This is a genomic window from Shewanella sp. ZOR0012 (assembly GCF_000798835.1).
Lineage (GTDB): Bacteria > Pseudomonadota > Gammaproteobacteria > Enterobacterales > Shewanellaceae > Shewanella > Shewanella xiamenensis.
Genome location: NZ_JTLE01000094.1, coordinates 636,472 through 694,142, shown reverse-complemented (window position 1 = coordinate 694,142; position 57,671 = coordinate 636,472). Strand labels below are relative to the sequence as shown.

Genomic DNA, 57,671 nt, shown 5'->3' with positions numbered 1-57,671 from the left:
TGAAGAAAGTTTATATTTTTCAACAATCGGTGTTGGTAAGGTCAACACGTAACAAGTCAAAGCTCGCGGACTTAGTAAAGCTGTCACCTTTTTATTCCAAAAAGCCGCCGTCTTCACCAGGCTGGTGTTTGAGGCGTTAATCCATAGAAATATTAATTCGAAACCGATGAGTTAGAGTACAAAATCTAGCAAGCTTTTGTCCCAAAACGGGACACGTACCTTCTTTCAAACCGACAGATTACGCCGATACCAAAAAGGTGAGCCATGGAGATTAGCGAGACGCCCCTCCGCCCCACGGATGGGGCGGTCGAGCATCCAAGGACGGACTTGCTGCGCGTCGGGGAGCAAGTGCCATGGCTCATCCATCAATCTTCCGCAGCTTTCAATTGGCCAAATAAGTGATTTAGCCGTATTAGGTATTAGCACTCCTATTTTAACACTTTTTACCCTACAAACTCCCAAATACAAAAAAGCGGTAGCGCTTTATGCCCTACCGCTTTTTACAACGCATCATCACAGCGTCGAGAATTACAATCTGCGCGCTTCTATCACGCTATCGACTTGGGAGAGCTTAGATAACACCCGCGATAAGCCATCGAGATTATAAAGTTCTAATTCCAGCTCAATGGCTGCCGTCTGATTCTTAATATCCGATGACGAGCTCATGGCGAGTACATTGGACTTTTCGGCGGCGAGTACTGAGGTGAGATCCCGCAATAAGCCGCTGCGATCATGTGCCAAGACGCGCAGGCGCATGCGATAACCGCCGGAGTAATTTTCGCCCCAAACTACATCGACGCCACGCTCTGGGTGAACGCGCATCAACTCTTTCACCTGCTCACAGTCGGAGCGATGCACCGAAATACCGCGCCCTTTAGTGATAAAGCCTAAAATCTCATCCCCAGGCACGGGCTGGCAGCAACGGGCGATATGGCTGAGTAAGTTACCCACGCCATTCACTTCCACCTGCCCACGGCTGTTGGTACCAGATTTGGGTTGGCTCTTCTTAACTAATTCTTCAACTGCATCTTCTTCGCTCGCCTCATCGAGGCGTAACTTACTTTGGATATGGTTAACAACCTGATGTAAACGCACATCCCCGCCGCCGATGGCCGCAAGCAAGTCGTCCATACTCGCCATATTAAAACGCTCAACGGCGATGGCAGCATCTTTGATTTTAAGGCTCACTCGCGCCAACTCGGCTTCGAGCATTTCTTTACCGGCGATAATGTTTTTATCGCGGTCCTGCTGCTTAAACCAATGCTGAATTTTCGAGCGCGCCCGCGAGGTGCGGATATAGCCTAAGTTTGGATTGAGCCAATCGCGCTTAGGATTAGGGTGCTTCGAGGTAATGATCTCGATACGCTCACCCGTTTCAACCTGATAAGTAAACGGCACAATGCGGCCATCAACCTTAGCGCCGATGCACTTATGGCCGACCTGCGAGTGAATATAGTAGGCAAAGTCGAGCACGGTTGAGCCGAGTGGTAAATCGACCACTTCACCGCTTGGGGTAAACACATAGACTCGGTCTTCAAACACTTGGCTGCGGACTTCTTCGACCAAGTTGCCGCTTTCGACCACGTCTTCCTGCCATTGCAGAATTTTACGCAGCCAATTGATTTTTTCTTCGTAACCGCTTTGCTTACCGGAGTGATTACCCTCTTTGTATTTCCAGTGCGCGGCAACCCCAAGCTCTGCATCTTCATGCATATCTTGGGTACGAATTTGAATTTCAACGGTTTTACCCTCAGGCCCCACCACAACCGTATGGATGGATTGATAACCGTTAGGTTTAGGGTTGGCCACGTAGTCGTCGAACTCGCGTGGAATATGATGCCAAAGAGTGTGCACTACGCCTAAGGCGCCATAACAGTCCTGCAAACGCTCTGTGACAATCCGCACGGCGCGCACGTCAAACAACTCATCAAACTTGAGGTGTTTGCCCTTCATCTTGCGCCAGATGCTGTAGATATGTTTTGGACGACCATACACCTTAGCGCGGATATGATCCTCATCGAGGCGCTGCTGCAACTGTTCAACAAATTTTTCGATATAGACTTCGCGGTCTAACCGTTTACCATCAAGCTGTTTGGCAATGTCCTTGTAGGTATCTGGATGCAGATAACGGAAGGAAATATCTTCTAATTCCCACTTTAACTGACCAATCCCCAAACGGTTAGCGAGCGGCGCATAGATATCGGCAATTTCGCGGGCCAGCAAGACGCGGGTTTCTTCGTCGGCATTTTTCACGGCGCGCAGCAAACAAACACGCTCGGCCAGTTTTATCACCACGGCGCGCACGTCTTCGACCATCGCCAGCAACATGCGGCGGATATTGTCGATTTGCGGCTCGGTTGAGCGGCTATTGGGATTGATTTTTAACGCGCCAATGGCATCCATGGTCACCACGCTGGCGACTAACCGCGCCAGCGGCTCACCAAACTTTTCTTTGATCGCTTCTTCGTCTAATAAACCGGCATCAAACACCACAAACAGGATGGCCGCTTGCAGCGTCTCAATGTCCATATTCAGCGGCGCGAGGATTTCAATCATCTCGCGGGCACGTTCAAGCAGTTCTCTTTTCGCGGCAGGACTCTTAGCGGGTAAAGCATCGACCTGCTCAATCAGGGCGAGTAAGGTTTGCGCCTCATCGACATGACTAACATAGCGAGCCACCCACTCTTCAAGATGAAAATCGGGATCATTAAAGTGCGCTTCGCGAACAGAGACCATCTTAATTTGTTTCCTTATTCGTGCTCAGAGAAAAGTGGCACCACCTCGGCACTCCTATCTTCAGCATTGGCACGGACTTGTCAAACCCAACGAGACGAAACTTCACATTTTTTACGTTATTCAAACGCTTTGCTTACTTTACACACGAATAACGCGGGCAAATGAGAAAACCTTGCCCGACATACAAGACTTATTTTGCAAGCTCAAACAACGCCATGGCTTCGATATGATGTGTCTGCGGGAACATATCGATTAAGCCTAACTTTTGTAACTTGTAGCCACGTTCGAGCAACACCGCACTGTCGCGGGCTAAGCTCGCCGGATTACAAGACACATACACCACTTGGCGGGGTTTCATCTTCTTAAGCCATTGCAAACTCTCAAATGCACCCGCGCGTGCTGGATCGAGTAGCAATTTATCAATCTTACCCATCCAAGGCTCGCAGGATAAATCGGCACTTAAGTCGCCATGGTAAAAGGTTAAATTGCTTAAGCCATTTGCCGCCGCGTTTTCACGGGCTTGGCTAACCATTTCTGGCACCCCTTCAACCCCAATCACTTCGGCGCCCAGTTTAGCTAAAGGCAAACTGAAGTTCCCCATACCACAGAAGAGATCGAGAATGCGCTCACCCGGCTGCGGTGCTAACCAGTCTAACGCCTGCGCCACCATGGCCTTGTTAATTTGCGCATTGACTTGCACAAAGTTGCCAGGGGTAAAGGTTAAGCTCACAGGCGTTGCATCGGCTTTATCATCGAGCAGCTGATAGACGGGCAATAACAGCGAGCCATTCACCCCATGGAACTCGCCGTCGTTGTCTTGCAAACAAATATGGATTTGATGCTGCTCGGCAAACTGCGCAAGCTTAGCCATATCCTTATCGTTTAAGGTTTTTGTGATTCGAATTACCGCAAAATGACCATTGTCGGCATCAATCAATTCTAAGTGCCCAAGGCTTGATTTCGCCGCCAGTTGATTAAGTAACTTAGCAAACGGGGCGATTAAATCCGCTAAGGGCTTAGCCAAGACTAAACAGCTATCAATAGGTACGACTTGGTTGCTGCTTGAGGCACGAAACCCAAGGCTTAACTGCTTGGTATTTTTATCAAATAGGGTCGCAAGGCGTGCGCGGCGGCGATAGTGCCAGCCTTCGCCGGTCAATGCGGGCACTGAGTTGCCTTCGGCGCCAGCAAATTTGGCCATAATATCAATCAAGGCCGCCGACTTATGCTCACGCTGGCCAGCTAATGACATATGCTGCAAATCACAGCCACCACAGCTTTGGTAGTGTGGACATAACGGCGTGACTCGCTCAGCGCTTGGCGTCTCGATTTTAATCAGCTTGGCTCGGGCATAGTTTTTCTTTTGTTCGGTCAGCTGCGCCTGCACGGTTTCACTGGGCAAGGCCCCGGGGATAAATACGACTTTTCCCTGATGTTGTGCTATACCTGCCCCAAGGTGATCGAGCTGTTGCACGCTAAAGGATTGCTTCGCGGACAATTGCTTGGAACTATTTGGTTTTGCTTTAAAAAATTGTGCCATTTCGGCCTCTAAATCAATAAAAAACTGGTCAAGACCGCCCTTTTTCTGGCAGTCTTATAAAATTATATCGTCCCTAGAACTTAGGAAACTGCGCTGCGGCTATGAACCCTGTCAACAACATGACCAAATACAGCTTACGTTCCTGGGTTCTGGTGCTTGCGCTTGCGCCGACGATCTTAGTCGGTATTCTGCTGGGCAGCTACTTTACCATAAATCGCTTCTATGAACTCGAAGATACGCTGATTGAACAGGGCAGTAATATTATCGAGCCTTTAGCGATTGCCAGCGAAGTGGGACTGGTCGGTAATGATAGGGAAGCAACGAAAAGACTCCTTGCCGCAGCCCAACTCAATAAATCCACGCTGGTTAAATCGATTGCGATTTTTGATATCCATAATCAACTCTTTGTTACATCGCACTACCATAAAGATTTCGAGATCATGCGCTACAAAGAGGCGCTAACCAATCTTCACAAAACCGAAATTGAACATGTAGGCGACAGCCTTATTCTACGCACACCGATCTTTGCCACCGCTCAGCCTACGGGTGGCGAGCCTGCAAATTTTGATATCCAAACCGATAATGGCGAGTTACTCGGCTATATTTCGGTCATTATCAATAAAGAACGCGCCTTGCTAGAGCAACACAGAGCCGCCGTGGCCGCCTTTATTATCGTGTTGATTGGGGTGCAATTGAACCTGTTGTTTACCTTTCGTCTGGTTAAAAACGTCACCCAGCCGATTACCGAAATGGTGCGGGTGGTCGCCAAAATCCGTGAGGGTAAACTGGATGCACGGCTCGAAGGCAATCTTATCGGCGAGCTGGATCTGCTAAAACGCGGCATTAATGCCATGGCAGGATCGTTATCGGAATACCACGATGAGATGCAGCAAAATATCGATCAGGCGACATCGGATCTGCGGGAAACCTTAGAACAGATTGAGATCCAAAACGTCGAGCTCGATTTAGCCAAAAAACGCGCGTTAGAAGCCAGCCGCATTAAGTCAGAGTTTTTGGCGAATATGTCCCACGAGCTGCGCACCCCATTAAACGGCGTGATAGGATTTGCCCGTCAGCTCGTTAAAACCCCGCTGCATTCGAGCCAAGTCGATTACATTAATACCATTGAGCGCAGCGCGACTAACCTACTGGCGATTATCAACGATATTCTCGACTTCTCTAAACTCGAAGCCGGCAAAATGGTGTTAGAAAACATGCCATTTGGTTTAAGGGAAACCTTAGGTGAGACAATCACTTTAATCTCCGGCAGTGCGCAGGCCAAAGGGCTGGAATTGGTCGTCGATATTGCGCCCAACGTCCCCGACAACGTTAATGGCGATGCCATGCGTGTGTGTCAAATTATCAATAACTTAGTGGGCAATGCTATCAAGTTTACCGACTCAGGCAGCGTACTGGTTAAATTAGAATTACAAGCGCAGACCGATGAACAAGTGGTGCTGCGCTGTGATGTTATCGATACCGGGATTGGGATTGATGAAAGTCAGCAAGACTTCCTGTTCCAAGCCTTTGGTCAAGCTGACTCCTCGATTTCCCGCCGCTTTGGCGGAACAGGGCTTGGATTAGTCATCACCAAACGCCTCGTCAACCAAATGGGCGGTCAAATTGGCTTTACCTCTTCGGTGGATAAGGGCTCTAACTTCTGGTTCACCCTACCATTAGGCCTTGGTCAATTCCAAATTGGTGATTCACTACCGCTTGAAAAACTGAAAGATAAAACCGTGCTCTTTTATGAGCCCAGAGTACTCACCCATTCAGTGATTAGTCGCCAACTAACACAGTGGGATACTAAGGTCACTCATCATCAACATATTCCTAGTTTGCTGACAACCCTATCAACGACTGAGCATCCGTTTGATTATGTGTTATTGAGTTGCCATGGATTTAGCAATCCCAATCAATTGGTGAGTACGTTAAATCTAGCCAAGACAAAAACAGATTGTTTAGTCGTGCTATTCGACTGCCAAGAGCAAGACATGTTAAGTCAGTTTATTCGCCCCAATGCTGACGTGGTATTGTCTCTGCCAGTAAGCGAGCACCAACTGGCGCGTAATATGCTCTATCCACCAATGGAATATGACCTATTACCACCCGCAAGTATTACAGTTCCAGCGGCACGCCAATCGCTTACCGTATTAGCGGTGGACGATAACTTCGCCAATTTAAAACTGATTGATACGCTGCTTAACGAACTAGTCACTACCGTTATCGCCGTCAATAGCGGTGAAGAAGCGGTAAAACAGGCGAAGACTCGCACTTTTGATCTTATCTTTATGGATATTCAAATGCCTGGCACCGATGGTATCAGCGCCACCAAGCAAATTCGCCAAGGGTCGATGAACCGAAATACGCCGATTATTGCCGTGACCGCCCATGCAATTGCCGAGGAACGTGAGCTAATTTTAGGTAGTGGCATGGATGGTTATTTGCCCAAACCCATAGATGAAGCCGCACTTAAAGCAGAGATAAACCGCTGGATCACTCGGCCCAAATTCACTCACTTTGATTTACATACCCTCAACTGGGATCTTTGCTTAACCCAAGCTAACCATAAGTCTGACCTAGCATTAGATATGCTACGCATGTTATTTGAATCGTTACCTCAAACGGTCTCAGCGATAGAGACGGCACTGAGTCAAAACGATCAAACCACGATGCTCCGCACTATCCATAAACTTCATGGCGCCAGTTGCTATTGCGGGGTGCCGACCACACAGCGATTATGCCAAGAGATTGAATCGGCATTGAAACGTGATGCCCGTGTCGAAGATCTCGAACCGGAAATACTAGAGTTACTTGATGAGCTAACTAAGGTAGAATCGGCGGCAAAACAAGTGCTATCACAGCTATCAGCGGAAATAACAGATGACCAAAAAAACGGGCTTCTTTAAGCGTTTAAAAGCGCTAGAACTACCACAGAAAAAACTCTTTGCCATTGCCCTTTGCCAACGAATGTTGCCTAACTATCAACTGTTTTCAGAGGTTTGTGAGTTTGGTGATCCTGCGGTATTAAGCACTGTGCTCGAGCTTCTTTGGCAATCCCAGTACGACAATAAGCTGAAATTCAACATCGATGTGCATCTGCAACGCTTAGAAGATAACACCCCAGATCCTGCCGATTTTGATAGCTATGGCGTATACCCAGCAATGGATGCCGTGGTTGCACTTTCCACTTTGCTTGGGGCGATTCAAACCAACCTTGAGGAAGATATAACCAATATCAGCAAGTTATCCTCAAGCACTGTGGCGAACTATATCGAGACTATCAGCGATGTAGAGTTAACCGATGATGCCTTAGATGACTACGTCTTCGCCCATGAAGTGATGGAAGAAGAGCGCGCGCTACAAAATACCCTGCTGGAAATTATCGAAGAAAACCCTAAGATTACTGCCGAATTAGTGAAGGGGTTACGCAAAGAGATTATCGAAGCGGGTGTATCGAATATCGGGATCAGCGTCGCATAATAAACCCGTTTAAGGTCTAGGGTTTATCTCTTCAGTTGCCTTGAAAATCCGGCGATGTTACCTAACATTTTTACTGCTTAGGTAGCATCAGCGACGGGTTTGAATCACCGGAGGATAGAGTTAACTCTATAACCCATTCAATATGAAAAAAATTGTTTATCAAGGTTTTATTTTAACCAATAGCGAAGGCCGTACCGATACCTGGAAACTCACCATAGGCGGGCAAAACCGTATTGGTTCTCTATTTGAATTACGCCGTTTAGTGAATTATTACCGTGAGCTTGGGATTGTGCCCGCCACCCGTGCGAGCCTGCAAGATGCGAAGCAAACGCAAAACTCCATGAGCCAAAATACTTTAAAACCCCGTAAACGTTAATCTTAAGCCATTGAAAAAAGTTCGGGCGCTTTGGATTGCATAAACTCGATAAACACCTTCACTTTCAGCGGTTGCTGACTACGTTGGTGATATAGAATCGAAATCCTACGTTGTTCGCCAATCCATTCCGGTAAAAGCACTTTTAAACGCCCTTCTTTAATCTGTTGTTTTACAAATAATTCTGGCCCATACAGAATACCACCATGATCTAAGGTCGCCTGAATCGCGCCATGGAGATCCGTGAGCGTGAGTTTTGTTGGGCCATTAAAATAGAAAGACTCGCCATTAGGATGCTTTAAATGCCAATTAAACAGCGGCCAAACTTTGATCAACTGATGGTTTTCAAGATCATCGGGATGGATTAATTCAGGGGCATGGGCTAAATATTCCGGCGTCGCAAACAAACGATAATCAAGCTCACCTAAAGTACTCGACACCCAAGAAGAATCAGGCTGTGCACCACCGACAATCGCGACATCAATCCCTTTATCAATTAAATCCACTAACTCATTGCTTTGGGAAATGTGTAAACGAATATCGGGATATAAACGGCCAAACTCGTTTAATGCGTGAATAAAGATAATTGAAATAATTGAGATTGGCGCAGCTATCCGCAATGTGCCTTCAGGTTTATCGCTGCCAATGCCACTGAGCTCATCGAACTGTGCAATCGCACTCTGATATCGCTGAAATAACGCTAAACCTTCCTCGGTTAATCGCAGCTTGCGGGTACTTCGCATAAACAATTGCTTATCGAGTTTTTCTTCAAGCTTGGCCAGCTTACGGCTCACGGTGGCGATAGGCATATCGAGCACTTTCGCGGCTTGAGAAAAACTGCCCGCATTCACCAAATGCACAAACAGATAAATTAACTGCAGCTCAGCGCCAACATCATCAGCCATGTTCAATCCCATCGTTTAGCGTGAGTGCCGCTCATAGGTATAAGGCACTAACTCATTGTGTTTTAAACGTAGAATTATTCATTTCTACGACCATAGCGCAATAGCTTCCAAGGTTAATCCTATGCTATTTTGCCAATAAGTTTACTGCGCTAACACCGATTATCGTCAATTACCCTAGGTATTATTCCCTGCTAGCGCACCCACAACGTCTTGTTGCGGGAAAGCAAAAAACACAAAAGGATGAGTGAGGGATATGACCATTTTAACCCCTCTGTTTGCCGTCTTCGGGATCATGCTGCTCGGCACTCTTGTACAAAAACTGCGTTTTCTCCCAGTAGAAACCGACCAAGTGCTCAATCAATATGTCTACTATATTGCGTTTCCTGCCATTCTCTTGATTGCACTGGCGCAACAACCGATTGAAGAAATTCTGCAATGGGGATTTATTGCAGGCTACAGCGCAGCCATGCTGATGATTTATCTGATTTGTGTTGGTATATCCTTACTTTTCAATCCTAAACAGCATGCAATTGCCGCCGTGCGCGCCTTAAATGCCACCTTTGGCAATACCGCATTTATTGGTATTCCGCTGCTGGTGATTATATTTCCTGAACAACAAAGCGCCCTAGTTGCCGCCGCCATAGCCAGTTTATTGTCCGTGCTTATGTTTGCCGTGGCCTTGGTCTCGCTGGAGCTTACGACAAATACCCACAGACAACACCACGCCGTAGTGATCATGTGTTTAGCTGTGGTTAAAAATCCCATCGTTATCGGCTGCTTTATCGGCATTGCAATTTCGGCATTGGGGATAACACTGCCCTCTGGCGTAGCGATGATGATCCAACAAATTGGCAATACCTCAAGCCCCTGTGCTTTATTTGCCGTTGGCATGGTATTAGCCAAAGCCATGCGCTACCAAAAAGATAGCAAGGTATTTAGCCTGACGAATCTTATCGAACTTAGCCTTATCAACCTCTTTAAATTAATCCTACAACCCGCATTGGTTTTCTTCATGCTTAAAAGCGTTGGCGTTAGTGGAGATTACTTAGTGATGGGTGTAATCCTCAGTGCCTTACCTACGGCGGCCAGCGTCTATTTACTTGCTCAGCGCTATAACACCCAAGCCTCAACCAGTGCGCAGGGGATATTATTTGGCACTATAGTGACTTTTTTTAGCTTACCTATTTTAGAACAACTTGTTAAAACCTATTCATAAACAAGCGATTAAACTCTAGCTTATTGCAATGTGTCGAATATTTACCCAAAGCCACTTTACTGTATATAAAATCAGTATATACTGTTTATCAATACAGTGATTTGGTAAGTTTTTCGACAGGAACTCATTATGCTTTGCCAACTCAGCATCAATAATTTCGCTATCGTCCGTTTTCTCGAACTGGATTTTCGTCCCGGTATGACCAGCATTACTGGTGAAACTGGCGCAGGTAAATCCATCGCCATCGACGCCTTAGGTTTGTGCCTAGGTAATCGTGCCGATGCCAGCAGCGTTCGCCCTGGTGCAAGTAAAACCGAAGTCAGTGCTCGATTTTCACTACACGATGTTCCCCTTGCCAAACGTTGGCTCGAAGATAACGATCTCGAACTTGATGATGAGTGTATTCTGCGTCGAACTATTGGCAGTGATGGCCGCTCACGCGCCTACATTAATGGCAACCCTGTGCCGTTAACTCAACTGAAATTACTCGGGCAATTGCTGGTCGGTATCCATGGGCAGCACGCCCACCATGCTATGCTAAAGAGTGAGCATCAACTCACCTTGCTCGACAGCTACGCCAATCACAGACTACTGATAGACACAGTGGCGGCAAGCTATCAACGCTGTAAACAAATCGAAGCCGAACTCAAACAATTAGAAGCTTCGCAGCATGAACGTATTGCCCGAAAACAACTGGTGCAATATCAAGTTGAAGAGCTAGATGAATTCGACCTCAAGATCGGTGAATTTGAAGATATTGAGCAAGAGCATAAACGCCTCGCCAATGGCACTGAACTGGTGGATAGCTGCCAAGCCAGCCTATATTTACTCACTGATGGCGAAGAGAGCAATATTGAGTCACTGCTTAACAAGGCTGTAAGCCTTGCTGAAAATTTGCAAAGCTATGATCCCGCATTAACCAATGTCAGTACTATGTTGAATGAGGCCCTCATTCAAGTACAAGAGAGCGCGGGAGAATTACAGCATTACCTGAGTAAACTCGAACTCGATCCCGCACATTTTGCCTATTTAGAGGAACGACTCTCAAAGGCTATGCAACTGGCCCGTAAGCATCATGTTAGCCCTGACAAATTAGCCGAACATCATTTGGCACTCAAAGCGGAACTCACAACCCTCGATGACGATGAAACTAAGTTAGAGGAAATCCAACTCCAAGTTGAAGCGAGTAAAACCGCTTACTTAGCGAACGCACAAAAACTGAGCCAGAGCCGCGCCCGTTATGCGAAAGAACTGGATAAGCTAGTGACTCAATCTATCCATGAGCTGAATATGCCCAAGGGGAAATTCACTATTGAAGTGAATTTTAATCCCGAGATTATGTCGGTAAATGGCAGCGATAACATCGAGTTTATGGTCACAACCAACCCTGGCCAGCCTTTACAACCGATTTCACGGGTAGCCTCTGGCGGTGAATTGTCGCGTATCGGTTTAGGCATCCAAGTGATTACTGCAAAAAAGGTTGCCACTCCTACCCTAATTTTCGACGAGGTGGATGTCGGAATTTCAGGCCCGACCGCTGCAGTGGTTGGCAGAATGCTACGTAGTCTAGGAGAATCGACTCAAGTACTTTGTGTAACCCATTTACCTCAAGTTGCTGGTAATGGCCATCAACATATGTTTGTGAATAAATTCAACAAGGCGGGCAGTACAGAAACCACTATGATGCCTTTGGATAGGGAGCAACGTATCCAAGAATTAGCCAGACTTCTTGGTGGCGATACAATTACTTCTAACACTCTCGCCAATGCACGAGAACTATTACAGTAAAAATACAGTAAGCCACTGCAACGAAAATAAAGCTTGATAACCAATGCCTTATCTACAGCAGATAAGGCATTGACATTTATAGGGTAACGAACTTTAGTTTGGGTTAACTAAAGATATTATTGGCTAATAAAGACAATCACTTGCAGACAAATAAGTGCAAAAAATCCTGCTAATACATCGTCTATCATAATGCCGAAACCACCTTCAACTTTGGCGTCGAGCCAACGTATCGGCCAAGGTTTTAGGATATCGAATAGCCGAAACAGCACAAAACCGACAGCGAGCCACAGAATACCAGCGGGGGCGGCAATCATAGTGATCAATAAACCTGCAACTTCATCCCATACAATCGCGCCATGGTCATGTACGCCCATGTCCTTAGCGGCCTTATCGCAGATATAAATCCCCGCGAGTACGCACACTAAGGTCACGGCTAAATACCAACTCAAGGGCAACTGGGCCAATAATAAATAGAGCGGGACTGCCGCCAAGGTACCAAAAGTACCTGGAGCCTTAGCCGCTAAACCACTGCCAAAACCAAGGGCTAAAAAATGAATAGGATTTTTAAGGGACAGGCGCGACAGCGCCTGATCTTCGGATAACAACTTCATTAAAAATGCTCAAAACCGTGGTACGGTGGCGTAAATAGCTCACCATTAAGTTGCAACTTAAGCTTACTGCCCGCACAGATTTGCCCAACACGGACAAACTTAGTACCAGCATGGCTGAGGGCGGTTTCTAACGCACCTTTTTGTGCCTCAGGCACGGTAAAGAGCAGTTCATAATCCTCGCCCCCCGTCAGCGCATAGCCTAATGCATGTTCTTCGCTCACGGTATCTTGCATCGCGCGCGACAAAGGAATCGCCCCCACATCGACTACAGCGCCAACCTTTGATGCCTTGAGGATATGCCCAATATCCGAGATAAAACCATCGGATAAATCGATGGCACTGGATGCTAAAGAGCGCAATGATTGCCCAGCCAATACTCGAGGAGTGGGTCGATAATGGCGATTAATCAAAAACTCTTTATGCTCCGCTCGCGCATGTTGCACGCCGCGGATCAAGTCCAGCCCTAACGCAGAATCACCAAGCGTACCCGTTACATAAATCCAGTCACCGGCCTTAGCGCCATGACGGGTCAAGGCTTTGCCATGAGGGACTTGCCCGTGCACTGTGATATTAATCGCCCTAGGTCCGCGAGTTGTGTCACCACCTATTAAGGCGATGCCATAATATTCTGCCGCTTCAAACAGGCCTTCACTAAAACCACTCAGCCAGGTCTCGTTAACCTCTGGCAAAGTGAGTGCAAGCGTCATCCACGCAGGCTCGGCCCCCATTGCCGCTAAATCAGAAAGATTTACAGCTAAGGCTTTGTAACCTAAGGCTTGAGGTGGAATATCGGGGAAGAAGTGAACATTTTCGACTAAGGTATCGCAGGAAATGGCGATCGACTTGTTTTCGGCGGGCTGCACAAGGGCGCAATCGTCGCCAATACTCAATTTGACATCACGGCGTGCTGGGCCGCGGTGATTGAAATAACATTCAATAAGCTGGAATTCTTTCACTGTACAGTTTGGCGCGACTCACATCGGCCACCTTTGTTAGCAATGAAAAACGGTATCCTAAGATACCGTTTGTCCTTATTACTTACGTGCAACCAGTTTGTCGAGTAATCCATTAACAAACTTATGGCTTTCATCCGCACCGAAAGCTTTAGCCAATTCAATCGCCTCGTTAATGGCAACTTTAAATGGCACATCTTTACGGAAAGTCAGCTCATAGGACGCTAGGCGTACTATGGCTTTCTCCACTGGAGACACCTCATCAATGGGGCGATCTAAGTGTGGAATGATTAACTCATCCAATTGGGTTTTCTTAGTTGCTACGCCTGCAAATAGCTCACGAAAATAAGCTACGTCTACACCATCGAGACTCTGTTCAGTTAAAAACTCATGCTCGACATCGGCAATATTATTCCCGCTTAGTTGCCATGAATAGATGGCTTGAACGGCTAAACGGCGGGCCTTGCGGCGCTCAGAAGGCTTCATTATTTTTCCTACTATTACAACTGTTGTTCAAGCTGTTGCAAAACGTTGACCATTTCAAGCAAGCTTAGCGCAGCTTCGCCGCCCTTGTTACCCGCTTTAGTACCTGAACGTTCAATAGCTTGTTCAATGGTATCTGTAGTCAATACACCGAAAGCAACCGGCAGATCGAACTCTAATGCAATTTGAGCTAGACCTTTGTTACATTCGCCTGCAACAAAATCAAAGTGAGGGGTACCACCACGGATTACCGCACCAAGTGCAATAATGCCGTCAAACTTACCACTTGCAGCAACACGACGTGCCGCCAGCGGTAACTCAACCGCACCAGGTACACGGACGACAGTGATGTTTTCATCACTGACTTGGCCAAAACGTTTCAGCGTGTCAAGTGCACCTTCAAGCAGGCTTTCTACTAAAAAGCTGTTAAAACGCGAAATTACAATCGCAACTTTGGCATTCTTCGCTTCGATATTACCTTGAACTACGTTCATTTTCTTACCTAATTTAGCTAAAGCACCCGGCTCGGGGCGAAAAGTGGCGACATGATACCACAGTCAATTGCCCACGGCCTTATGCAAATGATAGAAATGGTGAATTTTACCTTAGTGGAACCTATTAAAAGCTTAGCCTGTTACTCAGCTACGTACTCTGTCACTTCTAGGCCAAAGCCTGAGAGTGAATGGTAACGCTTAGGCGAGCTTAAGAGTCGCATTTTGGTCACGCCTAAACTGGCCAGAATTTGTGAACCTACACCGACACGGCGTGAAGTACCTTGCCATTTGGCTGACACGGGCGTCTGACCTTGATCTTCCGCCTCAAAGGCTTTGACTTTAGCGAGGATTTCACTGGGATGTTCTTGATTGCCAAGCAATACTAACACACCACCTTCGGCAGAAATCCGCGCCATCGCTTTTTCGAGCGGCCAGCTGCGTTGCTGATCGCGCTCAGAATGGAGTAGATCGTTAAACGTATTCTGTAAATGCACCCGCACTAAACAGTCAGGTTTCACCTCGCCCTTCACTAAGGCAAAGTGCAATTGGTTGTCGATAGTATCCCTAAAGGTCACCATATCGAACTCACCAAAACGGGTTGGCAGTTTGCATTTTGCTTCACGCACAACGGTCGTTTCTTTGGTGTTACGGTATTCAATCAGCGCCGCAATAGTGCCGATTTTAACGCCGTGTTTTTCAGAGAAAATCTCTAAATCAGGACGGCGGGCCATGGTGCCGTCTTCATTGAGGATCTCAACAATCACGCCCGACGGCTCAAGCCCCGCTAAACGGGCTAAATCACAACCCGCTTCTGTGTGGCCAGCGCGGGTTAACACGCCGCCGTCCTGCGCCATTAATGGGAAGATATGCCCAGGCTGGACTAAATCCGATGCCTTGGCATCTTTAGCCACGGCCGCTTTTACCGTTACGGCGCGATCGTGGGCCGAAATCCCGGTGGTTACGCCTTCGGCAGCTTCAATCGATACCGTAAAGTTAGTCGAGAACTGCGCATTGTTATTGGTTACCATCAAGGGCAGATTTAGCTGCTGACAACGAGCTTTAGTCATGGTTTGGCAGATGAGTCCACGACCGTATTTCGCCATAAAGTTAATCGCTTCTGGCGTCACCAACTCGGCCGCCATAATCAGGTCGCCTTCGTTTTCTCTGTCTTCGTCATCCATCAAAATAACCATTTTGCCTTGACGAATATCCTCGATGATCTCTTCTATACTGTGCAGCGCCATTGTAGGACCTTTATGATTTTACTGTTGTTATGAAATTCTATACCTAAGTGAGCTAAGTGCCAGTGCCCTAACGCACAAAGCCAGCACGGGCTAACATTTCCATGGTCACCCCACCGCCTTGGGTTTCTTTAGTATCAAAGCGCATTAAACGCTCTAAATAGCGGGCGATTAAATCCACTTCAATATTCACCTTATCGCCGGCTTTCAAATCTACCAATGTGGTTTCACCCGCGGTATGGGGCACTATGGTTAATCGGAAACGATGGCCATCGACTTCGTTTACCGTGAGGCTCACACCATCGATGGTGATAGAACCTTTATGAGCAATATAACGTGCCAGCTCCGTAGGCGCCGCTAACCAAAACTCAATCGCTTGGCCCCGCGCCAAACGCTGCTCAACAGTAGCAATCCCGTCCACATGACCACTCACCATATGACCACCTAAACGTGTGGTTGGGGTGACGGCCTTTTCAAGATTGACCTTAGTGCCCACTTTATAGTTGGCAAAGCCTGTAAGGCTGACGGTTTCTGCTGACACATCCGCCACATAGCCATCGGCTAATTGTTGCACCACAGTCAAACACACACCGTTGGTGGCGATACTGTCGCCTAAACGCACATCGCTTAAATCCAGTTTGCCACTGGCGACCGTTAAACGAATATCATCGCCCTTACGTTCTAGCTTTCGCAGCGTGCCAACGGCCTCAATAATCCCAGTAAACATGGTTAACTCACTTATTCGCTAAAGATGGATTGGACTCGAGCCTCAAGGTGAAACGCGTATCCGCGCCCACTTTACGCTCATCGACCAGTTTGAGGGTCGGAATATCGGCCATCATTTGATAATCGGGTAGTTCGAGTAGATTACGCCCTTGTGCGCCAAGGATTTTCATCGCTTGATATAGCACTAATTCATCGGCTAATCCCGCGCCGATAAAGGCACCCGCTAAGATCGCGCCCGCTTCGATAAGCACCTGATTACAGCTTTTGCCTAAATAGCTTAAGAGCTCGGGTAGCGAGATTCGACCATCAATCGCCGGTAATTGGAGGCAAGTCACATGGGCGGGTAATTGCGCCATAAAGTCTGACGAATAGCTCACTGTCGAGACTAATAAAATCGGCGATTCAATTGTAAACAAGGCTGCCGTAATAGGCATACGGGCGCGACTGTCTAAAACTACTCGCAGCGGTTGTAAAACCTGCGCTTCACTCAATTGCGAGCTAAGACTGCCAAGCTCTGAGTAGCGCACATTTAGGGATGGGTCATCGGCCAATACGGTTTCAATCCCAGTCACTATGGCGCAGGCGCGTAAACGTAAACGCTGCACATCGCGGCGAGCTTCGGGGCCTGTGATCCATTTGGACACCCCGTTTGATAACGCGGTTTTACCATCAAGACTCGCGGCCAGTTTGACCGTCACCCAAGGTAGCCCCAATTCCATGCGCTTCATAAAACCAAGATTTAAAGCGTAAGCTTCGTCTCGATGCAAACCAACATCCACTTGAATGCCCGCATCGCGCAGCATTTGAATACCGCGGCCACCGACCTGCGGATTGGGATCTTCCACCGCCACCACGACTCGTTTTACACCAATATTGATCAGTGCCAAAGCACACGGCGGTGTGCGGCCATAATGGCTACAAGGTTCTAAGGTGACATAGGCGGTCGCGCCACGGGCAAGCTCGCCAGCCATGCGCAGTGCATGCACCTCGGCGTGGGGCTCGCCAGCTTTTTGATGATAACCTTCACCGACAATCTGATTATCTTTTACGATAACGCAGCCTACACTGGGATTGGGGCGAGTGGTATAAAATCCTTTGCGAGCCAGTTGTATAGCGCGGCTCATCATCTGGTTATCGAGTTCTGACCAATTCATATAAACCCTATGAAATCTTGAGGAAGCGTGCCGAATACGGCGCAAAACGAGGCACTAACCTAAGCACGAACCTAAGCACTAACTTAAGAGAACCCACGTTACTTTTGCAGTTTCGCAATCGCCTCACCAAATTCGGAGACGTCTTCAAAGGCGCGATAAACCGAGGCAAAACGAATATAGGCAACCTTGTCTAGGCTCATTAACTGTTCCATCATCAAGTTGCCTATCATCTCGGATGGCACTTCACGCTCGCCAGTCGCCCGCAGCGTTGACTTGATTTTACTTAAGGCCTGCTCGATTTCATCCATGGACACGGGGCGTTTTTCGACCGCGCGTAACATACCTGCTTGCAGCTTTTCTTCATCAAAGGGTTGACGCGTGCCATCACGTTTAATCACCCGTGGCATCACTAATTCGGCCCCTTCGAAGGTAGTAAATCTTTCATGGCATTCGGTGCATTCTCGGCGACGACGCACTTGATGGCCTTCCGCCACTAATCGGGAATCGATCACCTTAGTATCTGTCGCGCTGCAAAATGGACAATGCATTGAGCCTCCTGCCGTGAATGGAATAAAACCTATGGCTTTCGCTGTATCTAGCTTAAACCGAGCGGGTTTAAGTCTACGATTTTAGCAATAAAAATGGCCGCTTAATGCGGCCATGGGATTTTATCCTATTTATCGGCTGAGGTTAACCACCTAAGAGTGACACCCTAAGCAGTTGTGAACTCAGCCGCCATATCTGGATAAATTAACGAATTAACCGTAAACAGGGAAACGGGCGCACAGAGCCAATACTTGGCCTTTTACGCGCTCGATGACCGCTGGATTGTGGGCATCGTCGAGGATGTCACAGATCCAACCGGTTAACTCTTTCGCTTCAGCTTCTTTAAAGCCACGGCGAGTGATCGCAGGCGTACCGATACGTACACCAGAGGTCACAAATGGAGAACGTGGGTCATTTGGCACAGAGTTTTTGTTTACTGTGATGTTCGCGCTACCTAAAGCGGCATCGGCTTCTTTACCCGTCAGGTCGCGACCGATTAAGTCCACCAGCATTAAGTGGTTGTCAGTACCGCCTGAAACGATTTTGTAACCGCGCTCTAAGAACACTTCAACCATGGCTTTAGCGTTCTTAACTACTTGTTGTTGGTAAGCTTTAAACTCTGGCTCTAAAGCTTCTTTGAAGGCGACCGCTTTACCCGCGATAACGTGCATCAAAGGACCGCCTTGACCGCCTGGGAATACCGCAGAGTTCAGCTTTTTGTATAACTCTTCATCATCGGCAGCAGACAGAATGATACCGCCACGAGGACCGGCTAAGGTCTTATGAGTGGTTGAGGTCACAACGTGAGCGTGTGGCACTGGGTTTGGATACACACCAGCGGCGATAAGACCCGCAACGTGTGCCATGTCGACAAACAGGTAAGCACCGATTTTGTCTGCGATTTCGCGCATTCTTGCCCAGTCAACGATACCTGAGTAAGCAGAGAAACCACCGATCATCATCTTAGGCTTATGTTCAACCGCCAGACGTTCCATTTCGTCGTAGTCAATTTTGCCTGATTCATCGATGCCGTAAGGAATGATGTTGTACAGTCTGCCGGAAAAGTTTACAGGTGAACCGTGGGTCAAGTGACCACCGTGAGCGAGGTTCATACCTAAAACGGTATCGCCTGGTTTTAACAATGCCATGTAAACGGCGCTGTTTGCTTGAGAACCTGAGTGAGGTTGTACGTTTGCGTAAGTCGCGCCAAACAGTTGTTTTGCACGCTCAATCGCTAAGGTTTCAACTACGTCCACATACTCACAACCACCGTAGTAACGCTTGCCTGGATAGCCTTCGGCGTACTTATTGGTTAATTGTGAACCTTGCGCTTGCATCACGCGTGGACTGGTGTAGTTTTCAGAAGCAATCAGCTCAATATGCTCTTCTTGACGCAGAGTTTCGTTCTGAATCGCGTTAAACAGTTCCGGATCATAATCTGCGATATTCATATCTTTTTTCAGCATTGCTTACTCCAGCTGCCAATTCTTGTAGGTAGGGTTGCGCGGTATTCTACTCGTAACGAGCCGACAATCCCAGTCTCTGAAACATGAAAATCCTACAGTTTTAGCTTGAATGCGCCTCAATGCCGAGTTGAGTTCGGCGCGCAATCGAGTAGAATTAGCCGCATCATTAGTCACTTATAGATGCAGAAAAATGGCTCAGTTTGTTTACAGCATGTTGCGGGTGGGCAAGGTTGTTCCGCCTAAGAAGCAGATCCTTAAAGACATTTCCTTAAGCTTTTTCCCCGGCGCTAAGATCGGTGTGTTAGGTCTTAACGGTTCAGGTAAATCCACCCTACTGCGCATTATGGCCGGTATCGATACCGAGATTGAGGGTGAAGCACGCCCAATGCCAGGTCTGAAGATTGGTTACCTGCCACAGGAACCCAAACTCGACCCAACGCAAACCGTGCGTGAAGCGATTGAAGAAGCGGTTTCTGAAGCCAAAAATGCCCTCAAACGCTTAGACGAAGTCTATGCCGCTTATGCAGAACCCGATGCGGACTTCGACGCGCTTGCCAAAGAGCAAGGCGAACTTGAAGCGATTATTCAGGCTCAGGACGCCCACAATCTAGACAACATCCTCGAGCGCGCGGCGAATGCGCTACGTCTGCCTGATTGGGATGAAAAGATTGAAGTCTTATCGGGTGGTGAGCGCCGCCGTGTAGCAATTTGTCGTCTGCTGCTGGAAAAACCAGAAATGCTGCTACTCGACGAACCAACCAACCACTTGGACGCCGAATCCGTCGCGTGGCTCGAGCACTTCCTCCAGGAATACTCGGGCACCGTTGTGGCGATTACCCACGACCGTTACTTCCTCGACAATGCTGCGGGCTGGATTTTAGAACTTGACCGTGGTGAGGGTATCCCATGGGAAGGTAACTACTCTTCATGGCTAGAACAAAAAGATGCCCGTTTGAAGCAGGAGTCTGCCGCAGAAAGCGCACGTCAAAAGACCATTGCTAAAGAATTAGAATGGGTTCGCCAAGGCGCGAAAGGCCGTCAGTCTAAGGGCAAGGCCCGTATGGCGCGCTTCGAAGAGCTGAACACCACTGATTACCAAAAACGTAACGAAACCAACGAGCTGTTTATTCCGCCCGGACCACGTTTAGGTGACAAAGTGATTGAGGTTAAAAACTTAACCAAATCCTACGGTGACCGCGTGCTGATCGATAACCTGTCGTTCTCGATTCCTAAGGGCGCGATCGTCGGTATTATCGGTGCCAACGGTGCAGGTAAATCGACCCTGTTCCGCATGCTGTCAGGCAGCGAGCAACCCGATAGCGGCACCATTGAGATAGGTGAAACCGTGCAACTTGCGTCGGTTGAACAGTTCCGCGATTCGATGAATGACAAAAACACCATTTGGCAAGAAATCTCTGGTGGTCAAGACATCATGCGCATCAACAACATGGAAATTCCAAGTCGCGCCTATGTGGGCCGCTTTAACTTCCGTGGTGCAGATCAGCAAAAGATTATCGGTACTCTATCGGGCGGTGAGCGCAACCGTGTTCACTTAGCTAAACTGTTGCAGGCTGGCGGTAACGTACTGCTCCTCGACGAACCGACCAACGACTTAGACGTTGAAACCCTGCGCGCACTGGAAGAAGCGATCCTCGAATTCCCTGGTTGCGCTATGGTGATCTCGCATGACCGTTGGTTCTTAGACCGTATCGCGACCCATATTCTGGACTACCGCGACGAAGGCCAAGTTAACTTCTACGAAGGTAACTACACCGAATACTCAGCGTGGTTGAAGAACACCTATGGCGCCGATGTGGTTGAACCACACCGCCTGAAATACAAGCGCATGACTAAATAGATCGAGAATCTAGAATCTAGAATCTAGAATCTAGGCAAGCGTGTATCTGAGGAGGTTAACTCGAAAGGGTTAACCTCCTTTTTATTGCATTGAATTTAGGGTGAGGATTTTCCGTTATTTCAGGCTGGCACTATATTCATGCTGGTTCATGCTAGCAAAGTATGCAACTAGCATATCCATCATCACTCTTAAGGCGGGCTGCATATGTTTACGGGATTGATATACGCCGTATACGCCCAAGGTTTGAGGTTGAAACTCCCGCAACAATGGCACTAATTCGCCAGTGTCGAGATAGGGCTTCGCCGCCCACAGGGGCTGCATGGCAATCCCCTCCCCCGCCAAAGTAGCGTTTAGTACCACCATAGAATCATTGGCACTTAAGTTACCTCTTACGGGAACATTAAAAAGCTGCCCCGCCTCAATACCATCAGGATGAATAATTTGAGTAAACCGCCACATCACATCGCCAAAGTAGGAATAGGTTAAACAGTTATGCCGAGTTAAATCCTCGGGATGGCTAATAAGTGAATGGGTGGCAAGATAACGCGGTGCGGCGCAGACCACGGACTCACATTCCCCTAAACGTCTGGCGATTAGACTAGGATCGAGCTCATTAGTGATACGTATGGCAAGATCAATACGTTCAGCAACTAAATCAACGGTTTGGCTGCTAACATGAAAGTTCACACTCGCCTGCGGGTGTTGGGCTAAGTAAGGACGCACGACCGTGGGAAGGAGTAAATGCGCTATAAATTGTGAGCAACTGATCCGCAGCAACCCTCGCGGTTGGGCACTTTGGGCATGACTGACCGCGGGGACTTCCTGCGCTAATTCAAGCAAGCGCTGGCAATAATCGAGCACTTGCTCGCCCGCACTGGTCAGGCTCAAACGTCTTGTCGAACGGTGCAGTAAGCGTGCACCTGACCATTCTTCCATCTCACTTAAATAGCGGGTTACCATAGAGCGAGACATATCCAACGCTTCGGCGGCGCCAATCATGCTGCCCCGCTCAACGATAGTCACAAATACCTTTGCCGCTTCGAGTCTATCCATGGTTTATCCGCCCCTTGTGTTGATTGCCTTGCACTAAATAATCAGTTTCAAACGTTGATTCATCCGAATTATGCAACAAATAAGCGCAATTATCCGTGTTTATCTAACGTTTTTCGCAACCTAAACTAAGCTCACTTTTGCAGCAGTGCAAATCACCGAATCCTATTTGAATGAATAAGTGAGAACAGAAATGACACTATTGAATGCTCTAAAATTAACCTCTTTGAAACCCCAGTTAGCCGCAACCATGCTGGTGGCGGGAATGGCTACTGCTCAAGCTGCACCTTTGCAAGTAAGCCATTTTAATCCGGGCGAAAACAGTATTTTTGCGGTGTCTTCAAGCTTTATCAGCGGCGAGCATGAAATGATGCTGGTCGATGCTCAATTTCAAAAAAATGATGCCCAGACCTTAGTGGATACCATTAAAACCAGCGGTAAAAAGCTCACCTTGGTGTATATCAGCCATAGCGATCCGGATTTTTACTTTGGATTGGATGTGATTAAGCAAAACTTCCCCGAGGTCGAAATCGTTGCCACTCAAACCACAGTCGATGACATTAAAGCCTCGATGGAAGGCAAACTGGCCTACTGGGGACCGATTTTAAAGGACAATGCTCCGAGCCAATTAGTGCTGCCAAAAGTGGTCACCACCAATCGCTTTAGTATCGACGGTGAACAAGTGCTGATAGAAGGGCTAGAGGATGCTCACCCTAAGCATACCTTCCTGTGGGTACCGTCGGCTAAAACCATCACTGGTGGCGTTGAAGTGTTTGATAACACCCATGTTTGGATGGCAGATACCCAAAGTGTTGAGTCGCGTAAAGCCTGGTTAACCCATTTAGAAAAGATGGAAGCCTTATCTCCCAAAGAGGTTATCCCTGGACATTATCTCGGTGATGCCAGATTTGATAAGCGCGCCATCGCTTTTACTCGCGATTATATTAATGCCTTTGAAAAGGCAGCCAAAACAGCAAAAGATTCTGCGGACTTAATCGCCAAGATGCTCAAGCTCTACCCACAAATTCCTTTAGATGCAGGGCTTGAGATCAGTGCCAAAGTCATCATGGGTGAAATGCGCTGGCCAATGTAAGGGAATAGGGGCATGGATATCTCCATGCCCCATTCAATCTGACATTCGCGCTTAGGCTAGCCCTTAAGCCAAAAAGCCAGAACAAAAGACTGTTTTTTGTAGGAATAATTGCGATGAACCCAACTATCAATACCACCACCAAAGCTAAGGCCGTGTTACATGCCATTATCGATCCCTTGTGCGGTTGGTGTTACGCAGCCGCACCGCTGTTTGATGCAGCAGCCGCTGCCGGATTTACCATCAAACTCCACGCAGGTGGCATGCTCACAGGACCAAGGCGCAAACAGATTGATAACCAATGGCGCGATTATGTGATGCCCCATGATCAACGGATTGCCGCGATAACCGGACAAGCCTTTGGTGAAAACTATTATGAAGGCTTATTACGTGATACCAGCATTGTACTGGATTCTGCGCCCCCCATTAGAGCTATGCTTGCCGTTGCAGCCTTAGGGGGCAATGAGCTAGCTTACCTACATGCAGTGCAACTCGCCCATTATCGCGATGGCAAAAGCGCCAGCGATGAACAGAATCTACATCTTTTAGCGGAAAAAATGGGAATAGATGGCGCTGCCTTTACGAAGGAATTTGCCCAAAATGAAGACGCGTTTTACCAGCACATTTTGGCATCACGGGCGCTGATGAATCAGCTGGGTGCCCAAGGTTTCCCTTCAGTAGCACTCACAACAAGTGAGGGAAATCTGCATTTACTCAATCACAGCCGTTTTTACGGTCATCCGAGCAAGTGGCTTGAGTATCTGAATGAACAAGTGTCTTAACACGCCACTTTCTTGAAAGTGTGCCAGTCTTACGTTTTACGTATGAAGACTCAAACCTTGGCTTTTTGAGTCTGGGGTTTCCCCCTTAAACGATGGGATAAGTCACTATAGGATTTATCCCATCGGCATGTTCAATGTTGATACCACAGGCCAAGTTAACCCTGATTCTCGGGCGCAAGCTCGGCTTGCTTTGCCTGTTCTAGCGTAAAAGGCTCACTCCTTTTTACACATTCAAGTACCGCTTTCGCGTAGAGCGGAATCGGCTTATCCCGAGGTAAACGCGGTAATTCTGTACCTGGCAACCTGAGTAAATAATCATTCACCTTAGATTCAAACCACGAGAAACGTATCAATTTAAATCCTTGATTCGTTTCTAAATAGCATTTGTAATCCTGTCGCTTCTCAGTTTCTGTCGCCAGCGCTGACCATTGGGATCCCGCTAGCAGCAACAAACCAAGGGCACCGTATTTCATCATAAGGCTATTACTCATCTCGACTCGTTAACTCTTTACATCATTGACTGATGTAATAATAAATTTTGTTCGTTGTTGGCCCGCCCCCAATACACTTAGGGTTACCACTTTCACATGTCGCCTCATCTGGCACCGCATTACCGATACCAATCAAAAACATATCTGGCGTTGGTACTTTGGCATTCGGGTCCTTAGGCTGCTCGGCAGGCGGGATCACCAACTGCGGCGTATCCAGTACCAACTCTCCTGCATACAAATAATCTGTTTTGTAACCACGAGTGCCCCTGTGCAAATTCTTTTTATAAAGATAGCCCTTACCCGAACTCAAACATTGGTTGACTGAGCCATCACTACCAGGCACAAAACTGCTGAAGTACACCTCCCCCCCGACTATGGTCGCAGACGACAGGCTCTTTTCGCCTTTACGAGAGAAGTTATAGTACCAACCTCGTTTTTGACTAAAGACGATTTCACTGGCCTGATCATTGGGCGCAGCCGAACTGACATCATATAAATCACTTAACTGTAGTGTTTTAGGCACAGGCTTTTGATTTGATTTACCTTGGAATGATTGAGTGACTATGTTTCTATCTTGCAATGCAAAAAACATATCCGAGCGAGACACATCACTTGGCTTGGCCCTGTGGCCACTGCCGACAACAATTGCGTCGTAAGGAATATTCTGTGATGTGACAACTTTGGTCGATGTTCCATTAACGACTTTAGTTAGCTCAAAGGTATTGGAGATCAAGGTCTGGGCCACTATAGGCCCAGAAAAGAATCGCCTATCTCCTGCCACTGAACTCTTATCCCCTAATGCGGCAAATTTAAATCCCGACCAGGTCGACACATTCGCGGAGGGCATATCCATCCGCCATACATTACCTTGGATATCTGTGGCATAGATTCTATCGGTATGACCATCACCATTGCCGTCTAATACAGCAACACTGCTTGGAATACTGTTGGCAATACCTGGCAATGGCGTGTTAGCCCCACTGCCGCCGAATTGATGGATTAACACCCCCGTTTGCGCATCGACAATAAACACGCCACGGCCACTGCTGTCATCAGTACCCATCTCAGCGCCATCTTTAGTTGAAGGGGAATATCCGCCACCAAAAATCAATACAGGCTTATCGCCAGTCGCACTCGGAATTGTCGTCACCACAGGCGTCGACCAAGATTGCCCTAACTCGCCCATACCGGGTGAACTGGCATCTATCTTCCACATAAAACTGGGGTTATCAGGTGTGGTCACATCGAGGGCGTAATACGCATTGCCGCCTCGGCGCATTCCCACAAATACCCATGCCTTTTCAATCCGTTTGCCCTGCATTTTGGTGTAGGCAACTGGCGAGCCATCAATACCGTATACCGAGTGTACGCCCGTCGGCACGTTAGCCTTGAGATCGCGCAAATTCGGCAGTAGCTCATAGGGGATAAATCCCCAAGCTTCTGACACACTGTCGCCTTTATCCTTAAACATATGCAGGAAACCATGGTTAGTCCCGACAAGAATTCGGATATCGGGTTTAGCTTCAGAACCAAAATTCAGTGCTAAGGGCTTGGAATGTAAAGCATCCCCCATAATATCTGCGCGCCAATTTGGGGTTGCGCCACCAGCAGCAGTTAAGTCCTGATTCTTATCGTTATCAACGTCGATCCCTTTGGCCCAGTCAAACAGCCCAGTGAGCTCCGTTTCATCAACGCCCATATAGGTCGCTAAACGCGCATTACCACCAGCTTTTCGGGAAGCATTTGATAGAGTAAAAGCGCTCAATCCACTGCCTAAATTACTGTATAGAGTGCGACTACTCGCCTCTTGCATCGCGGCTAATACACCACCACGCTTAACATCATTACCATCGCCACTACTTCCGCATTCTTCGGCCGAGGTCCAATAGGAGCACGCATCAGCTTTGATATTGCCATCTTCTCCTATCGCGTTTTTGCCTTTGCTATCGACGACATCACCGCTGCTAGTTACTTTAAATTTTTTTATATTCCCTAGCCATCTTGGTCCTTTGTTAGGTAAAAACATGGAGTAATAAGCAGAATCAAAGGTTTGCGTACGGTTGAAGTTATTGCTCGCTACCGAGGGCGAAGTAAAGCTGGCATTTTTTTCGAGGATATTATTTAAAGCCGTTTGCAATGAAGAACGCAATTGACTGGCATCGGTGGCATCAAAATACTTACCACCACCATTATCAGCGGTTTGCTTCAGTAGGTGCTCGGCACTGGCTGCACCTTCACTAAACCCAATGGTAAAGGTTCTAACGGTTTGTTTTCCGGCTAAATTATGATTCACATCCTCAGTTCGCATCCAGCCAGAAAGCGCACTGAGATAACTTTTCGGATTGGAAGTATGCTTACCCACACCATTGGTTAAACGCTCAATAATGCCATCGGCCGCGTTATCAAGCGTCGGCTCACCGTCGGTGATATAGACGATATACGCTTCATTTTGGCAAGGCTTAAACGGCGAATTGTACGTATTACTTCCAATAATAAGCGCAGCTGGGTCAGTAAAGGGATTAGAACTGGCGTTGTAGGTACCTTGGTAACGCCCCCAATTATCGTAGTAATTATAATCGCTATCATCATCGCCAAAATACTGTTCCTGCCCACCAAAATAACGATAGGCTTCGTAGAGCGTTTCGCATAGCGGCGTATTTTGGGCATAACTAATAAGATTAACCCTTTTCAATAAATCAATTTTGGCTTGGGCGGACATAGTCTTAATCCCAGAGATAATCCGCCCACCGTCACGCGCACCATCACGTGGCCCATTCATATTAAAAATAGCTAAACCAAAATCCACACCCGGCGTAGTTAAAACCACACTTTCAATCGCATCTTGTGCCAGCTCTAGACGGGTTTTATTGACCTTCTTTTTAGTACCATGGTGCCATTTTAAATAATCTTCGGTATAAACTGTGACCACTTTGCCGGAGCCAAAACCTGTTTTCTGCGCCTTTGCCTTCGCGCTTGCCTTAGCACTCTCGGATGAGTGAATATTGACTGCCGTGTACCGAACGGGTCTAGCTGCTGAGCCTAAACTATCAACGGGTAAACCGTTAGCCTCACCAACCGCATTACCGAGTCTTTCATCTTGGATATCTTCAAAACAATCGACAGCGGCTATCGAGCCACCGTTTAGCTCAGAAAATTCTTTCCACGCACCAGTCCCCCCCGAAAAACCATACTCACGAAAGAAACCAGTGAAGGTGCCATACCTATTGAGGTAATCCCACGAGCTTTCACAGCCATTGAGTGCGGCATTAAACTGACGCATTTCACGCTGAGAGGCAGGATTAGGTAACTCAGCATTATCAGCAGAACCTCGGCTATAAAATAGCTTTCCCGACTGGGCATAGTTAGCATTACGTTTATTCTCGTAAGGAGCATCGACCCCATAGGCAAGATTACTCATACTGCCGGAGTTATCGAAAATGATCAGCACCTGCGGGCGCGAGCCATTACGGGCGGACGCTTCGAACACATAAAGCTCTGTATCATCAGCAATGCTTGACGCAGTAAATAAACTCACCACGCCAACAACGAGGCTCGAAATAATAAAAGCGACTATTGAAGTTAACGTATGGCGGACGTTTTGAAGGCGAGATTGACAAATATGTTTCAATAAAACGTAATTAAGCGAAAAGTTCATCAACGACTTTTTCTGATATTTAAATAAAAACTGACTCATACAGTATGCGCATCTGTTATTAAGGAATAATAAAAGCACCTGCATTTACAAAACTGGGATTTAAATTGTTTAAAAAGGCCAAGTTAACCGAACGTGAAACAGTAAGTTAACCGAACGTAAAACAGTAAAATCATAAACTTAGGCTACTTTCAGCAATTATTACCATTATGCACACCGAATTGACAACAAATAAATAAAAAATGTAACCAATAAAAATATCACCATCATAGTAATGAGCTAAAAAATAAAAACAGTGACACTTATGATATTGAGAATGCGCTATTAACGTTATAGGAAATAAAGGAGAACACCTGCCAAAAAAATATAAAAAATGCTATACCATTAATTTAACTTGCCAAAAAAAAACAGGCTGAACAACAAACATAGAGATAAAGCATTCTCACCATGAAAATATCCCAACATAGGATCCCTTGCCCTACCAAGTTATTAACATTATGCTAACCAACCACGTTTAATAACTCAGGAGCTTTGAATGCACGCGCTCTTCCGCCATGGTTTAGGTCACTCGACACCTCAACCACAGAATATATCTTCGCTCACATTGAAGAAGAGACTGACTTCGGCTCAGGCTACACTGTTTACTTTGCTAAGTTTATTTTCTGTTGGCGCATTTAGCACTGAACTTACGCCATCATCCGTGACCGATGGTCCTTATGTTTTCCTCGACCAAGGTAACCAAAATACCGCCTACTGGATCTGCCAGAGTCAGTTAAAACAAACCCCTATCGCAAACAATCAATTGGCTCGCCCAAATGATTGTGGCAACTTGCCACAGCCCAAACGCCATACCGATGCTCCCAAAGTTGAAGCTGATACCTACACTCATGCAGGCAAGATAGTGGCCTTAAGCGATGTGCATGGGCAATTCGATGTGATGATTAACCTACTGAAAGCCCATCAGATTATCGATGAAAATAATCACTGGGCCTTTGGTGACGGCCATATGGTCATGACGGGAGATATGTTCGACCGTGGTCACCAAGTTAACGAAGTTCTGTGGTTTTTATATGAGTTAGATAAGCAAGCCCAAGCCGCCGGTGGTCGATTACATTTACTTATGGGCAACCACGAGCAAATGGTGTTTCGCGGCGACTTACGTTATGTGAATGAGCGTTATCAAACCTCGGCGGAATTACTCAATCGCAGCTATGATGCACTGTACAACAAAGACACCGAAATCGGCCGTTGGCTTCGCAGTAAAAACACGCTGGTGAAAATCAATAATCTGCTGTTTATGCACGGAGGAATAAGCCCTGAATGGGTCGAGCGTAAACTCAATATCAGCGATGCTAATCAGTTATTCCGTCAACATTTAGACGATAAAAAAGAAGATTTAAAACAAAACGATCTGTTGAATTTCCTGTTTTTCACTAATGGCCCCACTTGGTACCGTGGCTACTTTAAAGATGCACTCGCTGAACCCGAAATCGACCGAATCCTAAACTACTTTAAGGTTGATCATATTATCGTCGGCCACACTTCACAGGAACGAGTACTTGGACTTTACCATAATAAAATCATTGCAATAGATAGTAGTATTAAGGATGGTCAGTCAGGAGAATTATTACTGATAGACGACAATAAACTCACCCGCGGGCTATATAAGGGTGAGCAAGTAGCACTTTAAATCGATTCAGGGCTTATAGGTTTAATCCATAAGCCCTTTTTATTATTCAATAAAAGGATAACGAGTCGACTCCATATCGAGTAAGCGATAACTTACCTCTCTATACAAAATTCAACTCATCGGCTTAACACCCCCTATACTCAGCAAATAACGCTTTAACGTTAGGGATGCGTATGGACTTCAAACTGCTGATAAATTTAAGCCTTGTATTGCTGTTGCTAGGATTGCCTTCCCGCAGTTTTGCAGGACGAGATTTAAACTTAGTTGCGACCAATTATCCGCCCTTTTATGCCGATTCGTTACCCGAGCAAGGTGGCGTTGCCCAAGTCGTTAAAGAGGCCTTTAAACGCCAAGGCTACAATGCCAGTGTTAAGTTTTATCCCTTTGCGCGAGCAGCATTACTGGTAAAAACCGGCCAAGCCGATGGTATTATTGGACTTTGGTACCGCAAAGAACGTGAGCAATGGGCGCATTATTCTGCACCGATACAAGCCGTACAGATTGTCTTCTACAAACGTAAAGATAACCCGTTACGTTTTAGTCAATTAAGCGAACTTAAGCCCTTTACCATCGGCATTGGCCGCGGTTACGCCAATCCACCCGAAATAGCCGCCACAGGACTCACGACAGAGGAAGGTAATTCCGACGAAATGAATCTTAAGAAATTGTTTCTAAAACGCATTGACTTAGTGTTAATCGGCCACAATCTTGCTCAATATTTAATCAAGCAAAATCAAAGTGAATATGCCGATACTTTCGAGCAGGTAGGAGACCCCATCGCCACTGAGGTATTCCATCTGGGCGTCTCTTTGGCGATAACAGATCAGTCCACCTTGATCGACGAATTTAACAAAGGCCTTGAAAGCATGGGCCAAGATGGTCGTCTTGAGGCAATTTTAAGCCAGTATCCGCAAATTCAATCAGCCGTAGATCCGATAGAAAAAATACGAACACAAGCACATCCTTAGCAGAATAACTCAGCTATCGTATGCACTTCGAATGGGGCGAATGAGATTGCCATGGGGTATCTCGACACAAAACACAATTTCTTTCACTTTCGAGTGCTTAACTTTACAAACTTTTACCCACCTGATGACGGTTATTCACTAGAATAGCGCCATTAGTGCTAACGCCTGTTAACCGTCTTTGTGCGAGATAATTATTCCAATGAAAAAAACCATAATAGCCATTGCCTTAGTTGCGGCGGTTGCCGCCGCTGTGAGCTTTAGTGATGTATTGCAGGCTGCCAAACCCGAAAGTGCCCCCCAGCTTATGCGTACCGTGCCAGTTGTCACCGGGGAAGTGGTTGAACATCCACTGGCTCAATCTATTTCACTGATTGGTAAACTGGCCGCTGAGCGCGCAGTGGTGATCGCGCCGCAAGTCACCGGCAAAATTAAACAAATTGCCGTGACTTCGAATCAAACAGTGAAAAAAGGCCAGTTGCTAATCGAACTCGATGATATGAAAGCTCAAGCCGCGGTGGCTGAAGCTAATGCCTTTTTAAATGATGAAACCCGCAAGCTCAGAGAGTTTGAAAAACTTATCAGCCGCAATGCCATCACTCAAACCGAAATCGATGCTCAAAAAGCCAGTGTCGATATTGCCAGAGCACGCTTAGCCTCTGCGCAGGCGGATTTACATTATCATTCCCTTATTGCACCTTTTGCCGGTAAAACCGGGCTGATTAACTTTAGCGAAGGTAAGATGGTAAGTATTGGCACAGAGTTAATGACCTTAGATGATTTATCCAGCATGCGACTGGACTTACAAGTGCCTGAACATTTTCTGTCACAACTTAGCATTGGCATGCCAGTATCGGCCACCAGCCGAGCTTGGCCAGGACAAACCTTTATCGGCAAAGTGGTCGCCATCGATCCCCGCGTGAATGAAGAAACCTTAAACCTGAAGATCCGCGTACAATTTGAAAATAGCGATAATCGCTTAAAACCTGGCATGATGATGTCATCAACCATCACCTTCCCACCGATTTCAGCCCCCATAGTGCCAGTGCAAGCCCTAGAATATTCAGGCACTAAACGCTATGTGTATGTGGTTGGTGAGGATCATATCGCCCATCGCACCGAAGTGATTTTGGGTGCCCGTGTTGGCGACCAAGTGCTTATCGATAGCGGCCTTAAAATTGGCGATAAAGTGGTGGTTCAAGGGCTTGTGAATATGCGCGATGGCTTAAAAATCAATGAAGTCGCTCTTGAAGCTAAGAATAGTAATAACCGCCCAGCCAAGTCAGACGTCAACACTGCGGAGACGAAATAATGTGGCTGTCCGATGTCTCAGTTAAACGCCCCGTCGTTGCAATTGTTTTAAGCTTACTGCTATGCGTGTTTGGCTTAGTGTCCTTTACTAAACTTTCAGTGCGGGAAATGCCCGATGTTGAAAGCCCAGTGGTGACAGTCAGCACCAGTTATTCCGGTGCATCGGCAGCGATTATGGAAAGTCAAATCACCAAGACCCTTGAGGATGAACTCACGGGGATCAGCGGTATCGATGAAATCACCTCTACCACTCGTAATGGTAGCTCGCGGATCACGGTCAAATTCCTCCTCGGTTGGAACTTAACCGAAGGGGTGAGTGATGTGCGTGATGCCGTGGCCCGCGCCCAGCGCCGTCTGCCGGAAGACGCTAACGATCCTGTAGTATCGAAGGACAATGGCTCAGGCGAACCCTCCGTGTATGTGAACTTAAGTTCAACCGTGATGGATAGAACCCAGCTGACCGATTATGCCCAGCGGGTTTTAGAAGACAGATTCAGTCTGATCAGCGGCGTGAGTTCCATCAGCATTTCGGGTGGTCTTTATAAGGTCATGTATGTCAAGCTCAGACCCGAGCAAATGGCGGGGCGCAACGTCACCGTCACCGATATTACCAGCGCCCTACGTAAAGAGAACATCGAAACCCCTGGCGGCCAAGTGCGTAACGATACCACAGTGATGTCGGTGCGTACCAAAAGGCTCTATTACACCCCAAAGGATTTTGACTATTTAGTCGTACGCACCGCCAGCGACGGGACACCTATCTATTTAAAAGATGTGGCCGATGTTGCCGTGGGCGCACAGAATGAAAACTCCACCTTTAAAAGTGATGGTATTGTTAACCTAAGCTTAGGGGTGATCACTCAATCCGATGCAAACCCATTAGTAGTCGCTCAGGAAGTCCATAAAGAAGTCGATAAAATTCAAGACTTTTTACCCGATGGCACCAGTCTTGTAGTCGACTTTGACTCCACCGTCTTTATTGACCGCTCAATCAACGAGGTCTACAACACCCTCTATGTCACTGGCGCCCTCGTGGTGTTAGTGCTGTATATCTTTATCGGTCAAGCAAGGGCAACCCTTATCCCCGCGGTAACGGTTCCAGTATCATTAATCTCCGCCTTTATTGCCGCCAACATGCTAGGTTATTCAATTAACCTACTGACATTAATGGCATTAATCCTCGCCATTGGTCTCGTGGTCGACGATGCGATTGTGGTGGTCGAAAACATTTTCCACCATATCGAAAAAGGCGAAGAGCCGCTGCTTGCGGCTTACAAAGGCACACGGGAAGTCGGCTTTGCGGTCGTGGCAACCACCGCGGTGTTAGTCATGGTGTTCCTGCCGATTTCATTTATGGATGGCATGGTCGGTTTACTCTTTACCGAATTTTCCGTGATGCTGGCAGTGTCTGTTCTGTTCTCATCCCTCATTGCCCTCACGCTAACGCCGGTATTGAGTAGCAAATTACTCAAAGCCAATGTTAAACCTAACCGTTTCAATCGCATTGTGGATAGTGGTTTTGCGCGCATGGAAAGGGTTTACCGTGTGGGTGTAACCCATGCGATCCGCTTTAGATTACTGGCACCACTGGTCATTCTCGCCTGTATCGGTGGTAGCGCATGGTTAATGCAGCAAGTCCCTTCGCAATTAGCGCCGCAGGAAGACCGCGGTGTACTTTACGCCTTTGTGAAAGGCGCCGAGGGCACTAGCTATAACCGTATGACGGCGAACATGGATATCGTCGAAGACAGATTAATGCCACTCCTTGGCCAAGGTGTATTGCGGTCTTTCAGTGTGCAAGCCCCTGCCTTTGGTGGTCGTGCTGGCGATCAAACTGGCTATGTGATCATGCAGCTAGAGGATTGGGAACATCGCAATGTCACGGCGCAACAGGCGCTCGGGATTATAAGTAAGGCATTGAAAGATATTCCCGATGTGATGGTTCGCCCTATGATGCCAGGCTTTAGGGGGCAATCGAGTGAGCCAGTACAATTTGTACTGGGTGGCTCTGACTATGCGGAACTCTTTAAATGGGCACAGGTGTTAAAAGAGCAAGCCAATGCCAGCCCGATGATGGAAGGCGCGGATCTGGATTACGCCGAAACCACACCGGAACTAATTGTCAGCGTTGATAAAGAGCGTGCAGCAGAACTTGGGATCAGCGTCGATGACGTCTCACAAACCTTAGAAGTGATGCTCGGCGGTCGTAAAGAAACCACCTATGTGGATCGCGGCGAAGAGTACGATGTGTATCTGCGCGGTGATGAAAACAGTTTTAACAACGTCGGCGATTTAAGCCAAATCTATATGCGTTCAGCCAAGGGCGAATTAGTCACGCTCGATACGGTCACCCATATCGAAGAAGTGGCCTCAGCGCAAAGATTGAGCCATACCAATAAACAAAAATCCATCACCCTCAAGGCCAACATCAGTAAAGGTTACACCTTAGGCGAGGCCTTAACGTTCTTAGAAAACAAGTCCATAGAGTTATTACCCAAGGATATTTCCATTGGCTATACCGGTGAATCAAAAGACTTTAAAGAAAACCAAAGCAGTATTTTTATTGTGTTCGGTTTAGCGCTACTGGTAGCTTACTTGGTACTCGCTGCGCAATTTGAGAGTTTTATCAACCCCTTAGTGGTGATGTTTACCGTACCAATGGGAGTATTTGGAGGTTTCCTCGGCCTGTTAGTGACCAGCCAAGGTATTAACATCTATAGCCAGATCGGCATGATCATGTTGATTGGCATGGTGACCAAAAACGGGATCTTAATTGTCGAGTTTGCCAACCAACTGCGTGACCGAGGTTTAGCCTTAGATAAAGCCATTATCGATGCCTCAACCCGCCGTTTACGCCCGATTTTGATGACGGCCTTCACCACCTTAGTCGGCGCGATACCGCTGATTTTCTCAACGGGCGCAGGCTCTGAGAGCCGGATTGCGGTGGGGACTGTGGTGTTTTTCGGCATGGCCTTTGCGACCTTTGTCACCCTGTTTGTCATCCCAGCAATGTACCGTTTAATCTCGGCCGCGACCCATTCACCGGGTTATGTTGAAGCAAAACTCGAAGCGGCCATTAAAGCACAAGAGTTAGCGGCACAAGAGGCGGCAAAGCAGCAGGAACTCGCGCCTAAAGCCTAGCGCTTCATCTAAACAGGATCAGTGCAAGTCTCGACAACTTAAGTAAATTGACACTTACTTACCATCAAAACGCCTGATGAACCTCATCGGGCGTTTTGTATTTTAAGGCCAAATGGGTTTCCAGTGTTGTATTAACTTAAATAAGGAATGACCGTTTCTGCATCAATGCGCCTTGGATTGAAATACCAGTGAGGCGCACAGCTGATTTAGATATTTAATGTGCTTGCTATACGCCCGACAAACATCTTAATTTGTACTGGCTTCTTTTTGATCATAAATGACAATGGCTTGTTTAAGCTGTTCAAAATCCGAAGAGCACAAGTGCCGTTTCAAAGCATTAAACTTTTCGAATGGCCAATCATAAATTTTTAAAGCCAGCAACTCAGGAATAATGTCTTGATGAAAGCGATACTTGACTCGTTTAGCGGGTGAACCTGCGACGACACTGTAAGGTTCGACATCCTGAGTGACAACACTGTTCGCTGCAAGTACGGCTCCTTCACCAATAGTGACTCCAGGCATCACCATACATCTCATGCCTAGCCAAGCGCCATCACCAATATGGGTGTCACCTTTTCCTACATATGCCTCTTCAATAAAATCCATAAAAGGGTATAAGCAAAACCAATCCGCCCTATGCGTATGATTTCCGCCCATTAAAATCACAACTTCAGCGGCGATACACACATAGTCACCAATATAGAGTTTATCGATCGGCTATTTGGGCTCCCATTGGCGGCTGATTTCATCACCATGAAGATATCTCACCGCTGAGCCCTCAAACCCCATATCCCAACAATCGCTATAATAGCTGTGCTGACCTTTAATTATAATATTCGGGTTAGTAACAACTTCGTGTAACAACTGAACTTTTGACCAATGTTTATTATTCATACACATACTCTTTATAAATTAACTGTAACTGAAAAATAGTGAGATATTAAAAACTGGCTAACTCAACAAATATGTATCTTGAGTTATCGGACATGCTATTAAGGAACAATAGAATGCATAAGCAAAAAGCCTATGTACCCTAATTCTATTTAGTTTAATAAATACCGTCGTTCACTATGTTATTTTCGAACTGCAGTGGCTTCAATTTCAACACGCCATGCTGAATTTGCTAGACCTGCAATTTTCAAGACCGACCGAGCAGGTACATTAGGTTGTGTTCTTGTACCAAAAAATTGAACATAAGCAGCCATAAAACCATCCATATCCATTTCATTATTTAATGCAGGATCGCCGACTAAAAAAACCTGTAGTTTAATCACATACCCTAAGCCCAGGCCAATGTCTTTTAAACTTTTCTCTATTGCCTTTAATACCCCAATAGTTTGTCCTTTTGTATCCCCACCATATGCAAGTGGGCTATTTTCATCTTGAGTCAAATCTTGTACAGGCGGTAGTTTCCCTGAGAGATATACAATAGACATAGAGGCTGGCACCTCTACCGCTGCAGCAACAGGGAAATTTGAATTAGCAATACGATGCCGGATAACATCTTCTCCCGCAAGCGCGGCGATATTCACAGTGGAAAGTAAGCCACACAAGCCGAAAAATGAAATACGGATGACAGAAATTAACATATTGACCTCAAATATTGGATTGCCCAAATTTAAAAAAGCGTGAATTTTATACAGTACAATACGAGCCGCCCCCCTTAAATATGGGGCAATGCATCGATAGATAGTAACAACTCTCTGCCAATCGCTTCTCTCTTGTAAACATCCGCCATGCCATTCGGCGTGTCTATATTCAATGCAAAAAAGACGGCGCCTGTTGGCCATTCAGCCCAACCGGCCCACCAACCGACTTGGCCACCGAGTCCTGTTTTCGCTCTGAGAATCCATTCTCGGCCAGCTTCGACTATCATAATATCTTTGGTTAATAATTGATGTTCAACTTTAAATGGGAGTTCATTTTTATAAAGCTTTTCTAAAAAATTTATCTGCTCTTGTGCGGAGATCTCTAAACCACCTCTGACCCAATAGTCATCCACTTTTACAGTGGGATCTTGATTCCCATAATTAATTTTTTCTAGATAATCTCTTGCTTTTTTTTCACCTAACTCCTTCGCAAATCCGCGATAAACCCATAAAGCGGAATAGCGCATCGCTGAGCGTAAATTCTGATCTTGATTGTGACTAGGGATAGAGTATTTTTCACCATTCCATTTAAACGTTTGAAATTCATCCTTAACTAAGTTTGCATCGAGAGCAAATAAAGTGTGAGGAATTTTAAATGTTGATGCAGACGTAAACCGTACCGTTGAACGTGATTTATTGTAAATATAAGTGGCACTTGCCCCTCCACGTTCGTCTTTAATGATGATTGTTCCATCCGCATTGAATTTATCAAAGGTGGATTTCCATTCACTCTTTTCTGCTACAGTAATCGACTCATTTGCAACGGATTCTATTGTTGTAAAAATGAAAAGAAAGAGCGACCATAGCATTAGCTTTTTAAGTTTCATTGCAAAACCTTAATATATTAATTTTTTTAGGAGTACGATCCGCAGTGTGGTTAGAATAAAGTCCCGTTCGTGTACTCAATGAAAATTACCCGTCCTATTTCGGAAATGACTTTCTCACGTTCCTCAATAGAAGTTTTTTCTTTTTTAATGTAAATACTAATTATTAATGGTTGTTGTGATTCAGACCAGACCATGGAAATAATTCCTCGAGCACCATAGCTGTTGGCACCAGTACGGTCAGCAATTTCCCATCCCGTAGGAAGTACCAATCTAAGCATGTTATCTGCAACTTTATTCCCCATCATCCAATTTTTTAACTGTTCTTTGGATTGAGTTGATAAAATATTACCGAGAAGTAATTTGTTAAAGTTGGCTGCCATTGCATTAGCCGTCGATGTATCTCTTAAGTCTCCCTCTGGATTTGTATTGAGATCTGGTTCATAACGATCGGCTCTGGTTATATCATCTCCCATTGAACGCAGAAATGAAGTAATGCCTTCAGGACCGCCAGATTTTTTATCGCAAAATTAGCCGCGGTATTATCACTGTAGGTCATAGTCGCTTTACAGGCATCTGCTAATGTCACTTTTTTGCCTATAAATTCTTTCATTACTGGTGAATGGCTAACAACATCTTGTTCATTTATCATCATTGCATCGTCTAGCGATACTGCATTTTTATCTACTTCAGATAGCACAATGGCACAAGCTAAGGCCTTAATAGTACTATTTGTCGAAAACCGTTCGTCACCGTTAATTGAATATACGTTATTTGAGCTGTTTTCTATAACAGACACACCGATATTCCAGCCTTGGCGCTCAAATTCATTAACGGTTTGTTTTACACTTAAAGGACTTGCATTCGAATTTGAAATACTCATCAAGCAAATGGCAATAACGTTGTCTTTTTGTAATCATTAAATTTCTTTAACATGTTATTTTTCTCTATCCTTATTAAATATTTTTATCATCATAATAATGATTAATTGTGGCGAAATTATGGCTAAAATAAGATTTATAGTGACATTAAAAAATATTATCAGCTTACCCCAATCGAATACCAAACAAGCATTAACTCCCCCACCAAAATATTAGATTAATGTTTTACTCAACCAACTTAATTAAGCGCTATAGTTTTATATTCGACCCACAGTAAGCTACAGGCAAGCTCATAGCTAATCATCACTTTAGAGAATCGCATAAATCAGCCAAGGCAATCAGTGCCTTGGCTTTTTCTATTTATATTTAAGCGTTTCTTGCTTTATGGGCTAAGCCCAAATTTACACCTAATCCAACACAAAGCAGTGCACTGAATGTGACCACCATACCTAAATGGTGAATGATTCCTGCGCCGCCTAAACCTAGTCCCAACAGAATGTAATAAAACAGTCCGAAGAGTGCGCCAGCAGAGCCCGCATAGGCGCGGTAGTTTGCCAGAGCCGAGCTGAGTATGTTCGGAATCGCTATCCCGTAAGCAATCACAATCAAGAGCATAGGCGCTAAAAAGTAAACATTATTCAGCCCTAAAACAGTCGATTGGAATAGCCAAATACCCAGTCCACCAACAAGTGCGATAACACTGGCGAAGCGAACCAACCGGGCGCTAGCGTAGCCTCGACCCAGCAATATTTTATTAACATAACTGCCAAGGAATGCGCCAAAGCCCAATAACAAGCCACTAGTACCGAAGGCAAGCGTCGATAACCCTTGCGCCTCAAACATAAATGGCGCCAGTGAAAAGTAGCTAAACCACATCAGGTTAAACGCCGCCACCAGCAAGGTGTTTTTAATAATCCCGCCGTCGGTAAGCATCTTAATCGCTAACTTGCCTATCGCGATTTTCTGGGTGTGTGCGGGTTTGGTTTCGGGTAACAATTTTACCGATAAAAATAACAGCACTATGGCAGAAACCATCAGTGCGACAAACACACCTTGATATCCCCAATAGGCACTGAGAACACTGCCCATTAGCAATCCGATCACCGGGCTAATTCCAAGTGACATGCCCATCACAGAAAAGACTTTGGCTAATTCTTCGCCGCTGTAGCTGTCACGCATCATGGTTTGGGTAATCACAGAGCCCACTGCCGCACCAAACGCCGACAATACTCGGGCCAGTAACAATAGGTTAAAGTCGCTCACCATCAAGGCTAAGGCTGAGCCAATGGCATAACAGACTAATCCCGCGAGCATGGCTTTGCGGCGACCAATAATGTCGGCTAAACGGCCCCAGCAAAATACCCCGATGGCAAAGGCAATAAAGTACACAGATAAGGTTTGCGATGCGCCAGCAATCGACACGGCAAAGCTTTGTGCAATATTAGGCAAGGCTGGGCTATAGATGGTTTCCATTATTTGCGGAAACATCATTAGCAGCACAGCGAGCCCTAATGGTGGTTTTATATTCATGATTTCGATTCAATTTCAGTAAACCAAATGAGCTGGTTAACCAAAATGTCGCTCCATACTTGTCAAAGATGGCGCAGTATAGATAGAATCCACACCAGACAATTAGCAACACTTAGACAATAAACATCAAAAATAGGACAAAATGGCCTTTATTCGACCTGAACATCAATTTAATCCAGATCTGTTGGATAATCTGGTCATTGGTATTGCCGCAGACATGGGGGAACACGACTCGGGAGTGCATCACCACGAGAAGGCGCAGCTACTGTACGCTCCAGCAGGGGTAATGACATTTACCCTAGCCGAGACTCAAGTAGTGTTACCGCCGACACGTGCGGCTTGGTTACCAGCAGGCGTTGAGCACAGCGTCACCATGCGTAATGTGGTTGCCTATCGCTCACTCTACTTTGAGCCAGAGACGGTCAACTCATTGCCCGATAAGGTCACTATTTTCCAGGTGAACCCGCTACTTAAGGCGTTAATCGACACTATGTCATTTTGGCCTTGGGACAAACCAAGAAGCACTCAACACCATGCTTTTGCGCTGCTATTAGAAGAATTAGGTAATGCTACGGAAGAAATTTTGGCGTTACCGCTCCCACAGGATAAACGTTTAAAAACCTGGCTTGCGCAACTGCAACAACATCAAAAAGTACCTGCCATCCTTAAAGATATGGCCATCGAAATCGGTGCCAGTGAGCGCACAATTAGCCGTATTTTTAGTACGCAGACAGGTATGGCTTATCAAGCTTGGCGCCAGCAATGGCGTTTACTCTCGGCCATTGAACAATTAGCGGCGGGAGCATCGGTGGCGCAGGTGGGCTTTAATTTACACTTTTCCAGCGACAGCGCCTTTATCAGCTTTTTTAAGCAATATACCAGCACAACACCGGCGCAATACTTTAAATAATCAATCCATTAACCTAACTAAAAATCCGTTAAGCAAAGCTAAACTCGGCCATTCCCTATTAGATCCATTGCTGTTTTTGCCTGCTCGCACCATTAGCTACCTTGCTGTGCTATAGTGCACAGAGTCTTCCAACTGATAGCCATAACTTATCCCTTGAAAAGAATCGCCCTCTTTGTCGATGTGCAAAACATTTATTACACCTGCCGTGAGGCCTATCAGCGCCAGTTTAACTTTCGTCAACTCTGGCAACACTTGAGTGCGCAAGGAAATATTGTCAGTGCTGTCGCCTATGCCATTCATCGAGGTGATGATGGCCAGCTTAAGTTTCAAGATGCTTTGAGACATATCGGCTTTGAGTTAAAACTTAAGCCCTTTATCCAGCGCAGTGACGGATCAGCAAAGGGAGATTGGGATGTTGGGATCACAATTGATGTACTCGATACCGCTCCCAATGTGGATACCGTAATACTGCTTTCTGGCGATGGTGATTTTGCAATCTTGCTTGAGAAAATAACGCAAAAATATGACGTTAAGACAGAAGTCTATGGCGTCCCCCAACTGACAGCAAAATCACTGATGGATGCAGCAACACAGTTTAATCCGATTGATGATGCCTTACTGCTCTAACAACAATGAATATTAAGCTGAAAATTCTTGGGTTGATAATTGATAAAAATTATCTATATCTGCCAACAAAATACTGTAAACACCTGCATCTAACTGCCCTTTATCGACCATGGGCTGCATAATGTCGCCAATCTCTGATAGCGATAAAGAGCCTCGATAGGGTCGCTTTTGAGTCAACGCCTGAAAAACATCGACCACAGCAAGAATACGCGAAGGTAAATCTAATTGTCCCTGCTGCTTACTGAAGGGATAGCCTGAACCATCGAGACGTTCATGGTGATTTGAGGCCCATTCGCCTATTACAGACTTAGGGAAAAAACGATGTAAAGTATGCTCTGTATCAACGGTATGACGTTTGACAATCGAATACTCTTCCTTTGTTAATTTGCCTTCTTTATGCAGCAACAGGTCAGGCGTTTTGAGCTTACCGACATCATGTAATAATCCCGCAACGTACAACAATTCAGCATCGGTATCTGATACACCGCAGTCCTTTGCCACTAATTTTGCTAACAGTGCGACTTTTTCTGAATGGTGAAATGTAAAGGGACTCTTAGCATCAACTATTCGAGCTAAAAATCGCGCTAACTGCTTTACCCCGTCAATATCTAATTCTTTGTCGTAAAAGTGATTAGCTTTGAACTCCAGACCTAATAACTCAATATGAGTTGCATCCATGTTGTACCAAAAGCCATCCTTTTTGACCAGTTGACACATTGCATTGACCATTTCTGGTTCAAATAAGGTTCCACTATGGGCCAATAAATTCTCTGCGACCATACTTTCATGCAATGTAATCAGCTCCTCATGACAACCATGCGTATATCTGGCTCTTAAAAAGTCGGTACGATCCGCTAAGAAAATCAGTGCTGCAATATCACGGTCAAATACGGAAAGCTCATGGGATTGCAACTCAAGCCAAGGTGTGTGGTGGTAAAGAACGACAGGCGCAAAAACATCTAAAATCGGGCATTTAAGCAATGCCTCATAGCCACGTTGACTATGACACTGCGCATCTTCTGGCTGCATTAATTTGAGCAGACGTAAGTGCTCTTCGGAGGAAGAAACGCCGCAATCATGAATAAGTCCGGCAAAATAGGCGAACTGCTTTTTTTCATCGGGCCAGCCGAGCACATTCGCACATTCGTAAGCCATATAGCCAACTCTATGTCCGTGGTGCAAATCGTCCACCCCAACAAAATCCAATGCCGTCGCAACGGCTAATAAAGCATGCCTTACATCAATATTGACTTTGAAGTCATGGGGCTGAAAGGCATTCATTGAATTTTCCTAATAAATTATTTGTCCCTCACTAAAATATAGTCAATACCTTGATAATTAGCTGCAAAATACAAAAAAGACCTGAAATTTCAGGTCTTTTTATCGATATAAAATAGAACTTATAACACAGCCAAGTTAGACCTCCGATGCTGTACTATGACGGGCGCGTTTTGCTAAGGCATAGTAAAACAATGGTGTCAGGATCAAACCAAACAGCGTCACCCCTATCATACCGGCAAATACTGCCACGCCCATGGCTTGACGCATTTCAGCCCCCGCGCCCGTTGAGAACACCATAGGCACCACGCCCATAATAAAAGCGATAGAGGTCATCAAGATGGGGCGTAAGCGTAAGCGCGCTGCCTCAAGAATCGCCTTCATCACTTCCATACCATGGTCTTGTTTTTCTTTGGCAAATTCGACAATCAGAATCGCGTTCTTGGTCGCTAAGCCCACGAGCACGATAAGACCAATCTGGGTGAAAATATTATTATCACCGCCATAGATAAGCACGCCACTGAGCGCCGAGAGTAAGGTCATTGGGATAATTAAGATAATCGCCAATGGCAAACTCAAACTCTCGTACTGGGCGGCGAGCACCATAAACACCAGCAGGATCACCAGAGGGAACACTAACAAACCTGTGTTACCGGCGAGGATTTGCTGATAGGTCAGCTCAGTCCACTCGTAGGTCATGCCTATCGGCAAGGTCTCGGCGAGGATTTTCTCAATCGCCGCCTGCGCTTGACCCGAACTCACACCCGGTGCTGGGCCACCGTTAATCTCAGCCGTGGTGAAACCGTTATAGTGCATCACGCGATCGGGCCCCGCGCTCTGGCTCACATTGATAAAGGAGCCAAGTGGGATCATATCGCCATTCACATTCGGCACTTTTAGCTGACTAATCTGCTGTGGGCTTTGACGGAATGCTTCGTCGGCCTGCATATTCACCTGATAGGTTCGACCGAAACGATTGAAGTCGTTGACATAGGTCGAGCCCATATAGGTTTGTAATGTCTGGAAAATTTGATCGAGCGACACTGCCTGCTGTTTCGCTTTAGTTCGATCGATATCCAGTTCAAGTTGTGGCACGTTCACTTGATAGCTGGAGAAAATCCCCGCTAATTGTGGATCGGCCCACGCCTTGTACATCACTTGTTGGGTCACCTGATACAAGGCCTCATAACCAAGGTTGGCTCTGTCTTGAATTTGCAGACGGAACCCTCCAATAGTGCCGAGGCCTTGCACAGGTGGCGGCGGGAAGATGGCAATAAACGCATCCTGAATACCAGCAAATTGCTGATTCAACTGTCCTGCAATCGCATTCGCTGACAGTTCAGGGCTCTTACGTAACTCAAAATCATCTAGGGCAACAAACACTACGCCTGAATTAGGACTGTTAGTAAAACCGTTGATACTCAGGCCTGGGAAGGCAATCGAGTGCGCCACACCGGGGTGATTCAAGGCGATATCGGACATTTTCTTGATCACCGCATCGGTACGCTCGAGTGAGGCCGCATCCGGTAATTGGGCAAATGCCACTAAATACTGTTTATCTTGGCCGGGTACATAGCCCGTTGGAGTATTCACAAATTGCACGCCCGTAAGCGCAACCATGCCCAGATACACCAGTCCGATAATGCCGCCAAAACGGATCACCTTACGTACTACATAGCCATAACCCTCTGAGGCACGGCTAAATAAACGGTTAAAAGGAGTAAATAACCAACCACCAAACAGCTTATCCATTAACCGTGTGAGCGCATCTTTAGGCGCATCATGGCCCTTGAGTAACAGCGCCGATAACGCAGGGCTCAAGGTGAGCGAGTTAATGGCCGAGATAAAGGTAGAGATAGTGATAGTCAGCGCAAACTGCTTATAAAACTGCCCCGTTAATCCGCTCATAAAGGCGGTAGGAATAAACACCGCGGCCAACACTAAAGTGGTTGCCACAATAGGCCCAGTCACTTCCTTCATCGCCTTTTGCGTTGCGGCAATTGGGCTTAAACCCGAAGCGATATTTCGCTCCACGTTTTCTACCACCACGATGGCATCGTCGACCACAATCCCGATAGCCAGCACCAGACCAAACAATGATAGCGCATTGAGCGAGAAGCCCATCAAGTGCATAAAGGCGAAAGTACCCACCAAAGACACAGGCACGGCCACCAGCGGAATAATCGAAGCGCGCCAAGTCTGGAGGAACAGCACCACCACTAACACCACTAAGAGCACGGCTTCAAGTAAGGTTTTGATCACAGCTTCAATCGAGCCACGCACAAACACGGTCGGATCGTACACAATTTCGTATTGCAGCCCTTCGGGGAATGACTTCGCCAGTCTTGCCATTTCGGCGCGCACATCGTCGGAGATTTGAATCGCATTTGAGCCCGATGCTTGGAATACCGGAATAGCGACCGCATCCTTGTTATCCAGCAATGAACGCAGCGCATAGCTGGTTGCACCGAGTTCGACACGCGCCACATCCTTAAGACGGATCACCTCACCGTTTTGACCGACCTTGATAATAATGTCTTCGAATTCTGACAGTTCAGTCAGACGCCCCTTAACGTTAATCAAGAGTTGGAAGTCGGCATTACCACTAGGCTGCGCCCCTAAACTGCCCGCTGCCGCTTGCTGATTTTGCTCACGTACGGCGGCAATAATTTCAGCTGGCGACATGCCAAGCGCCGAGACTTTATTCGGGTCAAGCCAGATCCGCAGACTATATTCGCCCGCACCGAATAAACGCACCGCGCCCACGCCTTTGATGCGTGCTAACTCATCTTTTACGTTGAGCGCCGCGTAGTTAGACAAATACAGCATGTCATAACGGTTATCCGGCGACAGTAAATGCACCACCATGGTTAAGTCTGGCGATGATTTTTCGGTCACAATCCCGAGGCGTTGAACCTCCTGTGGTAAACGCGGCATAGCACGGTCAACCCGGCTCTGTACTTGGGTTTGCGCCCTGTCCACATCGGTGCCAATGGCAAAGGTGATGGTCAAGGTCATGCGTCCATCGGACGTCGCCTGCGATGACATATACAGCATGTCTTCGACGCCGTTGATTTCCTGCTCTAAGGGCGAGGCAACCGTTTCGGCGATGACTTTAGGGTTAGCGCCAGGGTAGTTGGCGGTGACCACGACCGTTGGTGGCACCACTTCAGGGTATTCGGTAATAGGTAACTGCCAGACGGCAATCGCCCCTGTGATAAAAAACAGCAGCGAGAGAACGGCTGCAAATATCGGTCTTTTAATAAAAAACTGCGACAACATTCTGTTGGATTCCTTAACCGCGGCTCGCTACTTCAACGTCTGGGGTGGTGATATTTTCTTGATGTTTATCAAGTAGTAATTGAGCTTGTCGAAGCGCCTCTAGCTGTTCGCTGTCGGCCATATCGACCAGGTGTGGCTCAATTTGCATCTTAGGACGAACCCTTTGCATGCCATTGACGACGATTTTGTCGTCTGCCGCTAAACCTTGCTTAACAATGCGTAAACCTTGAACTTTTTCACCTAGGGTGACACCGCGATACTCCACGGTGCCATCGTTTGCCACTACTAAAACGAACTTATTGTTCAGATCCGTGCCCACGGCTTTATCATCGATTAAGATACCGTCATAGGCGCCGCTACCGGCGGTACGTAATCTGGCGAACAAACCAGGGAGCAGGCTGTTGTCCTCATTGCTAAACGTGGCACGTACTCGAATAGTGCCCGTCTGACTGTCCATAGAGTTATCGACAAAGTCCACTAGACCTATGTGTTGATATTCGCGTTCGTTAGCCAGCGCCATATACACGGGATTATCGCCTGCACGAGGGTCTTTACGCTTTTTCTCGGCGGTTAACTTGACGTATTTCAGATAGGTTTGCTCATCCACATCGAAGTAGGCATACATGCTGGCGGTCGACACTAAGCTAGTTAATACACTCTGCCCCGCAGACACATAGTTACCGGCGGTGACATTGGCGTAGGAGGCACGGCCATCAATCGGCGCGCGCACTTGGGTGTAATCTAAATCCAGTTCGGCGCGCAGCAGCGCCGCTTTCACAGAGGCTACAGCCGCCGCGGTTTGACGTTTATTAGACTCGCGGGTATCAAGTAACTCGGCCGAGACCGCCTTTTGATCAAACAACTTACGGGCACGCTCAAGGTCGTTAGTGGCCAGTTGCTCAGCAGAGAGCGCGCTAGCAAGCTCTGCTTTTAACCGGGCCACTTCCGCTTCGAACACACTCGCATCGATACGGAATAGCACATCGCCTTTTTTCACTAAGGCGCCTTCTTTAAAGTTTACCGACGCGATATAACCAGACACGCGTGGCACTAAGGTCACACTTTCTGGCGCCTGCAAACGGCCGGTAAATTCATCCCACTCGGTAACGCGCTCATGCAATACCTGCGCAACATCGACCTTAAGTGCACCTTGAGCAGGGCTTTGCTGTGCAGCTGGTTTACCACAGGCCGAAAGGACAAACGCCGCCACGGCAGTCAACATCAATATCCGTAAAGGTGGGTTACTTTTCATCTTACAATCCTCATGTGGCAGGCATTTATCTCGTTTAAGACAGACATCAGTGATGGACACTCGGTCAACACCAATAAATACCGACTGGTAAAAAATATTATGTACTGAGCGGTAATATATAGTGTAAAATGACCCTGTCAACTTATTTTGTACCGATAGGTATTTAATTTTTGTGACAGCTTGAAACCATGCAGTTAAGCCTTTAAGGTAATTAGCCACAGCGAACGTGCTATGTGAGCTTGAATGGACGATATATTTTGGTGAGTTACGCACCTAACCCGCAGACAGCAGGCAAGAGTGGCTGGACATGAGCTAAACCCATGTCTATCCTAGGGGCAATTGAGAATTGAGGAGCCTAATGATGTCAACCGTCACCCAGACGCCCTGCGTAGGTCGCCCACGAGCCTTCAATGCCGACGATGCTTTGGCTAAAGCCTTAGAAGTCTTCTGGCGAAAAGGTTTTGAAGGTACATCGTTAACCGATCTCACTCAGGCCATGGGCATCAACAAACCCAGCCTATATGCCGCCTTTGGTAACAAAGAGCAGCTGTTTCTGAAAGCGATCGAGTTATACGAGCAGCGCCCCTGTGCATTTTTCTATCCTTCGCTTGAAAAAGAAACTGCCTATCAAGTGGTTGAGTCCATGCTACTTGGCGCTGCAACGTCCTTGGTAGATGAAAACCAACCCCATGGCTGCTTGATTGTCCAAGGCGCTCTCGCCTGTAGTGAAGCTGGACAAGCCATTAAAGAAACCCTGATCACCCGTCGCCGTGATGGTGAGCAAGCATTATGCGAACGCCTGCAACGAGCAAAGGATGAGGGCGATCTCCCCGAAGATGCCGATCCGCTGCTGCTGTCTCGATACATTGGCACAGTGCTACAAGGCATGGCCGTACAAGCAACCAATGGCATTTGCCCCAATGAATTACGTAAAGTGGCGGAGTTAGTGTTAGCTAACTTTCCGAAAAATAACCAGTGATAGCACGATTAGCATATAACGATTAACATAAACCCCAGTGAACACTGGGGTTTATGCTTTTAAGACGCTAAAAAAATCGAGATTAATATCGTGATTAGTGCTGAACTTGGTGGGTAACTAAGCTTGGACGCAGCAGATTGTCATGGACGGGACAACGATTACACACAGTATCTAAAAACTCATTCTTTTCTGCATCGGTTAAGTCGGCGTCTATGCTGGCATTGATGGCGATTTCTTTAAATCCAACAGGATCGTCCGAGGGTTGGCCTAATAATCCCGCCGAATTCATCACGGCTCTTACATGCACATCAAACCGATGAATGGTGATATTACGTTCACGCGCGACCATCTTAGCTATGGCTGAAATACAGCCGCCAAGCGAAAATAAAAAGGTCTCTAAGGGGTTAGCTCCTTCATTGGTAGCGCTAGGTTGATCAATAACCAGTAAATGCTCCCGCACCTGCGCTGTAACCTTCCAACCGCTTGCCATATGTGTGGTGACTTCAACAACTTTTTCAGCCATAACAAACTCCATTAGTTTTATTTCAATCAGATTATTCTAATGATGTTAACATAAAAAGTCACAAGCTAAGATCACAGTTTATAAAGTCAGGTTAGGAAGTCAGTGTATGGGTTTAACCTAGATATCTAGAGTGTAAGGTTTTAATAAAATCGCTATAAATGTCAGTTATTCTGCACAGCAAACCAATGAAAATCCAAAACATCGAAGTAAAAAAGGCAATAAAAGGCCCCTTTCAATAACATTGAAAGAGGCCAAGTATGCGTTAAAGCGTTATCGCACTATCCACTTATAGCACTATCCACGTTGCCTTGATTTCAGTGTATTTATCAAAGGAGTGTAGAGATTTATCTCGGCCATTACCCGATTGCTTATATCCACCGAAAGGTGCTGTCATATCGCCGCCATCATAATGGTTAATCCACACCATACCACTACGCAATGCTTTAGCCGTTTTATGCGCCTTGCTGATATCCGCTGTCCAAACACCTGCCGCTAAGCCGTAAATGGTATCGTTAGCGATCGCAATCGCCTCCTCCATACCATTGAATTCAATGACAGATAATACAGGGCCAAAGATTTCCTCACTGGCAATTTTCATTTGGTTTTTCACATTTGAAAATACCGTTGGCTGCACATACACACCGCCCGTTTCGGCCAGCACTTGTTGTCCACCATGCACTAAGCTCGCGCCCTCATCTTGGCCCGCCTTGATATAGCTTAAGATGGTATCTAATTGCTGCTTATCGACCACTGCGCCGCTAACGGTAGCAGGATCCAGTGGATGCCCAGGCTGCCACGAGGCGAGCTCTTCTGCTATAAGTGCAATCAGCCGATCTTTAACACCAGCTTCCACCAGCAAGCGTGAGCCCGCAGTACAAACTTCACCCTGGTTAAAAGCAATGGCTTCAGCGGCAGCCACAGCCGCTGCTTTAAGATCGGGCGCATCGTTAAATACGATGTTCGGGCTTTTACCACCCGCCTCTAACCAGACCCGCTTCATATTCGACTCGCCCGCATAAATCATTAATTGCTTAGCGATTTTTGTTGAGCCAGTAAAGACTAAGGTATCCACGTCCATATGCAGCGCCAGTGCTTTGCCGACGGTATGGCCATAACCGGGGAGCACGTTTAGTACACCTTTAGGGATCCCAGCTTGAACGGCAAGTTCGGCAATACGAATGGCGGTGAGCGGTGATTTTTCAGAGGGTTTAAGGATAACACTGTTCCCCGTCACGAGTGCTGGGCCTAACTTCCAACAGGCCATTAGCAGCGGGAAATTCCAAGGCACAATCGCTGCCACCACGCCCACGGGTTCGCGAGTAATCATGCCGATTTCATTATGTGCCGTCGGCGCCAGCTCATCGTAGAGTTTATCAATGGCTTCCCCCGACCAACGAATGGCACGGGCAGCGCCCGCAATATCTACCGCCTTTGAAAAACGTATCGGTTTACCCATATCCAACGTTTCTAACAGCGCGAGTTCATTGGCATTTTCTTCCAATAACTCGGCAAAGCGGATCATCACTTGTTTACGTTTAACAGGCGTAGCCTTTGACCATACCCCAGACTCAAAAACCTCACGAGCATTAGCCACGGCGATATTGGCGTCTAGCAAATCGCAACTGGCAACTGGCGCTAATAAACGGCCATCGATTGGACTGATGCAATCAAAGGTATTGCCTGATGCCGCATCCCGATACTCGCCGTTAATAAAAGCCTTGCCATTGATTGTTAGGCTTGCAGCGAGGTTTTCCCAATCGCTCCGTGTTTTAGGTGTACTCATGATGACCTCTTAATCGTTTGTATTCGTTTATTTTATCTTTATTAGGATAAGGGCTATCTCGACTAACAACTGCCAAAGATGACCTAAGGCTGTAACTGCTGCCTAGATTACGCTTTTAAGACATCAAAATTCAATATTTTTTACAAAAATAGCATTTTTGCCACAAATAACTGCACAGCACTCTTCCATGTTCATTATTTCTAACATAGCATAGCAAATATTAGCCACCCTTAACGAAGACCTCACCCCATTTAACAAGGAAAAGGACAAGGTAAACATCTATGGCCGACTCACCCAACAATCTCGCCCACGAGCATCCTTCACTTGAACACTATTGGATGCCTTTTACCGCCAATCGCCAATTTAAAGCGAGCCCTCGATTACTCGCCAAAGCTGAAGGCATGTATTACACCGATATCAATGGCAACAAGGTATTAGACTCAACCGCGGGGTTATGGTGTTGTAATGCGGGCCATGGTCGACGTGAGATCAGTGAGGCCGTCAGCAAACAAATTCGAGAAATGGATTACGCCCCCTCCTTCCAAATGGGCCATCCCATCGCTTTTGAACTGGCGGAGCGTTTAACCGAACTCAGCCCAGAAGGACTCAACAAAGTATTCTTTACCAACTCAGGCTCTGAGTCGGTAGATACCGCCCTTAAAATGGCACTTTGCTACCATAGAGCCAATGGCCAAGCGTCACGCACCCGCTTTATTGGCCGAGAAATGGGTTACCATGGCGTAGGATTTGGTGGGATCTCCGTGGGGGGTTTAAGTAATAATCGCAAAGCCTTCAGCGGCCAGCTATTGCAAGGCGTGGATCACCTGCCTCACACTTTAGATATTCAACATTCAGCCTTTAGCCGCGGATTACCTAACCTTGGGGCAGAAAAAGCCGAAGTGTTAGAGCAATTAGTCACACTCCATGGCGCCGAAAATATTGCTGCCGTTATTGTTGAACCCATGTCGGGTTCGGCAGGGGTGATTTTACCGCCACAAGGTTACTTAAAGCGCCTACGCGAAATTACCCAAAAATACGGCATCCTGTTGATTTTCGATGAAGTCATTACCGCATTTGGCCGTGTAGGTGCCGCATTCGCTAGTCAGCGCTGGGGCGTTATCCCCGACATAATCACCACAGCCAAAGCCATTAATAATGGCGCCATCCCCATGGGCGCCGTGTTTGTACAGGATTATATTCACGATACTTGTATGCAAGGCCCCACCGAACTTATCGAGTTTTTCCACGGTTATACCTATTCGGGCCACCCAGTCGCCGCAGCAGCAGCACTCGCCACGCTCTCCATCTATCAAAACGAGCAACTGTTTGAGCGCAGTTTTGAGCTTGAGCGGTATTTCGAGGAAGCCGTTCATAGCCTCAAAGGGCTGCCAAATGTGATTGATATTCGCAACACCGGATTAGTCGCCGGTTTCCAGCTTGCGCCTAATAGCAAAGGCGTTGGAAAACGCGGATATAGCGTGTTTGAGCGCTGTTTTCATCAAGGCACGCTCGTGCGGGCAACGGGCGATATTATCGCCATGTCCCCACCACTCATTGTTGAGAAACATCAAATTGACCAAATGGTAAATAGTCTCAGCGATGCTATTTATGCCGTTGGATGATGCACCATTTTCAATCACACGCCCAGAAATTAGGGAAAATAAAGGTTAGCTATGCTTAAGATTACCCACTATGTGAATGGCCAACACACTCCAGCGAGTACAAGAAGCCAAGAAATTTTTGAACCGGCCACTGGCGAATGCCGAGGTCAAGTATCCCTCGCCAGCAGCGATGAAGTCGCTGCCGCGATTGCCATCGCCAAAGCGGCCTTTGAGACTTGGTCACAGGTAACGCCCCTTAATCGCGCCCGTGTGCTTTTTAAATTCAAAGCGTTAGTCGAGCAGCATATGGATGAACTGGCGCAGCTCATCACCCTAGAGCACGGCAAAGTGATCGATGATGCCAAAGGAGAACTTATCCGCGGCCTCGAAGTTGTCGAATTTGCCTGTGGTATCCCGCACTTACTCAAAGGGGAGCACACGCAGCAAGTTGGTGGTGGTGTGGATTCTTGGTCCGTTAATCAAGCTTTAGGTGTTGTCGCTGGCATAGCGCCCTTTAACTTCCCCGTGATGGTTCCCATGTGGATGTTCCCAATCGCCATTGCCTGCGGCAACACCTTTATTATGAAACCCTCGGAAAAAGATCCAAGTTCAGTGATGAGGATTGCCGAGTTGCTCAAACAAGCTGGCTTACCTGATGGAGTGTTTAACGTGATCAACGGTGATAAAGAGGCCGTAGATACCCTGCTCACTCATCCAGATGTGCAAGCCGTTAGTTTTGTCGGTTCAACGCCAATCGCCGAGTATATCTACAGCACAGCATCCAAACACGGTAAACGAGTACAAGCCTTAGGCGGCGCAAAAAACCATATGCTACTGATGCCGGATGCGGATTTAGATCAAGCGGTAAGTGCACTGATGGGCGCAGCATACGGCAGTGCGGGCGAGCGTTGTATGGCGATATCGGTCGTGTTAGCTGTGGGTGATGTGGGTGATGAATTAGTGGAAAAACTATTGCCGCAGATCCAAAACTTAAAAGTCGGCAACGGTCTTAACCCCGAAATGGAAATGGGTCCACTCATCTCTAAACAGCATCTCGCCAAAGTCACTGATTATGTTGAAACAGGTATTCAAGAAGGCGCAAGTTTACTGGTTGATGGCCGACAATTATCCGTTGCCGATCATCAACAAGGTTACTTCCTTGGGGCTTGTTTATTCGACCATGTCACGCCGGATATGCGGATCTATCGCGAAGAAATCTTCGGCCCTGTGCTATCCATTGTTCGAGTCAAAGATTATCCCAGTGCACTTAAACTGATAAACCAACATGAATTTGGCAACGGCACGGCGATCTTTACTCAAAGCGGTGAAGCTGCCCGTCATTTTTGCCACCATGTGCAAGTAGGTATGGTCGGCGTAAACGTACCAATCCCCGTACCGATGGCTTTCCATAGCTTTGGCGGTTGGAAACGCTCACTCTTTGGACCTTTGCATATGCATGGCCCTGATGGTGTTCGTTTTTATACCAAACGCAAAGCCATTACCGCTCGCTGGCCTGTAGGCAAACAGACTCAAGCTGAGTTTGTAATGCCGACCATGAAATAACATCGACTGGAGCCCTATATGACCATTAGCGTCACGTCGATCATTCGCTTTGCCAGCGCACAACCGCCAGTGGAGAGCTATCAAGTCGCTCCTGAAAAGCGTATTGCAGGCAATCCCACCCAGCAATTACAAAATCATTATTCTAGCCCTTGTAACCAATTTCATAGTGGAATTTGGCAAAGCGAATCAGGCGCTTGGAAAATCAACTACACTGAATATGAGTATTGTGAAATTCTCGAAGGAACCAGTGTGATTACCGATCTTGAAGGACAGTCTCAAACCTTCAGTGTCGGTGACCGCTTTATTATTCCGGCGGGATTTCAAGGTGTGTGGCAAGTCGTCACCCCCTGCCGCAAGGTGTACGTCATCTTCGAACAAAACTCACATTTATAGAGGTGCGTTTAACCTCGATGAACAAAGCTAAAGTGATGTAGCTTTACCGCCATGAGGTCACAGCAACGGAGTTTCCTTGGCTGTTGTTTGGCAAATAATCGAATGTACAAACCTGTTTTTAAACATAAAAGAACGTTGTACATCCGTGTCAATCAAGAAAATGGGAGAAATACCGTGAATAATAACCTACAGAAAAAACGGCTAGCACAACTTGCTGGACTCGCGCTTACTACCAGCTTATTTTCCAGCATAGCCAGTGCAGAAGTGTCTGGTGAGATTAGTTTAACTAACGATTATCGCTTCCGCGGTGTCTCGCAAACCGCTGGAGATCCCGCTGTGCAAGGTGGAATAGACTGGAGTTTTGAATCAGGATTTTCTGTCGGCGCCTGGGCCAGTAACGTCGACTTTGATGAACCTGGTTATAATGGCCCAGATGTTGAGTATGACTTCTATGTTGCCTACGGTGGTGATATCAATGATAACGTCAGCTACGACGTAACACTGAACCGCTATAACTATTCGGGCGAGAGTGATCTTGGCTATTTCGAAGTAACGGCTGGCGTCGAGTTTAGCGGATTTCGCGTAGCCTATTGGTATACCAATGACTACGGTGGCACTGATTTAGATTACCACTACGGTGAAGTCAATTATTCCTATGAGTTTGTCGAAAACTGGAATCTCGATCTGCATTACGGCTACAACGTTGGCGATGCATTAGATGATGGTGAAGGCTTCGATAGTTACTCCGACTATTCTGTTGGTGTCTCCACGGAATTAATGGGATTTGGCCTTTCACTTGCTTGGTTAAGCACTGATTTAAGTGGCGATCAAAAAGTCTCCGACGGTGTATACCAAAACGACGATACCGTCCTCGCGAGCGTTAGTTACGCTTTCTAATAGGGTTATCTCATTAGACAAAACACCCTAGTACAAAAGTCATTAAAAAGCCCTCTTTCGAGGGCTTAGTTATTTTTGTCATGAATGTATTATTAATTTGAAGACCAACTGCGCATCTTATGGCCTTTGACTGCATAGAAGAGAATAAACAGATAACAAGGTAACATCACCATATACCCGCCCTGCTGCCCCATATCCGTTGCCGAACTCATTAACCCCCAAGACACTGGACCAAAGGCACCGCCGGCAATCCCCATGATAAGGAGCGCAGAACCCGTACTCGTCAATTTGCCCATGCCCGACAAAGCAAGAGGCCATACGGCAGGCCACACAATCGCATTGGCTAATCCTAAGAAAGCAATCAATAGCAAGGTATCAGGTAAAGCTACGCCCCCAAAAGGCACCAACAAAGTGTTAGCAATAGCGTAGGAATTGTTATCCCCAAACAGAATGCCTAAGGTGAGTAATATGCCTAAAATTGCGGAAATCATCAGCGCTGTCGGTTGAGAAATAATGCGAGGGATAAGGATAATCCCCAGCGTATAACCCAGCACCATGCAAACCATAGTGTATGAGGTCATGACCCCGTAATGCTCAACGCCTAAAGATAACGCAAAGGTACCTATAGTATCGCCAGCGATCACCTCTACCGCTACGTACACAAACAATGCCAACACACCAAATGCTAAGTTAGGGTGAGATAACGCCGCTTTAATCTGGCTTTTATCTGTATGCTCAGCGACTTCATCTTCATTAGATAATTCTGGTAATGGGGATTTTTTCACCGCCAAGGCTAAAACACCGATAAACGCCGCCATGCCTAAGTAAGGAAAAACCAAACTATTGGCCATTTCATCAATTTGTACTTGCGTTAATGTTGTGCCGATACGGTCTTTAAAACTATCTAAAATCAACGCTGAGAACACTAACGGTGCAATCACCCCCGCACCTTTGTTCAAAATACCCATCACGCTAACACGCGCCGCCGCTGACTCTTCAGGCCCAAGACGAACAACATAAGGATTTACTGCGGTTTGCAGTAACGTCTGCCCCGCCCCCATAACTAATTGGGCAAATAAAAATAGGGCGAAGACTTGGGTCTTCGCCGCTGGAATAAACAGTAAACCCGCGAGCATCATCACGCCCATGCCCAAGGCCATCCCATTTTTGTAGCCCACTTTACGGATAAGCCACGCCGAGGGCAGTGCAGTAAAGGTCACCGCGATATAGAAAGAAAACAGGATTAATGAAGCTTGGAAGGGATTGAGTTGCAAAATTTGTTTTAAATAGGGCATTAAAGAACCATTCAACCAAGTTGCAAACCCGAGGATGAAAAAGAGTGCTGCCACTATCGCCATGGGGATAAAACTGCTTTTCTGCTGGCTTTTATCGAGTGTCATTTCCATAAACCTGCTTCTTATAGTAATTAATTTTAAGGTGATTGCGGGACAAAAATCCGCTGAGTATTGCACACATCCCTATTGCAACTCATCTGCAATGGCTAATGTTATCATTCGAACTCACCATTGTTTCAGTGATGTTAAAACAAACAACACAAAAAGACAACGCTGTCATTTGCAATTTAATCCTAAAAATGCCGCCTTGAACATCACAATAAACCCTAAACGCTTAGCTAGATCCTGATTTAAAACCAAAGATGCGTATGGCAACTATCAAACATGAAATAAAAAAGCCGCAGAGATCGCTCTGCGGCCTGATAAAAGCACAAGATAATGAGAAATTAAATTCGCACAAAAATATTGCGACGATACATCCAATACAGCACTAACCATTGAACGGTGAGCAAACCAATCACGGCCGCTAAGGGCTGAGCATTTTCCGGTAATGCCGCGATAACGCCACCGAACACACTCTGGGCGATATACTTCCAATCCACTAGGCTGGAGGCTAGATAAATAATGATGGCGTTAGTACCGATTACCACAAACACAAA

General features: G+C 46.7%; 45 protein-coding genes and 3 pseudogenes (1 of these 48 running past the window's edge). 20 read left to right on the top strand and 28 right to left on the bottom strand.

Going from position 1 to position 57,671, the window contains the following annotated elements; all coding sequences use genetic code 11:
- On the top strand, positions 1-52 hold the 3' end of the coding sequence (locus L976_RS04870; protein ID WP_047534794.1) for a hypothetical protein. Its footprint begins 395 nt before the window's first position; the window shows 52 of its 447 coding nt (coding positions 396-447); its start codon lies beyond the left edge, outside the window; the stop codon is at positions 50-52.
- Positions 53-225: 173 nt separating this feature from the next.
- On the opposite strand, the gene L976_RS23120 is transcribed toward L976_RS04870, so the two are convergent.
- The 3 genes from L976_RS23120 to rlmD all read right to left on the bottom strand — a co-directional run bounded on the left by L976_RS23120 (position 226) and on the right by rlmD (position 4,276).
- On the bottom strand, positions 226-366 hold the full coding sequence (locus L976_RS23120; RefSeq protein WP_156143152.1) for a hypothetical protein: 141 nt from the start codon (positions 364-366) through the stop codon (positions 226-228).
- Between the two features lie 162 nt (positions 367-528).
- A complete protein-coding gene (gene relA, locus L976_RS04865) occupies positions 529-2,736 on the bottom strand; it encodes a GTP diphosphokinase (RefSeq protein WP_037421144.1) in 2,208 nt (735 codons plus the stop codon).
- Positions 2,737-2,926: 190 nt separating this feature from the next.
- On the bottom strand, positions 2,927-4,276 hold the full coding sequence (gene rlmD, locus L976_RS04860) for a 23S rRNA (uracil(1939)-C(5))-methyltransferase RlmD (protein ID WP_047534793.1): 1,350 nt from the start codon (positions 4,274-4,276) through the stop codon (positions 2,927-2,929).
- A gap of 101 nt (positions 4,277-4,377) precedes the next feature.
- Between rlmD and barA the strand changes: the two genes are divergently transcribed.
- The 3 genes from barA to L976_RS04845 all read left to right on the top strand — a co-directional run bounded on the left by barA (position 4,378) and on the right by L976_RS04845 (position 8,135).
- Entirely contained in the window at positions 4,378-7,185 is a 2,808-nt protein-coding gene (gene barA, locus L976_RS04855) for a two-component sensor histidine kinase BarA (RefSeq protein WP_047534792.1), read from the top strand.
- Positions 7,160-7,759 carry a YjaG family protein gene (locus L976_RS04850; protein WP_037421135.1) on the top strand — a complete coding sequence of 200 codons (600 nt, stop codon included), beginning with the start codon at positions 7,160-7,162 and terminating at the stop codon, positions 7,757-7,759. Before barA ends, L976_RS04850 begins: the two co-directional genes overlap by 26 nt.
- Positions 7,760-7,901: 142 nt before the next feature.
- Entirely contained in the window at positions 7,902-8,135 is a 234-nt protein-coding gene (locus tag L976_RS04845) for a DUF3319 domain-containing protein (RefSeq protein ID WP_047534791.1), read from the top strand.
- A 2-nt stretch (positions 8,136-8,137) separates the two neighbouring features.
- Here L976_RS04845 and lldR read toward each other — a convergent pair whose 3' ends face one another.
- A complete protein-coding gene (gene lldR / locus L976_RS04840) occupies positions 8,138-9,037 on the bottom strand; it encodes a LysR family transcriptional regulator LldR (protein ID WP_037426242.1) in 900 nt (299 codons plus the stop codon).
- Positions 9,038-9,290: 253 nt separating this feature from the next.
- On the opposite strand from lldR, the gene L976_RS04835 reads away from it, so the two are divergent.
- On the top strand, positions 9,291-10,253 hold the full coding sequence (locus L976_RS04835) for an AEC family transporter (protein ID WP_037421125.1): 963 nt from the start codon (positions 9,291-9,293) through the stop codon (positions 10,251-10,253).
- Between the two features lie 129 nt (positions 10,254-10,382).
- Positions 10,383-12,041 carry a DNA repair protein RecN gene (gene recN / locus L976_RS04830; protein ID WP_047534789.1) on the top strand — a complete coding sequence of 553 codons (1,659 nt, stop codon included), beginning with the start codon at positions 10,383-10,385 and terminating at the stop codon, positions 12,039-12,041.
- A 116-nt stretch (positions 12,042-12,157) separates the two neighbouring features.
- Here recN and L976_RS04825 read toward each other — a convergent pair whose 3' ends face one another.
- The 9 genes from L976_RS04825 to glyA form a co-directional block, all read right to left on the bottom strand.
- Positions 12,158-12,652, bottom strand: a complete 495-nt coding sequence (locus L976_RS04825) for a phosphatidylglycerophosphatase A family protein (RefSeq protein WP_047534787.1) — start codon at positions 12,650-12,652, stop codon at positions 12,158-12,160.
- A complete protein-coding gene (thiL, locus tag L976_RS04820) occupies positions 12,652-13,608 on the bottom strand; it encodes a thiamine-phosphate kinase (RefSeq protein WP_047534785.1) in 957 nt (318 codons plus the stop codon). The genes L976_RS04825 and thiL overlap by 1 nt, the downstream gene beginning before the upstream one ends.
- A gap of 78 nt (positions 13,609-13,686) precedes the next feature.
- Positions 13,687-14,091 carry a transcription antitermination factor NusB gene (nusB, locus tag L976_RS04815; protein WP_047534784.1) on the bottom strand — a complete coding sequence of 135 codons (405 nt, stop codon included), beginning with the start codon at positions 14,089-14,091 and terminating at the stop codon, positions 13,687-13,689.
- A 14-nt stretch (positions 14,092-14,105) separates the two neighbouring features.
- Entirely contained in the window at positions 14,106-14,582 is a 477-nt protein-coding gene (ribH, locus tag L976_RS04810; protein ID WP_011073313.1) for a 6,7-dimethyl-8-ribityllumazine synthase, read from the bottom strand.
- A gap of 140 nt (positions 14,583-14,722) precedes the next feature.
- Entirely contained in the window at positions 14,723-15,826 is a 1,104-nt protein-coding gene (ribBA, locus tag L976_RS04805) for a bifunctional 3,4-dihydroxy-2-butanone-4-phosphate synthase/GTP cyclohydrolase II (RefSeq protein WP_047534781.1), read from the bottom strand.
- A 67-nt stretch (positions 15,827-15,893) separates the two neighbouring features.
- Complete coding sequence (locus tag L976_RS04800) at positions 15,894-16,550, bottom strand: riboflavin synthase (protein WP_011716201.1); 657 nt, start codon at positions 16,548-16,550, stop codon at positions 15,894-15,896.
- A gap of 7 nt (positions 16,551-16,557) precedes the next feature.
- Positions 16,558-17,703, bottom strand: coding sequence for a bifunctional diaminohydroxyphosphoribosylaminopyrimidine deaminase/5-amino-6-(5-phosphoribosylamino)uracil reductase RibD (ribD, locus tag L976_RS04795; protein WP_047534778.1), 1,146 nt, complete (start codon positions 17,701-17,703; stop codon positions 16,558-16,560).
- A gap of 98 nt (positions 17,704-17,801) precedes the next feature.
- Entirely contained in the window at positions 17,802-18,251 is a 450-nt protein-coding gene (nrdR, locus tag L976_RS04790) for a transcriptional regulator NrdR (protein ID WP_011073317.1), read from the bottom strand.
- A 210-nt stretch (positions 18,252-18,461) separates the two neighbouring features.
- Complete coding sequence (gene glyA, locus L976_RS04785) at positions 18,462-19,715, bottom strand: serine hydroxymethyltransferase (protein ID WP_011625551.1); 1,254 nt, start codon at positions 19,713-19,715, stop codon at positions 18,462-18,464.
- A 190-nt stretch (positions 19,716-19,905) separates the two neighbouring features.
- Here glyA and ettA point away from each other — a divergent pair, with 190 nt between their 5' ends.
- Positions 19,906-21,573 carry an energy-dependent translational throttle protein EttA gene (gene ettA, locus L976_RS04780; protein ID WP_047534771.1) on the top strand — a complete coding sequence of 556 codons (1,668 nt, stop codon included), beginning with the start codon at positions 19,906-19,908 and terminating at the stop codon, positions 21,571-21,573.
- 114 nt (positions 21,574-21,687) lie between these two features.
- Here ettA and L976_RS04775 read toward each other — a convergent pair whose 3' ends face one another.
- Positions 21,688-22,626 (bottom strand): LysR family transcriptional regulator, encoded by a 939-nt coding sequence (locus L976_RS04775; protein WP_047534768.1) that lies wholly within the window; start codon positions 22,624-22,626, stop codon positions 21,688-21,690.
- A 190-nt stretch (positions 22,627-22,816) separates the two neighbouring features.
- Here L976_RS04775 and L976_RS04770 point away from each other — a divergent pair, with 190 nt between their 5' ends.
- Both L976_RS04770 and L976_RS04765 read left to right on the top strand, forming a co-directional pair.
- Positions 22,817-23,716 carry an MBL fold metallo-hydrolase gene (locus L976_RS04770; RefSeq protein WP_047534764.1) on the top strand — a complete coding sequence of 300 codons (900 nt, stop codon included), beginning with the start codon at positions 22,817-22,819 and terminating at the stop codon, positions 23,714-23,716.
- A 113-nt stretch (positions 23,717-23,829) separates the two neighbouring features.
- Positions 23,830-24,495: a DsbA family protein gene (locus tag L976_RS04765; protein ID WP_047534761.1), complete on the top strand. Its 666-nt coding sequence runs from the start codon at positions 23,830-23,832 to the stop codon at positions 24,493-24,495.
- Between the two features lie 155 nt (positions 24,496-24,650).
- Here L976_RS04765 and L976_RS04760 read toward each other — a convergent pair whose 3' ends face one another.
- Complete coding sequence (locus tag L976_RS04760; protein ID WP_047534758.1) at positions 24,651-24,986, bottom strand: TapY2 family type IVa secretion system protein; 336 nt, start codon at positions 24,984-24,986, stop codon at positions 24,651-24,653.
- 22 nt (positions 24,987-25,008) lie between these two features.
- A complete protein-coding gene (locus L976_RS04755; protein WP_047534755.1) occupies positions 25,009-28,680 on the bottom strand; it encodes a pilus assembly protein in 3,672 nt (1,223 codons plus the stop codon).
- Between the two features lie 493 nt (positions 28,681-29,173).
- On the opposite strand from L976_RS04755, the gene L976_RS04750 reads away from it, so the two are divergent.
- The 4 genes from L976_RS04750 (at position 29,174) to L976_RS04735 (ending at position 35,745) form a co-directional block, all read left to right on the top strand.
- A complete protein-coding gene (locus tag L976_RS04750; RefSeq protein WP_047534753.1) occupies positions 29,174-30,328 on the top strand; it encodes a metallophosphoesterase in 1,155 nt (384 codons plus the stop codon).
- A gap of 173 nt (positions 30,329-30,501) precedes the next feature.
- Positions 30,502-31,296: a substrate-binding periplasmic protein gene (locus L976_RS04745; protein WP_047534748.1), complete on the top strand. Its 795-nt coding sequence runs from the start codon at positions 30,502-30,504 to the stop codon at positions 31,294-31,296.
- Positions 31,297-31,495: 199 nt separating this feature from the next.
- On the top strand, positions 31,496-32,605 hold the full coding sequence (locus L976_RS04740) for an efflux RND transporter periplasmic adaptor subunit (protein WP_037421088.1): 1,110 nt from the start codon (positions 31,496-31,498) through the stop codon (positions 32,603-32,605).
- The gene (locus L976_RS04735; RefSeq protein WP_047534744.1) at positions 32,605-35,745 is read left to right on the top strand and encodes a multidrug efflux RND transporter permease subunit; all 3,141 of its coding nucleotides are present in this window, start codon (positions 32,605-32,607) and stop codon (positions 35,743-35,745) included. Before L976_RS04740 ends, L976_RS04735 begins: the two co-directional genes overlap by 1 nt.
- A gap of 246 nt (positions 35,746-35,991) precedes the next feature.
- Here L976_RS04735 and L976_RS04730 read toward each other — a convergent pair.
- From L976_RS04730 to L976_RS04710, 5 genes and pseudogenes are all read right to left on the bottom strand, one after another.
- A pseudogene (locus L976_RS04730) lies at positions 35,992-36,639 on the bottom strand (CatB-related O-acetyltransferase).
- Between the two features lie 179 nt (positions 36,640-36,818).
- A complete protein-coding gene (locus L976_RS04725) occupies positions 36,819-37,334 on the bottom strand; it encodes a RidA family protein (RefSeq protein WP_047534741.1) in 516 nt (171 codons plus the stop codon).
- A 74-nt stretch (positions 37,335-37,408) separates the two neighbouring features.
- Positions 37,409-38,203, bottom strand: coding sequence for a class D beta-lactamase (blaOXA, locus tag L976_RS04720; protein WP_047540145.1), 795 nt, complete (start codon positions 38,201-38,203; stop codon positions 37,409-37,411).
- A gap of 68 nt (positions 38,204-38,271) precedes the next feature.
- A pseudogene (gene bla / locus L976_RS23590) lies at positions 38,272-39,101 on the bottom strand (class A beta-lactamase).
- 364 nt (positions 39,102-39,465) lie between these two features.
- The gene (locus L976_RS04710) at positions 39,466-40,629 is read right to left on the bottom strand and encodes a multidrug effflux MFS transporter (RefSeq protein ID WP_047534738.1); all 1,164 of its coding nucleotides are present in this window, start codon (positions 40,627-40,629) and stop codon (positions 39,466-39,468) included.
- Between the two features lie 142 nt (positions 40,630-40,771).
- Here L976_RS04710 and L976_RS04705 point away from each other — a divergent pair, with 142 nt between their 5' ends.
- Together L976_RS04705 and L976_RS04700 are read left to right on the top strand one after the other, a co-directional pair.
- A complete protein-coding gene (locus tag L976_RS04705) occupies positions 40,772-41,539 on the top strand; it encodes an AraC family transcriptional regulator (protein ID WP_047534735.1) in 768 nt (255 codons plus the stop codon).
- Between the two features lie 153 nt (positions 41,540-41,692).
- A complete protein-coding gene (locus L976_RS04700; protein WP_047534734.1) occupies positions 41,693-42,166 on the top strand; it encodes a LabA-like NYN domain-containing protein in 474 nt (157 codons plus the stop codon).
- Between the two features lie 12 nt (positions 42,167-42,178).
- Here L976_RS04700 and L976_RS04695 read toward each other — a convergent pair whose 3' ends face one another.
- The 3 genes from L976_RS04695 to L976_RS04685 all read right to left on the bottom strand — a co-directional run bounded on the left by L976_RS04695 (position 42,179) and on the right by L976_RS04685 (position 47,978).
- Complete coding sequence (locus tag L976_RS04695) at positions 42,179-43,447, bottom strand: HD-GYP domain-containing protein (protein ID WP_047534731.1); 1,269 nt, start codon at positions 43,445-43,447, stop codon at positions 42,179-42,181.
- 135 nt (positions 43,448-43,582) lie between these two features.
- A complete protein-coding gene (locus L976_RS04690; protein WP_047534728.1) occupies positions 43,583-46,726 on the bottom strand; it encodes an efflux RND transporter permease subunit in 3,144 nt (1,047 codons plus the stop codon).
- Between the two features lie 13 nt (positions 46,727-46,739).
- A complete protein-coding gene (locus L976_RS04685) occupies positions 46,740-47,978 on the bottom strand; it encodes an efflux RND transporter periplasmic adaptor subunit (RefSeq protein WP_047534725.1) in 1,239 nt (412 codons plus the stop codon).
- A gap of 358 nt (positions 47,979-48,336) precedes the next feature.
- Between L976_RS04685 and L976_RS04680 the strand changes: the two genes are divergently transcribed.
- Positions 48,337-48,957 (top strand): TetR/AcrR family transcriptional regulator, encoded by a 621-nt coding sequence (locus L976_RS04680; protein WP_047534724.1) that lies wholly within the window; start codon positions 48,337-48,339, stop codon positions 48,955-48,957.
- 94 nt (positions 48,958-49,051) lie between these two features.
- Here L976_RS04680 and L976_RS04675 read toward each other — a convergent pair whose 3' ends face one another.
- Complete coding sequence (locus L976_RS04675; RefSeq protein ID WP_047534723.1) at positions 49,052-49,480, bottom strand: OsmC family protein; 429 nt, start codon at positions 49,478-49,480, stop codon at positions 49,052-49,054.
- 286 nt (positions 49,481-49,766) lie between these two features.
- The gene (locus L976_RS04670; RefSeq protein WP_047534721.1) at positions 49,767-51,263 is read right to left on the bottom strand and encodes an aldehyde dehydrogenase; all 1,497 of its coding nucleotides are present in this window, start codon (positions 51,261-51,263) and stop codon (positions 49,767-49,769) included.
- Between the two features lie 281 nt (positions 51,264-51,544).
- Between L976_RS04670 and L976_RS04665 the strand changes: the two genes are divergently transcribed.
- From L976_RS04665 to L976_RS04650, 4 genes are all read left to right on the top strand, one after another.
- On the top strand, positions 51,545-52,885 hold the full coding sequence (locus L976_RS04665; RefSeq protein WP_047534719.1) for an aspartate aminotransferase family protein: 1,341 nt from the start codon (positions 51,545-51,547) through the stop codon (positions 52,883-52,885).
- A 51-nt stretch (positions 52,886-52,936) separates the two neighbouring features.
- Entirely contained in the window at positions 52,937-54,427 is a 1,491-nt protein-coding gene (locus tag L976_RS04660) for a CoA-acylating methylmalonate-semialdehyde dehydrogenase (protein ID WP_047534715.1), read from the top strand.
- Between the two features lie 18 nt (positions 54,428-54,445).
- Complete coding sequence (locus L976_RS04655; protein ID WP_047534708.1) at positions 54,446-54,820, top strand: cupin domain-containing protein; 375 nt, start codon at positions 54,446-54,448, stop codon at positions 54,818-54,820.
- 174 nt (positions 54,821-54,994) lie between these two features.
- Complete coding sequence (locus L976_RS04650) at positions 54,995-55,717, top strand: TorF family putative porin (RefSeq protein WP_047534705.1); 723 nt, start codon at positions 54,995-54,997, stop codon at positions 55,715-55,717.
- Positions 55,718-55,809: 92 nt separating this feature from the next.
- Here the strand turns inward: L976_RS04650 and nagP are convergent, their stop codons facing one another.
- Positions 55,810-57,117: an N-acetylglucosamine MFS transporter NagP gene (gene nagP / locus L976_RS04645; protein WP_047540143.1), complete on the bottom strand. Its 1,308-nt coding sequence runs from the start codon at positions 57,115-57,117 to the stop codon at positions 55,810-55,812.
- A 341-nt stretch (positions 57,118-57,458) separates the two neighbouring features.
- Positions 57,459-57,671: pseudogene (locus tag L976_RS04640) on the bottom strand (transmembrane glucosamine N-acetyltransferase NagX); the annotation flags it as partial.

Excerpts from the sequence above, each read along its gene's own strand:
- L976_RS23120 (WP_156143152.1), bottom strand. The coding sequence starts at position 366 with ATGGATGAGCCATGGCACTTGCTCCCCGACGCGCAGCAAGTCCGTCCT.
- relA (WP_037421144.1), bottom strand. The coding sequence starts at position 2,736 with ATGGTCTCTGTTCGCGAAGCGCACTTTAATGATCCCGATTTTCATCTT.
- rlmD (WP_047534793.1), bottom strand. The coding sequence starts at position 4,276 with ATGGCACAATTTTTTAAAGCAAAACCAAATAGTTCCAAGCAATTGTCC.
- barA (WP_047534792.1), top strand. The coding sequence starts at position 4,378 with ATGAACCCTGTCAACAACATGACCAAATACAGCTTACGTTCCTGGGTT.
- L976_RS04850 (WP_037421135.1), top strand. The coding sequence starts at position 7,160 with ATGACCAAAAAAACGGGCTTCTTTAAGCGTTTAAAAGCGCTAGAACTA.
- L976_RS04845 (WP_047534791.1), top strand. The coding sequence starts at position 7,902 with ATGAAAAAAATTGTTTATCAAGGTTTTATTTTAACCAATAGCGAAGGC.
- lldR (WP_037426242.1), bottom strand. The coding sequence starts at position 9,037 with ATGGCTGATGATGTTGGCGCTGAGCTGCAGTTAATTTATCTGTTTGTG.
- L976_RS04835 (WP_037421125.1), top strand. The coding sequence starts at position 9,291 with ATGACCATTTTAACCCCTCTGTTTGCCGTCTTCGGGATCATGCTGCTC.
- recN (WP_047534789.1), top strand. The coding sequence starts at position 10,383 with ATGCTTTGCCAACTCAGCATCAATAATTTCGCTATCGTCCGTTTTCTC.
- L976_RS04825 (WP_047534787.1), bottom strand. The coding sequence starts at position 12,652 with ATGAAGTTGTTATCCGAAGATCAGGCGCTGTCGCGCCTGTCCCTTAAA.
- nusB (WP_047534784.1), bottom strand. The coding sequence starts at position 14,091 with ATGAAGCCTTCTGAGCGCCGCAAGGCCCGCCGTTTAGCCGTTCAAGCC.
- ribH (WP_011073313.1), bottom strand. The coding sequence starts at position 14,582 with ATGAACGTAGTTCAAGGTAATATCGAAGCGAAGAATGCCAAAGTTGCG.
- ribBA (WP_047534781.1), bottom strand. The coding sequence starts at position 15,826 with ATGGCGCTGCACAGTATAGAAGAGATCATCGAGGATATTCGTCAAGGC.
- L976_RS04800 (WP_011716201.1), bottom strand. The coding sequence starts at position 16,550 with ATGTTTACTGGGATTATTGAGGCCGTTGGCACGCTGCGAAAGCTAGAA.
- ribD (WP_047534778.1), bottom strand. The coding sequence starts at position 17,703 with ATGAATTGGTCAGAACTCGATAACCAGATGATGAGCCGCGCTATACAA.
- nrdR (WP_011073317.1), bottom strand. The coding sequence starts at position 18,251 with ATGCATTGTCCATTTTGCAGCGCGACAGATACTAAGGTGATCGATTCC.
- glyA (WP_011625551.1), bottom strand. The coding sequence starts at position 19,715 with ATGCTGAAAAAAGATATGAATATCGCAGATTATGATCCGGAACTGTTT.
- ettA (WP_047534771.1), top strand. The coding sequence starts at position 19,906 with ATGGCTCAGTTTGTTTACAGCATGTTGCGGGTGGGCAAGGTTGTTCCG.
- L976_RS04775 (WP_047534768.1), bottom strand. The coding sequence starts at position 22,626 with ATGGATAGACTCGAAGCGGCAAAGGTATTTGTGACTATCGTTGAGCGG.
- L976_RS04770 (WP_047534764.1), top strand. The coding sequence starts at position 22,817 with ATGACACTATTGAATGCTCTAAAATTAACCTCTTTGAAACCCCAGTTA.
- L976_RS04765 (WP_047534761.1), top strand. The coding sequence starts at position 23,830 with ATGAACCCAACTATCAATACCACCACCAAAGCTAAGGCCGTGTTACAT.
- L976_RS04760 (WP_047534758.1), bottom strand. The coding sequence starts at position 24,986 with ATGAGTAATAGCCTTATGATGAAATACGGTGCCCTTGGTTTGTTGCTG.
- L976_RS04755 (WP_047534755.1), bottom strand. The coding sequence starts at position 28,680 with ATGAGTCAGTTTTTATTTAAATATCAGAAAAAGTCGTTGATGAACTTT.
- L976_RS04750 (WP_047534753.1), top strand. The coding sequence starts at position 29,174 with ATGCACGCGCTCTTCCGCCATGGTTTAGGTCACTCGACACCTCAACCA.
- L976_RS04745 (WP_047534748.1), top strand. The coding sequence starts at position 30,502 with ATGGACTTCAAACTGCTGATAAATTTAAGCCTTGTATTGCTGTTGCTA.
- L976_RS04740 (WP_037421088.1), top strand. The coding sequence starts at position 31,496 with ATGAAAAAAACCATAATAGCCATTGCCTTAGTTGCGGCGGTTGCCGCC.
- L976_RS04735 (WP_047534744.1), top strand. The coding sequence starts at position 32,605 with ATGTGGCTGTCCGATGTCTCAGTTAAACGCCCCGTCGTTGCAATTGTT.
- L976_RS04725 (WP_047534741.1), bottom strand. The coding sequence starts at position 37,334 with ATGTTAATTTCTGTCATCCGTATTTCATTTTTCGGCTTGTGTGGCTTA.
- blaOXA (WP_047540145.1), bottom strand. The coding sequence starts at position 38,203 with ATGCTATGGTCGCTCTTTCTTTTCATTTTTACAACAATAGAATCCGTT.
- L976_RS04710 (WP_047534738.1), bottom strand. The coding sequence starts at position 40,629 with ATGAATATAAAACCACCATTAGGGCTCGCTGTGCTGCTAATGATGTTT.
- L976_RS04705 (WP_047534735.1), top strand. The coding sequence starts at position 40,772 with ATGGCCTTTATTCGACCTGAACATCAATTTAATCCAGATCTGTTGGAT.
- L976_RS04695 (WP_047534731.1), bottom strand. The coding sequence starts at position 43,447 with ATGAATGCCTTTCAGCCCCATGACTTCAAAGTCAATATTGATGTAAGG.
- L976_RS04690 (WP_047534728.1), bottom strand. The coding sequence starts at position 46,726 with ATGTTGTCGCAGTTTTTTATTAAAAGACCGATATTTGCAGCCGTTCTC.
- L976_RS04685 (WP_047534725.1), bottom strand. The coding sequence starts at position 47,978 with ATGAAAAGTAACCCACCTTTACGGATATTGATGTTGACTGCCGTGGCG.
- L976_RS04680 (WP_047534724.1), top strand. The coding sequence starts at position 48,337 with ATGATGTCAACCGTCACCCAGACGCCCTGCGTAGGTCGCCCACGAGCC.
- L976_RS04675 (WP_047534723.1), bottom strand. The coding sequence starts at position 49,480 with ATGGCTGAAAAAGTTGTTGAAGTCACCACACATATGGCAAGCGGTTGG.
- L976_RS04670 (WP_047534721.1), bottom strand. The coding sequence starts at position 51,263 with ATGAGTACACCTAAAACACGGAGCGATTGGGAAAACCTCGCTGCAAGC.
- L976_RS04665 (WP_047534719.1), top strand. The coding sequence starts at position 51,545 with ATGGCCGACTCACCCAACAATCTCGCCCACGAGCATCCTTCACTTGAA.
- L976_RS04660 (WP_047534715.1), top strand. The coding sequence starts at position 52,937 with ATGCTTAAGATTACCCACTATGTGAATGGCCAACACACTCCAGCGAGT.
- L976_RS04655 (WP_047534708.1), top strand. The coding sequence starts at position 54,446 with ATGACCATTAGCGTCACGTCGATCATTCGCTTTGCCAGCGCACAACCG.
- nagP (WP_047540143.1), bottom strand. The coding sequence starts at position 57,117 with ATGACACTCGATAAAAGCCAGCAGAAAAGCAGTTTTATCCCCATGGCG.